General features: G+C 70.7%; 50 protein-coding genes, 1 tRNA gene, 1 pseudogene and 1 riboswitch (1 of these 53 running past the window's edge). Of the genes and pseudogenes, 15 read left to right on the forward strand and 37 right to left on the reverse strand.

What is annotated here, in order from left to right:
- The 8 genes from ACWDOP_RS25225 to ftsH form a co-directional block, all read right to left on the reverse strand.
- Positions 1–66: the beginning of a Rossmann-like and DUF2520 domain-containing protein gene (locus ACWDOP_RS25225; protein ID WP_456347033.1), read on the reverse strand. It extends 885 nt beyond the left edge of the window; the window shows 66 of its 951 coding nt (coding positions 1–66); the start codon lies at positions 64–66; its stop codon lies off the left edge, out of view.
- 105 nt (positions 67–171) lie between these two features.
- Entirely contained in the window at positions 172–1335 is a 1164-nt protein-coding gene (locus tag ACWDOP_RS25230) for a DUF6779 domain-containing protein (RefSeq protein ID WP_456347034.1), read from the reverse strand.
- A gap of 138 nt (positions 1336–1473) precedes the next feature.
- Positions 1474–1944, reverse strand: a complete 471-nt coding sequence (locus tag ACWDOP_RS25235; protein ID WP_454204746.1) for a DUF3180 domain-containing protein — start codon at positions 1942–1944, stop codon at positions 1474–1476.
- The gene (folK, locus tag ACWDOP_RS25240; protein ID WP_456347035.1) at positions 1941–2525 is read right to left on the reverse strand and encodes a 2-amino-4-hydroxy-6-hydroxymethyldihydropteridine diphosphokinase; all 585 of its coding nucleotides are present in this window, start codon (positions 2523–2525) and stop codon (positions 1941–1943) included. Before folK ends, ACWDOP_RS25235 begins: the two co-directional genes overlap by 4 nt.
- A 3-nt stretch (positions 2526–2528) precedes the next feature.
- On the reverse strand, positions 2529–2903 hold the full coding sequence (gene folB / locus ACWDOP_RS25245) for a dihydroneopterin aldolase (RefSeq protein ID WP_456347036.1): 375 nt from the start codon (positions 2901–2903) through the stop codon (positions 2529–2531).
- Positions 2900–3751: a dihydropteroate synthase gene (gene folP, locus ACWDOP_RS25250; protein WP_454204833.1), complete on the reverse strand. Its 852-nt coding sequence runs from the start codon at positions 3749–3751 to the stop codon at positions 2900–2902. Before folP ends, folB begins: the two co-directional genes overlap by 4 nt.
- A gap of 170 nt (positions 3752–3921) precedes the next feature.
- A complete protein-coding gene (folE, locus tag ACWDOP_RS25255; protein WP_454204743.1) occupies positions 3922–4542 on the reverse strand; it encodes a GTP cyclohydrolase I FolE in 621 nt (206 codons plus the stop codon).
- Positions 4543–4839: 297 nt separating this feature from the next.
- Entirely contained in the window at positions 4840–7233 is a 2394-nt protein-coding gene (ftsH, locus tag ACWDOP_RS25260) for an ATP-dependent zinc metalloprotease FtsH (protein ID WP_456347037.1), read from the reverse strand.
- A 305-nt stretch (positions 7234–7538) separates the two neighbouring features.
- Here ftsH and ACWDOP_RS25265 point away from each other — a divergent pair, with 305 nt between their 5' ends.
- Complete coding sequence (locus tag ACWDOP_RS25265) at positions 7539–8456, forward strand: hypothetical protein (protein ID WP_456347038.1); 918 nt, start codon at positions 7539–7541, stop codon at positions 8454–8456.
- A 56-nt stretch (positions 8457–8512) separates the two neighbouring features.
- Here the strand turns inward: ACWDOP_RS25265 and ACWDOP_RS25270 are convergent, their stop codons facing one another.
- The gene (locus ACWDOP_RS25270) at positions 8513–9367 is read right to left on the reverse strand and encodes a DUF1266 domain-containing protein (protein ID WP_454204740.1); all 855 of its coding nucleotides are present in this window, start codon (positions 9365–9367) and stop codon (positions 8513–8515) included.
- 150 nt (positions 9368–9517) lie between these two features.
- On the opposite strand from ACWDOP_RS25270, the gene ACWDOP_RS25275 reads away from it, so the two are divergent.
- A complete protein-coding gene (locus tag ACWDOP_RS25275; protein WP_456347039.1) occupies positions 9518–9781 on the forward strand; it encodes a DUF2277 domain-containing protein in 264 nt (87 codons plus the stop codon).
- Here the strand turns inward: ACWDOP_RS25275 and ACWDOP_RS25280 are convergent.
- Positions 9778–11061 (reverse strand): PucR family transcriptional regulator, encoded by a 1284-nt coding sequence (locus tag ACWDOP_RS25280; protein WP_456347040.1) that lies wholly within the window; start codon positions 11059–11061, stop codon positions 9778–9780. The genes ACWDOP_RS25275 and ACWDOP_RS25280 overlap by 4 nt on opposite strands.
- 173 nt (positions 11062–11234) lie before the next feature.
- Between ACWDOP_RS25280 and ACWDOP_RS25285 the strand changes: the two genes are divergently transcribed.
- A complete protein-coding gene (locus ACWDOP_RS25285; protein ID WP_456347041.1) occupies positions 11235–12923 on the forward strand; it encodes an aldehyde dehydrogenase family protein in 1689 nt (562 codons plus the stop codon).
- A complete protein-coding gene (locus ACWDOP_RS25290; RefSeq protein WP_456347042.1) occupies positions 12923–13762 on the forward strand; it encodes an SDR family oxidoreductase in 840 nt (279 codons plus the stop codon). The genes ACWDOP_RS25285 and ACWDOP_RS25290 overlap by 1 nt, the downstream gene beginning before the upstream one ends.
- Positions 13763–13833: 71 nt before the next feature.
- Here ACWDOP_RS25290 and ACWDOP_RS25295 read toward each other — a convergent pair whose 3' ends face one another.
- Positions 13834–15270: a TerD family protein gene (locus ACWDOP_RS25295; protein WP_456347043.1), complete on the reverse strand. Its 1437-nt coding sequence runs from the start codon at positions 15268–15270 to the stop codon at positions 13834–13836.
- A gap of 52 nt (positions 15271–15322) precedes the next feature.
- Here ACWDOP_RS25295 and ACWDOP_RS25300 point away from each other — a divergent pair, with 52 nt between their 5' ends.
- Positions 15323–16654: a PfkB family carbohydrate kinase gene (locus tag ACWDOP_RS25300; RefSeq protein WP_456347044.1), complete on the forward strand. Its 1332-nt coding sequence runs from the start codon at positions 15323–15325 to the stop codon at positions 16652–16654.
- Here ACWDOP_RS25300 and ACWDOP_RS25305 read toward each other — a convergent pair.
- The 3 genes and pseudogenes from ACWDOP_RS25305 to ACWDOP_RS25315 form a co-directional block, all read right to left on the reverse strand.
- Positions 16639–17322 carry a nucleoside/nucleotide kinase family protein gene (locus ACWDOP_RS25305; RefSeq protein ID WP_456347045.1) on the reverse strand — a complete coding sequence of 228 codons (684 nt, stop codon included), beginning with the start codon at positions 17320–17322 and terminating at the stop codon, positions 16639–16641. The genes ACWDOP_RS25300 and ACWDOP_RS25305 overlap by 16 nt on opposite strands.
- 298 nt (positions 17323–17620) lie before the next feature.
- Positions 17621–20242, reverse strand: a complete 2622-nt coding sequence (locus tag ACWDOP_RS25310) for a protein kinase domain-containing protein (RefSeq protein ID WP_456347046.1) — start codon at positions 20240–20242, stop codon at positions 17621–17623.
- A pseudogene (locus ACWDOP_RS25315) lies at positions 20239–22089 on the reverse strand (serine/threonine-protein kinase); the annotation flags it as partial. The pseudogene ACWDOP_RS25315 and the gene ACWDOP_RS25310, both read right to left, overlap by 4 nt.
- Positions 22090–23537: 1448 nt before the next feature.
- On the opposite strand from ACWDOP_RS25315, the gene ACWDOP_RS25320 reads away from it, so the two are divergent.
- On the forward strand, positions 23538–25046 hold the full coding sequence (locus ACWDOP_RS25320) for an amidase (RefSeq protein ID WP_456347047.1): 1509 nt from the start codon (positions 23538–23540) through the stop codon (positions 25044–25046).
- A 194-nt stretch (positions 25047–25240) separates the two neighbouring features.
- Here ACWDOP_RS25320 and ACWDOP_RS25325 read toward each other — a convergent pair whose 3' ends face one another.
- From ACWDOP_RS25325 to dacB, 5 genes are all read right to left on the reverse strand, one after another.
- Entirely contained in the window at positions 25241–26128 is an 888-nt protein-coding gene (locus tag ACWDOP_RS25325; RefSeq protein WP_454204731.1) for a LysR family transcriptional regulator, read from the reverse strand.
- 436 nt (positions 26129–26564) lie between these two features.
- A complete protein-coding gene (hpt, locus tag ACWDOP_RS25330; protein ID WP_454204730.1) occupies positions 26565–27119 on the reverse strand; it encodes a hypoxanthine phosphoribosyltransferase in 555 nt (184 codons plus the stop codon).
- Between the two features lie 16 nt (positions 27120–27135).
- Entirely contained in the window at positions 27136–28149 is a 1014-nt protein-coding gene (gene tilS, locus ACWDOP_RS25335) for a tRNA lysidine(34) synthetase TilS (protein ID WP_456347048.1), read from the reverse strand.
- Between the two features lie 24 nt (positions 28150–28173).
- Positions 28174–29280: a zinc-dependent metalloprotease gene (locus tag ACWDOP_RS25340; protein ID WP_456347049.1), complete on the reverse strand. Its 1107-nt coding sequence runs from the start codon at positions 29278–29280 to the stop codon at positions 28174–28176.
- A gap of 13 nt (positions 29281–29293) precedes the next feature.
- Positions 29294–30718 (reverse strand): D-alanyl-D-alanine carboxypeptidase/D-alanyl-D-alanine endopeptidase, encoded by a 1425-nt coding sequence (gene dacB / locus ACWDOP_RS25345; RefSeq protein ID WP_456347071.1) that lies wholly within the window; start codon positions 30716–30718, stop codon positions 29294–29296.
- A gap of 182 nt (positions 30719–30900) precedes the next feature.
- Between dacB and ppa the strand changes: the two genes are divergently transcribed.
- On the forward strand, positions 30901–31389 hold the full coding sequence (ppa, locus tag ACWDOP_RS25350; protein ID WP_354991491.1) for an inorganic diphosphatase: 489 nt from the start codon (positions 30901–30903) through the stop codon (positions 31387–31389).
- A 72-nt stretch (positions 31390–31461) separates the two neighbouring features.
- On the opposite strand, the gene ACWDOP_RS25355 is transcribed toward ppa, so the two are convergent.
- Positions 31462–32280, reverse strand: a complete 819-nt coding sequence (locus ACWDOP_RS25355) for a crotonase/enoyl-CoA hydratase family protein (protein ID WP_454204728.1) — start codon at positions 32278–32280, stop codon at positions 31462–31464.
- A gap of 146 nt (positions 32281–32426) precedes the next feature.
- Between ACWDOP_RS25355 and ACWDOP_RS25360 the strand changes: the two genes are divergently transcribed.
- The 3 genes from ACWDOP_RS25360 (at position 32427) to ACWDOP_RS25370 (ending at position 33903) form a co-directional block, all read left to right on the forward strand.
- Positions 32427–32747, forward strand: coding sequence for a 2-oxo-4-hydroxy-4-carboxy-5-ureidoimidazoline decarboxylase (locus tag ACWDOP_RS25360; protein WP_454204727.1), 321 nt, complete (start codon positions 32427–32429; stop codon positions 32745–32747).
- A 39-nt stretch (positions 32748–32786) separates the two neighbouring features.
- Positions 32787–33260, forward strand: a complete 474-nt coding sequence (locus tag ACWDOP_RS25365) for a YbaK/EbsC family protein (protein ID WP_454204726.1) — start codon at positions 32787–32789, stop codon at positions 33258–33260.
- 178 nt (positions 33261–33438) lie between these two features.
- The gene (locus tag ACWDOP_RS25370) at positions 33439–33903 is read left to right on the forward strand and encodes a flavin reductase family protein (RefSeq protein ID WP_454204828.1); all 465 of its coding nucleotides are present in this window, start codon (positions 33439–33441) and stop codon (positions 33901–33903) included.
- Between the two features lie 16 nt (positions 33904–33919).
- On the opposite strand, the gene ACWDOP_RS25375 is transcribed toward ACWDOP_RS25370, so the two are convergent.
- Together ACWDOP_RS25375 and ACWDOP_RS25380 are read right to left on the reverse strand one after the other, a co-directional pair.
- Positions 33920–34555, reverse strand: a complete 636-nt coding sequence (locus ACWDOP_RS25375; protein ID WP_456347050.1) for a LysE family translocator — start codon at positions 34553–34555, stop codon at positions 33920–33922.
- 117 nt (positions 34556–34672) lie between these two features.
- The gene (locus ACWDOP_RS25380; protein WP_456347051.1) at positions 34673–35332 is read right to left on the reverse strand and encodes a biliverdin-producing heme oxygenase; all 660 of its coding nucleotides are present in this window, start codon (positions 35330–35332) and stop codon (positions 34673–34675) included.
- Positions 35333–35515: 183 nt separating this feature from the next.
- Positions 35516–35629: riboswitch (SAM riboswitch) on the forward strand.
- A 53-nt stretch (positions 35630–35682) separates the two neighbouring features.
- On the opposite strand from ACWDOP_RS25380, the gene ACWDOP_RS25385 reads away from it, so the two are divergent.
- A complete protein-coding gene (locus ACWDOP_RS25385; protein WP_456347052.1) occupies positions 35683–36996 on the forward strand; it encodes an aminotransferase class V-fold PLP-dependent enzyme in 1314 nt (437 codons plus the stop codon).
- 131 nt (positions 36997–37127) lie between these two features.
- Here the strand turns inward: ACWDOP_RS25385 and ACWDOP_RS25390 are convergent, their stop codons facing one another.
- From ACWDOP_RS25390 to ACWDOP_RS25400, 3 genes are all read right to left on the reverse strand, one after another.
- A complete protein-coding gene (locus ACWDOP_RS25390; protein WP_354991483.1) occupies positions 37128–37316 on the reverse strand; it encodes a hypothetical protein in 189 nt (62 codons plus the stop codon).
- 237 nt (positions 37317–37553) lie between these two features.
- The gene (locus ACWDOP_RS25395) at positions 37554–37997 is read right to left on the reverse strand and encodes a DUF2752 domain-containing protein (RefSeq protein ID WP_456347053.1); all 444 of its coding nucleotides are present in this window, start codon (positions 37995–37997) and stop codon (positions 37554–37556) included.
- Positions 37998–38253: 256 nt separating this feature from the next.
- Positions 38254–38886, reverse strand: coding sequence for a TetR family transcriptional regulator (locus tag ACWDOP_RS25400; RefSeq protein WP_454204720.1), 633 nt, complete (start codon positions 38884–38886; stop codon positions 38254–38256).
- Between the two features lie 158 nt (positions 38887–39044).
- Between ACWDOP_RS25400 and ACWDOP_RS25405 the strand changes: the two genes are divergently transcribed.
- Both ACWDOP_RS25405 and ACWDOP_RS25410 read left to right on the forward strand, forming a co-directional pair.
- The gene (locus ACWDOP_RS25405) at positions 39045–39833 is read left to right on the forward strand and encodes an SDR family oxidoreductase (RefSeq protein WP_454204719.1); all 789 of its coding nucleotides are present in this window, start codon (positions 39045–39047) and stop codon (positions 39831–39833) included.
- A gap of 13 nt (positions 39834–39846) precedes the next feature.
- A complete protein-coding gene (locus ACWDOP_RS25410; RefSeq protein ID WP_456347054.1) occupies positions 39847–40911 on the forward strand; it encodes an NAD(P)H-dependent amine dehydrogenase family protein in 1065 nt (354 codons plus the stop codon).
- 114 nt (positions 40912–41025) lie between these two features.
- Here the strand turns inward: ACWDOP_RS25410 and ACWDOP_RS25415 are convergent.
- From ACWDOP_RS25415 to ACWDOP_RS25435, 5 genes are all read right to left on the reverse strand, one after another.
- Positions 41026–41098, reverse strand: a tRNA-Thr gene (locus tag ACWDOP_RS25415).
- A 62-nt stretch (positions 41099–41160) separates the two neighbouring features.
- Positions 41161–42378, reverse strand: a complete 1218-nt coding sequence (locus ACWDOP_RS25420; RefSeq protein WP_456347055.1) for a DNA polymerase III subunit delta' — start codon at positions 42376–42378, stop codon at positions 41161–41163.
- Between the two features lie 56 nt (positions 42379–42434).
- Complete coding sequence (locus ACWDOP_RS25425; protein WP_454204712.1) at positions 42435–42941, reverse strand: DinB family protein; 507 nt, start codon at positions 42939–42941, stop codon at positions 42435–42437.
- A gap of 106 nt (positions 42942–43047) precedes the next feature.
- A complete protein-coding gene (topA, locus tag ACWDOP_RS25430; protein ID WP_456347056.1) occupies positions 43048–45996 on the reverse strand; it encodes a type I DNA topoisomerase in 2949 nt (982 codons plus the stop codon).
- A 268-nt stretch (positions 45997–46264) separates the two neighbouring features.
- A complete protein-coding gene (locus tag ACWDOP_RS25435) occupies positions 46265–46468 on the reverse strand; it encodes a cold-shock protein (RefSeq protein WP_029925108.1) in 204 nt (67 codons plus the stop codon).
- Between the two features lie 436 nt (positions 46469–46904).
- Here ACWDOP_RS25435 and ACWDOP_RS25440 point away from each other — a divergent pair, with 436 nt between their 5' ends.
- Positions 46905–49301: a DEAD/DEAH box helicase gene (locus ACWDOP_RS25440; RefSeq protein WP_456347057.1), complete on the forward strand. Its 2397-nt coding sequence runs from the start codon at positions 46905–46907 to the stop codon at positions 49299–49301.
- A gap of 366 nt (positions 49302–49667) precedes the next feature.
- On the opposite strand, the gene ACWDOP_RS25445 is transcribed toward ACWDOP_RS25440, so the two are convergent.
- From ACWDOP_RS25445 to ssd, 7 genes are all read right to left on the reverse strand, one after another.
- Positions 49668–50069, reverse strand: a complete 402-nt coding sequence (locus tag ACWDOP_RS25445) for an Rv3654c family TadE-like protein (RefSeq protein ID WP_456347058.1) — start codon at positions 50067–50069, stop codon at positions 49668–49670.
- Entirely contained in the window at positions 50066–50383 is a 318-nt protein-coding gene (locus ACWDOP_RS25450; protein WP_456347059.1) for a TadE family type IV pilus minor pilin, read from the reverse strand. The genes ACWDOP_RS25445 and ACWDOP_RS25450 overlap by 4 nt, the downstream gene beginning before the upstream one ends.
- Positions 50384–50400: 17 nt before the next feature.
- Positions 50401–50616, reverse strand: coding sequence for a DUF4244 domain-containing protein (locus ACWDOP_RS25455; protein WP_456347060.1), 216 nt, complete (start codon positions 50614–50616; stop codon positions 50401–50403).
- A gap of 54 nt (positions 50617–50670) precedes the next feature.
- Complete coding sequence (locus tag ACWDOP_RS25460; RefSeq protein ID WP_456347061.1) at positions 50671–51321, reverse strand: type II secretion system F family protein; 651 nt, start codon at positions 51319–51321, stop codon at positions 50671–50673.
- Positions 51318–51977: a type II secretion system F family protein gene (locus tag ACWDOP_RS25465; protein WP_456347062.1), complete on the reverse strand. Its 660-nt coding sequence runs from the start codon at positions 51975–51977 to the stop codon at positions 51318–51320. Before ACWDOP_RS25465 ends, ACWDOP_RS25460 begins: the two co-directional genes overlap by 4 nt.
- A 465-nt stretch (positions 51978–52442) precedes the next feature.
- Positions 52443–53627, reverse strand: coding sequence for a TadA family conjugal transfer-associated ATPase (locus tag ACWDOP_RS25470; protein WP_456347063.1), 1185 nt, complete (start codon positions 53625–53627; stop codon positions 52443–52445).
- 847 nt (positions 53628–54474) lie between these two features.
- Positions 54475–55653 carry a septum site-determining protein Ssd gene (ssd, locus tag ACWDOP_RS25475; RefSeq protein WP_456347064.1) on the reverse strand — a complete coding sequence of 393 codons (1179 nt, stop codon included), beginning with the start codon at positions 55651–55653 and terminating at the stop codon, positions 54475–54477.
- A 354-nt stretch (positions 55654–56007) separates the two neighbouring features.
- Here ssd and ACWDOP_RS25480 point away from each other — a divergent pair, with 354 nt between their 5' ends.
- Positions 56008–56817: an HAD family hydrolase gene (locus ACWDOP_RS25480; protein ID WP_456347065.1), complete on the forward strand. Its 810-nt coding sequence runs from the start codon at positions 56008–56010 to the stop codon at positions 56815–56817.
- Positions 56818–56875: the final 58 nt, after the last annotated feature.

Genomic DNA, 56875 nt, shown 5'->3' on the forward strand with positions numbered 1-56875 from the left:
GACGATTCCCACCGTCAGTCGTGCAGGCGCAAGATCGGTTCCACAGACATCCTCGTCCGAGGTCACCCTTGTCCTCTCGAAGTTCGTTCCAGTCCCGCTCCCGCGGGTACCAGACGTTACGGCCCGAGAATATCGGCCCCGATTCCGCGGGGCCACCGACTGTGGGATGTCTTACAGGTCGCCCTCGGATCGCAGGTTCGCCATGATCTCGGCCACCGACAACCGCCGGCCCGACTCGGGATCGGTGTCCTCGTCCGAACGGCGGCGGCGCCGGGCACTGGCGGTGCCCATGGGCGGGGCCGTGGTCGATTCGGGCGTCAGGCGCGGGGTCGTGGGTTCGGGAGTCGCGGCCGGCGGGTTCGGTTCGGCATCCGCGCCGAAAGGCTTGTCCGCGAACGACTTGTCCATGGGCTGCGGGCCCGCGGCGGCCAGGGCCGCCTCGACCTGCTCGGCCTCGAGCGCCTCGGCGGCCAGCCGGGCCTGCGCCGCGCGCTCGGCCTCCGCGCTCTTGGCCTCGACGGCGGCGACCGCGGCGGCGGCCGCCGCGGCGACCCCGGAGGACCGCGTCGTCCCGAACGTCATGTCCTGCTCGAACTCGTTCATGTCGTCGTCGAGGTCGTTCAGATCCACCGGCACGTCGAAGAAGCGCGGCTGCTCGCCCGGCTTGGACTTCATCGCGGCGGCCATGATGCGGTCGATGTCGAGCTGATCGACGCTCTCGGTGACGATGGAGGTCTCCGCGGTCACCGGGTCGTCGTAGGGGCTGGCGAAGGCCGGGGGCTCGGGGTGATCGTCGTGGAAGATCGGGGTGACCAGGCTGCGGGGATCGGGCTCGGCGGGCTCGGGCGGCTCCGGCTGGGACCACGGGTCCCAGGAGTCGGTGTTCTGCCAGTTACCGTTCGCCGCCGCGGCACGCGAATCGGCGCCGCTGCTGGGCAATTCCTGCACCCGGACCGCATCCGCCCGCAGGGCGACGCGCTCGGGCGGCAGTTCGCCGTCGAACAGGCGCTGCAGGCTCTCACGCAGAACCGCCAGTTCACCGCGCAGAGCGGCCATCTCCTCGGCGTCCGCGCCGACCTCTTTGCGGACCCGGGACTCGACGCCGAGCTCGTATTCGCGGCGGGCGGCAACCTCGCGCTCGAGCTGGAGGTGGTAGACCTTCTGCAGGTCACCCACTTTCGCCTTGTCCACCGCCGATTCCCTGCGATAACGGGTCGCGGCGAGGGCTCCGATGGCGGCCGCCCAGAGCGCCGCGACCAGGCCGACCCGGACCATATGGACGTTGTCGCTGAAGACCAGGAAAACACTGGCAACCAGTCCGAGGAGGAGAAGCACGCCGGTGAAGAATTTTCCCGCGTCGACCCGCCGACGACGGGAAGCAGTGCTACGGGAGGGTGAAACCATGTCAGCCAGCGTAGCGGGTAGCACCGACTCCGGGTCCAACCTTGTGGATGATCATTGTCAATAAGTTAGCTAGGAAGTAGCGGCTTCATCGGGCGGATCGATCGGCGCCCGGCAGCAATATTCCAGCCACAGCGCCGCGCCCACCAGCGCCAGCCCGGCCAGCAGCCCGACCACCGCGCCCGGGGTGTCCGAGGCGGCCGCGCGCAGCTCCGCGCGCTCGGGCAGCAGCCAGATCAGGAAACCCAGCCAGATACCGCCCACCAGCGAACCCACCTGCACCGACGCCTTGGCCAGCGCCACCGCCCGCGCCACCGTGATCGGATGCAGCTGCCGCCCGCCCGAACCGATCCCCCGGTTCTCCATGCGCGAGCGAATCACGAAGGCCAGCACCAGTTCCAGCACCGCCACCGGCAGCAGCGAGGCGCCGGAGAACACCGAGATCGGCGGGAAGCTGGAGTACGCGACATTGGTGACCACCCAGGCCACCACCGCCGCCAACAGCAGATTCGCGCACAGATCCAGAACGCGGGTCGGCCTCACCGCATCGGCTCCCAGCCGCGTGCGTTCGGCTCCCAGCCGCCACGGCCCGGCTCCCAGCCGAGTGACAGTTCCGTCCGCCGCACGCCCCGCACCTCGTCCGCGCTCAAGTCGGCCAGCAGCTCGACGATGGGCCGCGGCGCGCCCGCGACCACCTCGAGGGTCGCCTCCGGCTCGACCTCCGCCCACGGCGTCAACACGAAAGCGCGGTTGTGCGCCTGCGGATGCGGCAGGGTCAGGGTGGGATCGGCGCTGCGGCACACCATTTCGCCCGCGCCCCGCGACCGCGCGGCCCAGACGATGTCCACGTCGAGAGTCCGTGCGCCCCAGCGCACCTCGCGCACGCGGTCGGCGGCCCGCTCCAATTCCTGGCCCAGGCGCAGCCAATCGCTCGGCTCCAGCTCCGGATCCCGCGCCACCAGCACGGCGTTCAGGTAATCCTGTTGCGGCACACCACCCCACGGCGGCGTCGAATACACCGAGGAGACCGCGACCAACCGCGGGCCCAGGGCCCGCACGACCCCGCGCAGATGCGCGAGCCGGTCGCCGAGATTCGAACCGATGGACAGCACTACCCGGCTCATCGGCTACTCCGCCGATTCGCGACGGCGCGCGGTGACCACGCGCACGTCGGAGAACGAGTGCGGAATCGGCGCGGCGGGCTTGTGCAGCACCACCTCCACCGCGGCGATCCGCGGATCCGTCATCACCTCGTCGGCCAGTTCGGCGGCCACGGTCTCGATGAGATCGCGCGGGGCGCCGCCGACCACGCGCACGGCGAGGTCGGCGAGTTCGCCGTAGTGGACGGTGTCGGCGATGTCGTCGGACTTCGCGGCGGCGGTGAAATCGGTCCACAGCGTGAGGTCCACGACGAACTCCTGGCCGTCGCGCTTCTCGAAATCGAAGACGCCGTGATGACCGAACACACGCAACCCGCGCAGTTCGATCCGATCGGTGCTCAAGCTCGTTCCCCCCAGGTCCAGCGGTTCGCCGGCGCGTCACCGACGCGCCGGGCGGCGGTGCGCCACGCGTCGTTCACCGCGATGGCGTCGAGCGAAGCGCGTACATCGTGCACGCGTACACCCCACGCGCCGTGCTCGGCGGCCAGCGCCGAAATGCTGGCGGTGGCGACCTCCCGGCCGTCGGGCGGGCGCGGGGTATCCCCGGTGGCCAGCAGCGCGCCCAGGAATCGCTTGCGCGAAGCCCCGACCAGCACCGGCAACCCGGTGGCCACGAATCGTGGTAGCGCGCCCAGCAATTCCCAGTTGTGGTCCGCGTTCTTGGCGAAACCCAGACCCGGATCCAGCACCAGCCGCGCCGGATCCACGCCGGCGGCGACCGCCAGATCGACCTGCGTGCGCAATTCGGCGAGCACTTCCCCGACCACCGACGCATAGGTGTCGGCGGCACCGGTGTGCCGGTAGTCCGCGGCCGCGCGCCAGTGCATGAGAATCCACGGGACACCGGCCGCGGCAACGACTTTCGCCATGTTCGCGTCGGCCCGGCCGCCGGAGACGTCGTTCACCACCACCGCGCCGGCCGCGAGCGCGGCCTCGGCCACCCCGGCACGCATGGTGTCCACACTGGTCGGCACGCCGAGCGCGACCAGCTCGCGGATGACCGGGACGACCCGCTCGGCCTCGGTCGCCGGATCGACGCGGGTCGCGCCGGGCCGGGTCGACTCCCCGCCGACGTCGACGATGTCCGCGCCCTGTTCGTACAGCCGCAGCCCGTGCGCCACGGCCGCGTCCACATCCAGATAACGCCCGCCGTCGGAGAACGAGTCGACGGTGACGTTGACGATGCCCATCACCACGCAGGAACGCCCCGCGCGCGGAGCGATCCCGATGGCGCTCGCGGCGTGCGCCGAACCACCGAAACCGGTGGCCGCGTAACCGCGCGCTCCCCCGATCGCGTCCCCCGCGTCATCCGGTCCGGGACCGAGGTGGGCGGTGAACGCGTCGGAGGTGGCCATCGGACTCACTTGCGGAGAATGAGGTCCAGGGCCTCGGAGCGCGAGGCCGCGTTGGTCTGCAGCAGGCCACGCACCGCCGAGGTGGTGGTGCTCGCGCCGGGCTTGCGGATACCGCGCATGGCCATGCACAGGTGCTCGGCCTCGACCACGACGATCGCGCCGCGCGGCTCCAGCTTGCGCATGACGGCGTCGGCGATCTGACTGGTGAGGCGCTCCTGCACCTGCGGGCGCTTGGCGTACAGATCGACCAGGCGAGCCAGCTTGGACAGTCCGGTCACCCGGCCGTGCGCGCCGGGGATGTAGCCGACGTGCGCGACACCGTGGAACGACACCAGGTGGTGCTCACAGGTGGAGTACATCGGAATGTCGCGGACCAGCACCAGTTCCTGATGCCCCTCGTCGAACGTGGTGTTGAGCACCGCGTCCGGCTCGGTGTAGAGCCCGGCGAACATCTCCCGGTAGGCCCGCGCCACGCGGGCGGGGGTATCGGCGAGTCCGGGACGATCCGGGTTCTCCCCGACCGCGATCAGCAACTCGCGTACGGCGGCCTCGGCGCGCGCCTGGTCGAACGGCCGACCGGTGTCGAGCGCGATCGGGCCGGAGACGACGCTGTTGTTGGTCGTCAATCGACACCTCCTGTGTTGAGCTGCCGCACCCGGCGGGGTGCGGCGGGGGCGCGGCTTTCGCCGACGGCTGATATTTCCAGGTCGGCCCAACCTCCGCGGGCTGCGAACCATTCCCGCGTGCCGTGCGGGAGCGCACCACGCGTCACCGCGATGCGCCGCGTCGGACGGTGCGCGCCACGCCGAAGCGGGTGATGCGCCCGACCGCGCGCCGCACGTCCGCCCGTCGAGTGAACTCACCCTCCGGGCCGGGCCCGAACCTGCCGGGCCGCGAACCCCATGAGCGTATCCGGGCCGCTGTCAGCGGCGGCCGTTCGGTCCGTCCCACTCACCGTTGCCCTCCTCGGCGGGCGCCGAGGGTTGCTGGCCGGTGTGCTGATCCGGCTGCGGGTAGCCCTGCGGAGCGGGCTGCTGGCGGCCGTGATCCGGCTGCTGCCCGTACTGCGGCTGCCCGTAGTCGGGCTGCTGGCCCGGCTGGTAGCGCTGATTGCCCGCGGGCGCCCAGCCGCCGTACGCCGGACGGGCCGGCGGTTGCTGCGGATCCTCCTGGGGCGGCCAGCCCGGGGCGGACCAACCGGCCGGGGCGCCGTAGTCCGGCCGCGAGCCGTGCGTGCCGCCGTGCCGCGGGTAGGCGGGCTGCGGCGCCGGGTACCCGGCGGGGGCCGGGTAGCCGTACTGCGGCTGCGGCTGGCCGTACGCCGGATCCGGGTAGCCGTTGCCGGCGGGCGGGATCACGTGCACCGGCTCCTCCGGGAACGGCTCGCCGCGTTCGGCGGCCAGTTCGCGCGGGGTCTTCACCGGCGGGCGATCCGACGGGACGCGCCCGCCGAAATCGTTGAAAGCCGTGATGCGCGGGCGCTTTTCGACGGTGCCGAGCACTTCCTCGAGATCCTTGCGGTGCAGGGTCTCGCGTTCGAGCAGGGCGGTGGCGAGGGCGTCGAGCTCGTCGCGGTACTCGTTGAGCACCGACCACGCCTCGGTGTGCGCGGCCTCGATGAGGTTGCGCACCTCCTCGTCGATCTCGCGGGCGACCTCGTGCGAGTAGTCCGAGCCGTTGCCCATGGACCGGCCCAGGAACGGGTCGCCCTGCTCCTGCCCGTAGCGCACCGCGCCGAGGCGGGCGCTCATGCCGTACTCGGTGACCATGGCGCGCGCGGTCTTGGTGGCCTGGTCGATGTCCGAGGACGCACCCGTGGTCGGCTCGTGGAACACCAGTTCCTCGGCGGCGCGGCCACCCATGGCGAACACCAGGCGCGCGATCATCTCCGAGCGGGTCATCAGGCCCTTGTCGTCCTCGGGGACGGTCATGGCGTGGCCGCCGGTGCGGCCGCGGGCCAGGATGGTGACCTTGTAGACGGGCTCGATGTCGGGCATCGCCCACGCGGCCAGGGTGTGCCCGGCCTCGTGGTAGGCGGTGATCTTCTTCTCGTGCTCGCTGATGATGCGGGACTTGCGGCGCGGGCCGCCGATCACGCGATCAACCGATTCCTCGAGCGAGGCGCCGGTGATGAGCGTGCCCTTCTCGCGGGCGGTCAGCAGCGCGGCCTCGTTGATGACGTTCGCCAGGTCCGCGCCGGACATGCCGACCGTGCGCTTGGCGAGGCCGTCGAGATCGGCGTCGGGGGCGATCGGCTTGCCCGCGGCGTGCACGCGCAGGATCGCCCGCCGGCCCGCGAGATCCGGGTTGCCGACCGGGATCTGGCGGTCGAAGCGGCCCGGGCGCAGCAGCGCCGGATCCAGGATGTCGGGGCGGTTGGTCGCGGCGATGATGATGACGTTGGTGCGTTCGCCGAAGCCGTCCATCTCCACCAGGAGCTGGTTCAGCGTCTGCTCGCGTTCGTCGTGACCGCCGCCGAGGCCGGCGCCGCGCTGGCGGCCGACCGCGTCGATCTCGTCGACGAAGATGATGCAGGGGCTGTTCTGCTTGGCCTGATCGAACATGTCGCGCACGCGGGACGCGCCCACGCCGACGAACATCTCGACGAAGTCCGAACCCGAGATCGTGAAGAACGGGACCCCGGCCTCACCCGCGACCGCGCGGGCCAGCAGGGTCTTACCGGTGCCGGGCGGGCCGTAGAGCAGCACGCCCTTGGGGATCTTCGCGCCCAGCGCGGTGTACCGCGACGGGTTCTGCAGGAAGTCCTTGATCTCGTACAGCTCTTCGACGGCCTCGTCCGCGCCGGCGACATCGGCGAAGGTGGTCTTGGGCATGTCCTTGGACAGCTGCTTGGCCTTGGATTTGCCGAAGCCCATCATGCCGCCGCGCCCGCCGCCCTGCATGCGGGACATGACGAAGATGAACAGGCCCAGCAGAATCACCATGGGCAGCATGAAGAGCAGGATCTGACTCAGCCAGGAATCCTGCTTGACCGAGGTGTTGACCTTCGCGCCGGAATCCTGCGCGGCCTTGAAGATGGTCGCGGAGTTCTCGCCACCGCCGGGGTACTTGGCGATGATCTTCTTGTCACCGCCGGTGGCATCATTGCCGTTCTTGAGCGTGATGCGCAGCGCCTGCTCTTTATCGTCGATCTGAACCGAGTCGACGTTGTCCTTGTTCTGCAGTTGGGAGAGCGCCACCGACGTGTCGACGCTCTTCCAGCCGCGCGTGTTGTCACTGAAGTAGCTGACCAGATAGATCACGAGCAGGAAGCCCGCGACTATGGCCAGGTTGCGGAACACAAGCTTGCGGTTCATAGAGCGTAGGCCGGCGGCCAGTCCTTTCCGGGGGGTGTATCCGGTTTGCCTGCGATGCGTTCGTGGCGCGCCCGTTCCAGGGAACGGATGCGGACATGCCACGTTACCGCGTACGGTCTAGTCGTTACATCGCGCAGTTCGGCAGCTAGTGCAGTTCGAAACGTAAACGGCTGGAGAACGCGGGTGGTTCCCCGACCATCTGCGGCAACACATCGGGTCGATCACCCCCTGGTGTCGGACCGAGTGGTCACAATCATGGCATGGTCGTCCTATCGTGAGCGACGACACAACAGAGCGCAGGGGGTATGGACATAGTCGAGCTACGGACACCCACAGCGATAGTGCGGCACGGCAACGGGCGACTGACGGTGCTGCGCCCCGGAACCGACGGCGAGCGCGTTCTCGACGTCCCGATCGGCGAACTCCTCAAGGTGCGGTTGAACCGGCGCGCCGACGACGCGGTCGTCATCGAGATCTACCTCCGCTACCCCACCCCGGTCCTGACCGGCGTCCCGGCCGACCGGACGCCCCTGCCGGTGCTCATCGCCGAACACGATGTGCCGCCCGCCACCGTCATCGTCGAACGCATCAACAATCAGATCCTGGCCACCCAGCGCCTGGACGTGGCGGCCCCCGATCTGAGCCCGCCCGCTCCCTCCTGGGGCCGCACCGGTCCCGTCCGCGCCGATGTGGATCGCGCGGTGCGCCGCATGGCGCCCAAGCGCGACACCAAGTCCGCGGTGGCCGCCCTGCACCGCTACGTCACCCCCGACGAATACGTGCTGGAGACGGCCGTGGTCACCGGCCGCCCGCCCGCCGCGAAAGGCGCTGGGCTGCTTGCGGTCACGACCACCCGCATGATCTTCATATCCACCGGCGCGACCCGGAAGTTCGCGCACGAACTACCCGTGGCGTGCCTGTTGTGGGCGCGCAGCACCGATGATTCGGGAAGTCCCGGCGAATACGGCGTCGAGGTCAACGACGGTAATCAGACCTGGTATTTCACCGGCACGGATCGCGCGGACACCGAGCGCATCACCGGCGCGCTGAATTTCGCGGTGCAGCGTGAATCCGCCGACGGGGCGGCCGGTCCCGCCGATCCCGGCGTCGCCAAGCTGTACTCCGAATGGGAATTGCTGGTGGAGCGCCATTCGCTCGGAATGGTCGACGACGCGCAATTCCAGCGTTACGGGCGTGGAATTCTGCGCTCACTGCCGGACTGAGTTCCCGCGCGCCGACCCCGGGGGCATGCGGCCCCCGGGGCGTGCGTGCGCGAAAGTTATTCGGCGGCTTCGGCTTCCGGCTCCGGGAGGGCATCGGGCTGCAGTTCGATACGCCGCCACGGACTACTCGGGCGCATCCACAGTCGCAGCAGTTCCATTCGCCGATCCACGCCGCCGGATTTGAGCTCGGCCAGATCCTCGCACGCCTGCCAGTAGGTCCAGCCGGCCAGATAGGCGTCACCGAACTGGCGCCAATTGCGATATTTGCGCTGCGCCAGCGGCAGGGCGCGCATGAGGTAATCCCAGGCGACGTCGGCTTCGAGGTAGCCGGCCGTGTAGGCCATGCGGGCCACCGCCACCACGCGCGCCAGATCCCAGGCCTGGATGTCGGTGGGGAGCGGGCGGACCAGGTGGTCGGTGAGCCCGAGTTTGATGGCCTGGGCCCAGATGTCGTAGTCACGAACCAGGGCCTCGGTGTTCTCCATCCCCCGGAAGGAGCCGACCTGGCGCAGGAAGGCGCGGTGCCGGTCGGCGCGTTCGCCGAAGCGGTCCCGTTCAGGGGAGTTGATGCCGGCCATGACGAGCGGGTGCACGAGCGCGTAGAGCGGGGAGTGCATCCCCTCGAGCAGTTGCTCCATGGATGCCATGGCCTCGGTGCCATCGGTGATACCCCACGCGCCGGTGAGGGTGTCGATGGCCAGCTCACGGCGATCACCGAGTGGATGCTCGCGCTCGGGCCCCAGGAGCAGGGCATCGTGGAAGGCGTCCCAGCGTGTGGAGTAGAAGCCGCCGAGCGCCAGGGCGCGCAGTTCGTCGTCGGAGACCTGCGCACCGGACCAGTGGTCGTCCTCGCGCTGGTCGAGCTCCGGGTAGGGGAATGTCGTCAGCGTTGGCACGTCGCGGGCGGGCATACCCCGATTGTGTCTCATCGATCTTGGAGTGGCTGCGCATTCGCGGATAGCAGTGTGGCGGGGCGCCCGAGTGCCGCATTCAGGTGACATGAGAGCTATCGCCGGTTTTCGACCTGTCACACAAGGAAATCGGGCACTAGTCTCGGCGCCATGAGTGGGTACATCACCATCCTGCGCGGGCTGGAACCGGCCGCCACGGATCAAGAAATCTACGCGGCGGCACAGGAGTTCGTGCGCAAGGTCAGTGGCGTCTCGGGATTGACGACGGCGACCAAGCCCGCGGTCGACAAGGCGGTCGAGGCCATCGCGGCGGCGACCACGCAACTGCTGGCGGAGTTGCCCGATCCGCGAGCGCAGGCGGCGGCAAGCGACGAGCCAACGCCGCGACGGCGTGCGGCGCGCGCGACCGACTAATCCCGGACGCCGTACACGGCCACACAGTCGAGGGCGATTTCCAGCTTCGGCCCGCGCTGATCGATGGGATGGCCGAGCAGTTCCTCGATGCGCTGAATTCGATAGCGCACGGTGTTCTTGTGCACGCCGAGCATTTTCGCGGCCGCGTCCGGACTGCGGCGCGCGCGCAGGTAGGCGTGCAGTGTTTCGCGTAATCGCGCCGAATGCGGGCCCGGGTCCGCCAGCGCCCCCAATTCCCGGTCGATGAGCGCCCGCATGGCGGTCTCGTCGCCCCCGGCCAGATAGGCCACCTCGACCTCGGGGTAGTGCAGCACGCGGGCCGTGCCCGCCCGCGCGCGCTCCGCGACCTGGCGCGCCGCGACCGCCTCGCGATGCCCGGTCCGGAATCCGGCGACCTGGGTCGCGGGTTCACCCACCGCCACCCGCACGGGCGCCTCGACCGGCCAGGCCGGCGTGCGGAACTCCCCCGGCTCCTCGTCCACGCCGATCCAGGCCCACAGTGCCGTGGCGCCGGCGGGCACGGTGAGCAGGCTGCCGTTGCCCAGCGTGCTCGCGCAGCGCGCCGCCACCCGGTCCAGCAGCCCCGCGGCGTCGTCGTCACCGTCGAAGCGGGTCACCGCCGAATCGTCCTCGATCCACAGCACCAGGGCCAGATGCCGCTGTGCGAGGCGATAACCGAGCCGGGCCGAGGCGTTCTCGGCATCGAGTTCCGAGCCGGCCAGCAACGCGGCCACGATGTCGGCGCGCTGGTTCAGGGCCGCGCGCAGTCCGCGCTCGCGCTCCTCCATGTAGGTGTCGGTGAGCTGTTCGATCGAGGTGCTCACCCAGCGGGTGGTGCGGTCGAACAGCCGCAGCAGCAGCGAGCGTTCGATGTCCTGCGGGAGCTGGCGCTGGTCGATGACCTCGGCCATGTAGTCGATGACCGCCTCCTGGCCGAGGTGGTAGACCCGCAGCAGCAGACGCACGTCGAAGCCGCGGCGGGCGATGGTGCGGGCGAACGCGTGCGCGTCGGCGGGCACCGGATAGTCGAACCGGTCCTGGGTGAGTCCGCTGAGCACCTCGAGGGCGTGCGCTCGGCTGCTGGCGGTCAGGTCGCGGCGCATATCGCGATCGCGCAGCTCGGGGATGCGGGCGATGATGGCGTTGTCGAGGCGGGTGACGACCTGTTCGAGGGTGTCCGCGCGCAGGGTCTCGGCCACGAAATCGGCGATCCACTCGCGAATGACGGGGTCGGCGGGGCCGACGATCGGGCCGGTGGGCCCGGCAATGGGTCCGGTCACCACGGCCCAACCTCCGGTTTTGTACTCGGAGCACAAAGTCGGTCGTGAGTCTTGAGCTCATTGGCCAAGAATGTGCCGGTCGAATTGTGTCACGATCATAGTTCAGTGAGCTGTCGCACACAGCCCACCCAGCACGCACCCTTCGCAACGCAGCGCACGTGGGAGAGCACATCGTGACCAATACCGAATCCGCCGCGGGTACGCCCCGCAAGAGCGCGGCGCGCAAGCCCGCCGCGGCCAAGACCGCGAAGGCGGCGCCCGCGGCCAAGGCCACCAAGGCGGCGCCCGCGCCCGAGAGCGCCGAGCCCGTGACCGTCGCCGCGCCCGCGCCCACCGAGCTCGAGGTGCGCAATCCCGCGACCGGCGCGCTCGCGGGCACGGTCCCGATCGATTCGGCCGAGACCGTGGCGGCCAAGGTCCGGGAACTGCGCGTGCACCAGGCCGAATGGGAGGCCATCGGCCCCGACGGCCGCAAGGAATGGCTGCTGAAGCTGCAGGACTGGTTGGTGGACAACACCGATCACCTGGCCGACGTGCTGCAGTCCGAGACCGGGAAGGCGCGCGTCGACGCGCTCATCGACCCGGCCTTCTCGGTCGACCTCACCGGCTACTACGCCCGCCGGGCCGCGAAATTCCTCGCGGACGAACATCCGTCGCCGCACAGCCCGCTGGCCCGGGTGAAGACGCTGACCCGCGTCTTCCGCCCGTACCCGGTCGTCGGGGTCATCACCCCGTGGAACTTCCCGCTCGCCATGCCCGTCATCGACGTGATCCCGGCGCTGGCGGCGGGCGCGGCCGTCATCCTCAAGCCGTCCGAGGTGACCCCGCTGTCGGCGCTCGAGCTGGTGCGCGGCTGGCGCGAGATCGGCGCGCCGCCGGTCTTCGACATCGTCACCGGCGCGGGCGCGACCGGCGCGGCGGTGGTGGAGAACGCGGATTACATCCAGTTCACCGGTTCCACCCCGACCGGCCGCAAGATCGCGGCCGCCTGCACCGAGCGCATGATTCCGTACAGCCTGGAGCTGGGCGGCAAGGATCCGGCCATCGTGCTGGCCGACGCCGATCTGGATCGCGCCGCGGCGGGCATCGCGTTCGGCGGCCTGTTCAACGCCGGGCAGGTGTGCATCTCGGTGGAGCGCGTGTACGTGGAAGCGCCTGTCTACGAAGAGTTCCTGAAGAAGCTGACCGCCGCGGTGAACGAGGTGCGCCAGGGCGTGGACGGGCGCGAGCCCAAGTACGACATGGGCGCGCTGGCCAACGAGAACCAGGCGCAGATCGTGCAGCGGCACGTCGAGGAGGCCGTGAAGCAGGGTGCGCGGGTGCTCACCGGCGGCAAGCGCACGGGCGTCGGCACGCTGTTCGAGCCGACCGTGCTGGCCGACGTCGACCACACCATGACCTGCATGACCGAGGAGACCTTCGGCCCGACGGTGCCGGTCATGAAGGTGGCCGACGAGGCGGAAGCCGTTCGGCTGGCCAATGATTCGATCTACGGCCTGTCCGCGTCGGTGTGGAGCGGGGACAAGGATCGCGCCGAACGCGTTGCGCGCCAACTGAACGCGGGCGCGGTGAACATCAACGACGTGTTCTCCAACATGTTCAGCTTCGCGCTGCCCATGGGCGGCTGGGGGCTCTCGGGTGTGGGCGCGCGCTGGGGCGGCGAGAACGGGGTGCGCAAGTACTGCCGGCAGCAGGCCATCACCAAGCCGATCCTGCCGACGCAGACCAAAGAGCTGCTGTGGTTCCCGTACAACACCACCAAGCTGGGCATCGCGCTGTCGGCCATGCGGGCCGCGGGTGCGCGCGGTGTGCGGCGGCTGAGCGTGCAGGCGGTTTTCGACACGGTGAAGGGGACCAAGTGATGACCGGCTTCGGTGCGATCAGGGGCAAGGTCGTCGTCATCACCGGTGGCGCGCGCGGCATCGGGCTGGCGACCGCGACGGCGTTGCAGGCGCTCGGGGCGAAGATCGCCATCGGCGACGTGGACGAGGTGACGGTCAAGGAGTCCGGCACCACCCGCGGGTTCGAGGTGTTCGGGCGGCTGGACGTCACCGATCAGCAGTCGTTCGAGGCGTTCCTGGACGAGGTCGAGAAGCAGCTCGGGCCGATCGACGTGCTGATCAACAACGCCGGGATCATGCCCACGGGCCGGCTCGTGGACGAGTCCGACGTGATCACCCGCAGGATTCTGGACATCAACGTGTACGGGGTGATCCTGGGGTCCAAGCTGGCGATCGCGCGCATGCTGCCGCGCGGGAGCGGGCACGTCATCAATATCGCGTCGCTGGCCGGGGAGACCCACATCCCGGGTCTGGCCACCTACAACGCGTCCAAGCACGCGGTGCTCGGGTTCACCGACACCCTGCGCGAGGAGTACCGGGGCACGGGGGTGCGGTTCTCCTCGATCCTGCCGACGCTGACCAAGACCGAGCTCGGGTCGGGGGTCAATCCGCCCAAGGTGCTGCGGCCGGCCGAGCCGGAGGAGATCGCGGACGCCATCGCCAAGGTGATCGTCGAGCCGCGATCCAAGGTGCGGGTCACCGCGGTCGCGGGCGCGATCTCCCAGGTCGTCGGACTGCTGCCGGAGTCGTGGGGTGACGCGCTCGGGCGCGCGCTGGGTGCGCAGAGCGCGTTCCTGGACGACGTGGATTCCGCGGCGCGCAAGGCGTACGAGTCGCGGGTGCGCGGCAACGGCAGCTGACGCGCGGAGCCGAGGGCGAGGGCCGGGACCGAATTCGGTTCCGGCCCTCGCGCCGTCAGCGGTCGGTGGCCCTAATGCACTGTCGCCAGGACGAATCGCTTGCCCGGATCGACCATGGCGTTGACGGTCGCGCCGTCGCCGTAGTCGCCGAGGGCGGTCATGTTCCAGCCGGTGGCGGCGCGGGTGAGCATGCACATGAACAGTCCGGTGCGGCGGTCGCCGCGCGAGAGTTCGAAGCGCACGAGTTCGGCGCCGGTGTAGTCGTCGACGAGCCGGCAGAAGGCGCGGGAGATCTGATCGAACTTCTGGCCGGAGTACGAGTTGACGGTGAAGAGCAGGGCGTACACGTTGCCCGGCAGGGCGGGCAGGTCGACGGTGATGACCTCGTCGTCGCCGTCCCCGTCACCGGTGAGGTTGTCGCCGGAATGTTTGATGGCGCCGCGGAATTCGCTCAGGTTGACGAACCAGACCTTGCCGAGCTTCTTGCCGCGGGTGTCGTAGGCGACCACCGAGGCGTCCAGGTCGATGGATTTGCCGCGTTTGGCGGGATCCCAGCCCAGGCCCATGCGCACCCGCGTCAGGGTGGCGACGCCGCCCTTGGTGAGGGAGACGGTCTCGTTCTTGCTGAGCGAGACGACCTTGCCCTTGTCCAGGCTGACGGTGGCCTCGCCGAAGCGGGGCGCGGGCTGCTGCGGGTAACCCGGGGTGGGCGAATGCTGCTGCGGGGGTGCTGAATACGGCTGCTGTGGCGGGTAAGCGGGCTGGGTCGGGGGCGGGTACGCCGGCTGGGCGGGTGGCGGATACGACTGCGGCGGGTACTGCTGCGGCGGCGGGTAGGCGGGCGGCGGCGAATACGGCTGGGACGGAGCCGCGTACGGCTGTTGCGGGGGCGCGTACGGCTGCTGCGGCGGCGGATAGGACTGCTGCGGGAACGGCGCGGTCGCGGGGAACGGCGCGGTGGGCGGGTACTGGTTCGCGGGCGGCGGGTACGGGCTCGCCTGCGGTGGGGGCTGCGGGGCGTCGTCCACGGTGATGCCGAAGTCGGTGGCGATGCCCGCCAGGCCGTCGGCGTAGCCCTGGCCGACGGCGCGCACCTTCCAACTGCCCTGTCGCCGATAGATTTCCAGTCCGACCACCGCGGTCTCGGTACTCAGGTCCGAGGGGGTGAACGTGACGAGGGTGGTGCGGCGCTGCGGGTCGACAAGGGCCAGCTGCAGTCGCCCGGCCCGGCCCCAGTTCGGCGGGCCGCTGCCGTCCAGGCTGGCCGTGACCACGATCTTGTCGATGTCCGCGGGCACCTCGCGGGTGGCGATGCGAATCCGGTTGGGCGGCTGCACGGTGACGCCCGGGCCGCGCGGCTGGTTGTAGAAGATGAAGTCGTGGTCGGAGCGGACCTTGCCGGCGGTGGTCAGCAGCAGCGCGGCCACATCCACCTCGGTCGAGGCGTTCACCTCGACGACGACCTCGTCCGTCGTGAGCGGCGCGTTGGCGCCCTTGGTCAATTCCATTGCTCGCCTTACCTCCCCGTTCCCTCCACGGTAGCGCCGTAGGGTCGGCGGCATGGAAGTAAACGGCGCCGTCTTCGTCGGACTCGCGACTCTCGATCTCGCCTACACCGTCGAGCGGTACCCGGCCGAGGACACCAAGACCCGGGCCGACGAGCTCTTCCTCGGCGCGGGCGGCCCCGCCGCCAACGCCGCGGTGGCGTACGCCCACGTGTCCGGCCGCTCCCCCGACCTGATCACGGCTCTGGGCGAACATCCACTGGCCGAACCGATTCGCGACGACCTGCGCCGCTACGGCGTCACCGTCGTCGACCTGACCCCGGCCGCGACGACCCAGCCCCCGGTCTCCTCGATCGTGGTGGCGACCGGGTCCGCGACCCGGACGATCGTGTCCCTGGACGGTTCCAGGATCGAACCGCGGCTGCCCGATGTCGCGGGCGGACGGGACGCCTCGGGAGCCACGGCATCGGCCGGACCTGTCGCACAACCGGAATTCGCCGTGCCCAACGGTCGGGGCTCCGACGTCGCGGCGGCCGAACTGCTCGGGAACGCCGCGATCGTTCTGGTGGACGGCCACTACGCCGAACCCGCGCTGCGGATCGCAGCGGCCGCCCGCGCGGCGGGTGTCCCCGTGGTGCTCGACGCCGGACGCTGGCGGCCCGTGCACGCCGAGCTGCTGCCGCTGGTCGATATCGCGATCTGCTCGGCGGCTTTCGCGCCGCCCGGCGTGCCCGCCGGTTCGCCCGACGCGGTCTTCGACTTCCTGCACGCCGCCGGGCCGACCCACGCGGCCGTCACCAACGGCGCTGCCGCCATTCGCTATTCGTTCCGGGACCCGGGCGCATGGGCGACCGGCGTCACCTTCGCCCGCGACGGCGAATCCGCCGCCTTCCCCCGTGCCCGGCCGGGCACGGGGGTGGGGTCACCCGGTGCGGCCTCCGGCGAGCTGGTGACCCGGGCCGGCGAGGCCGGAGGCGGTTCGCCCGCTCGGGACCGCGCGCCCGCCGGGGCGGTCGGCCGTGGCGAAAGCGGCCCGGGCCCGGCGCATCTCGTCGGCCGAGGCGTGCGGGGTGACCGGCCCGGTCCGGGTCGGCAAGGCGGCGAGCCGGTCGACGACGCCCGGAACCTCCATGACGGCGCGAGCGAGTCCGGGTACGGTCCCGGACCGAGTGGCGACATCGCCTGCGCGCGTGGGGAAGTACCGGTTCCGGCGGTCGCCGCGGTGGACACGCTGGGGGCCGGCGACATCCTGCACGGCGCGTTCTGTTATTTCCACGCGCTCGGGGAGGTGTTCCCGGTGGCCTTGCGGCACGCGGCGGAGGCGGCGGCGCTGTCGTGCGCGTCGGTGGGCACGCGGGAGTGGATGGGCGGTCAGACGATCTTGTAGTTGCGGCCGGACTTGCGCAGGACCAGGTCGGCGCGGGCGCGGGTGGACTCGACCAGGCGGGCGTTGAGCAGATCGCTCTGCGCCACTTTGGTTTTCGCGTCCTCCGGGCTACGGCCGCCGCGAATGTGGCGGCGTACCAAGCGCTGTTCGATGACGGGCCGGGGCACGTCCAGGTACCAGGTCTCGTCGAGCAGCGGGCGCACCGCGGACCAGCCGGGGGCGGCGCTGTCCTCGAGCAGCAGGTAGTTGCCCTCGGTGACGATGATCGGGTGGGCGTCGAAGACGACGCCGCCGGGCACCGGCTCGTGCAGCTCGCGGGAGTAGGTCGGCCAGGGCACCGGGCGGCCGGGCGGCGTCTCGCGCAGCGCGCGGAGGCACGCGACATACGCTGCGGCGTCGAAGGTGTCGGGCTCGCCCTTGCGCGCCAGATCGCCCGTCGCGCGCAGCCGCGCGTTGCTGAGGTGGAACCCGTCCATCGGGGCGACCTCGGCCAGCTCGGCGCCCGCGGCCAGGTTCAGTTCGTCGCGCACCCCGCGCGCCAGCGTCGATTTGCCCGCGCCGGGCGGCCCCGCGATACCGAGGATGAATCTTCCGGAATGTCCGTCCGCGTGCCGTCGCAGGCGCGCCGCGAGCTCCGACAGGGTCGTTTCGACGCCGATGCGAGCCACCCGAGCACCCTACTGCCGCCGCTGCGCGTTCGGGCCGAGACACCACGAGGTCGGCGGCGGCCGAACGGTTTTCGCCATCCACCCGAACCGGTTCACCACCGAACGATCACGCACCCGATCCCGCCGGAGATCCACGTGCGAGGCCCCGGCCCTTTCGGCCGGCGCGGTGGCAGCGCACGCCGACGCGGGCGGTGGCCCGCGCATCGTGCACAGCGGGAACCGCCTGCCGGAGCGAGGGCTTGGTCAGTTGCGAGTCATCGCGACCGAGAGAGAGTACGGAGAGCACGGCCGGGTGCGGTCATGGCCGGTCGGCGGATCGGGTGCCCCGGCCGGCCGCACCCGTGGTGTGCCCCCGTTCGGCGGGGATGGCGCGGATCAGCGCCAGCAGATCGGCCTCCAGCAGCCTGGACAGCCAGTAACTCCCGGCGAACGCCAGGACGCCGCCGACGCTGAGCCAGCGGACGGTGTCGATCACCAGACCCAGATCGGCGCTCGGGACCAGCGACGCGGAGGCGACGCCGAGCAGCGGAACCGCCGCGGCCACACCGAGATACCAGTTGCTGCGCCGGGCCAGGCGGCGCATCCGGTCCCGGTCGGCGGGGCCGACTGTGCCGTGGGTGAGCAGCGGCGGATACAGCGAGCGCACCGAATACACGGTGATCAGGAAGAACGGGTAGGCCAGCGCCATGGCCGCGCAGACCAGCTGGCCGATCCAGATCTGTGCCAGGGCGTTGTCGGGCAACTGAACTCCGGCCAGCACGAGCGCGGTGGGCCAGCCGAGGCCCGAGGCTATCCAGGCGCCCGCCGCCACCCACACCGCGCGCTCGCCCACCAGCAGGGTGTCGGCGCGGGCGCGCGCGAGTTCGGCGTCGGAGAATCGATGCCCGCGCGCGAGCCGATGGGAGACGGTCAGCGGCCGCCGCGCCAGCCACAGCAGGAGCAGCCCGGCGAGCGGAAACGCGATGAGGTTGGCGACCAGCACGGTGTCGGCGTAGGTCTGCTGCTCGGCGGCGGTCAGGTGCTGCCCGATCAGGCTCCCGCTGAGCCGGATCTTGTACACGCTGGCAACGAGATTGGGCAGCCCGAGGCACAGCGCCGCGATCGGAATCGCCCACCCGCGCGCCCGCGCCCGCCAGCTGCGCCGCGGCGGATCCACCAGGTCGCGCGCCCGCGCGTCCAGGCACAGGTCGAACTGCCCGGCCAGCTCGGCCCCGCTCGACCGCCGGTTGTCCGGATCGGGGTCCAGGCATTCGAGCAGCACCCGTCGCAGCGCGTACGGCGTATCGGCGGGCAACCCCGCGAGCGCGCTGTCCGGCACCCCCGCCCGCCGCCGCGCCAGCATCCCCGCGATCACCCGCTGCCCGAAACCCACGTCCGGACCGTGGTTTCCGCGCGCAGCACTCGTATCCCGCGCCCGGGGATCGCTCTCGGACGTCTCGTCATCGACCTGGCTCGGCGTCCCCGGCACAGGCACCGCGTCCGGGCCGGGCAGATACCCCGGCGCGGTCGAATCAGGTGCTGCGAGCGGCACAGCCGGCAGCCGCCGAGCGCCGGGCTCGGTCGACTCATCCGGACGATAGCGATCGCCGGACACGCCCGCATCCGCCGGCCCGGAGGGCGCAGCCGAGCCGGAGCGGTCATCGGGGGCAGGCGACTCGCCGGGACGATGCCGATCATCGGGAACGACGGATTCCCCGGGCGACGGTGGCGTATTCGCCCCCGGCCGATCATCGGGTGCGTCCGCCTCGTCCGGCAGCGGATCCTCGAACGGCGGTGCGCCGGTGAGCATCTCCCAGAGCAGGAGGCCGAGGGAGTAGATGTCGGCGCGGGTGTCGGGGAGGGGCGCGGACGAGTCGAGGGCGGCGGCCAGGGCCTCGGGGGCGCGCCAGCGCAGGTCGGCGAGCTGGTCCGGCGGCGACCCGTCCAGGCCGGCCGACGCCGGATTCCAGAAGCGCGGGCCCAGGGCGAAATCCGCGAGCTTCGGCACGCCCTCGGCGGTGAAGAGCACGTTGGCGGGCCGGATATCGTGGTGCAGCACGCCTTCCCGATTGGCGTGGTCCAGGGCCGTCGCGAGCCTGCGCCCCACCCAGGCCACGGTTTCGGGCCAGGTCGCGGCCGCGATCTCGGCGCGCACGCGCGAACCCGCGGGGCGGATCTCGCCCCGCGACTCCATGGCCGCGTCCACCGCGTCCAGCAGCACCGCGCCGCCGGCCGCGGCGCCCCGCTCGCGGCGCGACCGCAGCACGCCCTCGGCATTGCCGCCGGGCAGGTACTGCATGTACAGCAGCCGCAACGACTTCCCGGACGCGGCGGTGAGCAGCCGCTGATCGAAAACCCGCACGATGTAGTCGTGTTCGAGCTGGGCGACGGTGTGGGTGTCGCTGTCGGCGCCCGCGTCCACCCGCACCGCGACCAGCCGCTGCATCGAACGCTGGCGAGCCAGGAACATCCGGCTGTGCGCCTGCCCGCCGAGATCGGTGAGCAGATCGAAATCGTCCAGCGTGCGACCCACCGCGATGTCGGCGGGCAGCTCCGCGGGGGCCGCGGCCGGGGTTCCCGCGCGCAGGCGCTCACGCAACTCGCCCGCCACCTCCGGGTAGTCGGCGCCGAAGACCTCCGGGTCCAGCGGCCCGTACCGGCCGCGAACCAGGAACTCCTCGTACACCAGCTCCGCGTAGTCCGGGCTGCCGGTGATCTCCGGAAACTCGGTGCGGTAGGCCGAGACCCGCTTCTCCAGGCCCGCGCGCCTGCGCCGCTGGGAGATGTCGGCCCGCACCAGGTCGACCAGCACCTCGAGCCGCACCGCGGCCGCGTCCGGCACGTAGTGCGCCGGCGACGGCGGTTCCCGGCGGTGCCCGCGCAGCAGCGATTCCCACTCGGCCGCGAAACGGGCCAGGGCGCGCCGCGCGTGCTCACTCACGCCCGGCTGCCCGCATGCTCCCTCGATTCCGGGGACCGCACGGACACACCGACCCGTTCGAGGGCTCGCAGATCCGCTTCCAGTGCACGGAACATGATGTACACGACCACGAAGGCCGCGATGCCTCCGACACTCAGCACGCGCACCGCCACGATCACCAGCGGGATGTCGTCCGGTGGCAGGAACGTCACGCCCGCCACCGCCAGCAGCGGCACCGAGGCGGCCACCGCCAGGTAACTCGTGCAGCGCCGCCCCAGCCGATGCAGCAGGGCGACGTCGTCGGCGCTGACGCCCTCGCGCAGGAACATCGGATAGATACAGCGCACCAGGTAGAAGGTGACCAGGAAGAACGGATACGCCACGGCCATGGCGCCGCACACCACCAGTGACACCAGGAAGTGCACCATGCCGCGCGCCGGTATCTCCCCCGTGGCCAGCCGTAGCGCGATCGGGAACGTGATGCCCGCCAGCACCCAGAGCGAGAACACCACGAAGGAGATGCGCTCACCGCACAGCAGGACGTCGGTGCGGGCCCGCCGCAGCGTCTCCGCGTCGTACTCGCGGCCCTTGCGCAGCCCCCGCGGCACCGAGATGACCAGCCGGCACAGATAGATGATGACCGCGATGCCTATCGGATAGAACAGCGAGTTCACCGTGGCGGTGGTGAGGGTGAAGCTGCGTTCGGCCTCGGCCGAGAGCCTGCTCACGATCAGGGTGTCGTTGTGCAGGATGTTGTACACCGAGACCAGGATGTTCGGAATCGCGACCGCGAGGGTCACCAGCGGAACCAGCCAGGGCCGCAGGCGCATTCGCCAGCTGTTCGGCGCCGGATCCACCAGGTCGCGGGCGCGCGGGTCCAGACACAGCGACAGCTGCTCGGCCAGCACCGCGCCGCTGCTCCAGCGCTGTTCGCGATCGGGGGCCAGGCAGGTCAGCAGGACCCGGCGCAGCGCGGCCGGACAGTCCTGCGGCACCCGCTCCAGCGCCGGGGCGTCGACGCCGCCGCGCCGGCGTTCGAGCATGGCCTCCAGGGTCGTGCGGTCGCCGTGGTCGCCGGGACCGGCGGTGCTGTCGTCGAACGGTTTCGCACCGGTGAGCAGCTCCCACAGCACCACGCCGAGGGAGTAGATGTCGGCGCGGGTGTCCAGGTCGGCGGCGGTGTGCGCGTGCCCGGGATGACAGGCCTCGAGCTGCTCGGGCGACATGTAGGACAGCGAGCCGCCGAAGTACGAGACCGGGCTGGCGTCCTCCAGATTGCGCGCGAAACTGATGTTGAAGTCGGCCAGTTTGGGCACCGCCTCGGCGGTGAGCAGGATGTTCGCGGGCTTGACGTCGCGGTGCAGGACACCGTGCCCGTCGGCGTAGTCCAGCGCCTCGGCCAACCGGCGGCCCAGCCACGCGACGGCCTCCGGCCACGTCAGCCCCGCGATCTCGGCGCGCACGCTGGAATCGGTCGGCCGGATCTCGCCCTTCTCCTCCATGGCCGCGTCCACCGCGTCCAGCAGCAGTTGCCCGCTGCGTTCGGCGAGCGGCGTCGCGCGCACCCAGCGCAGCACGCCCAGCAGGGTGCCGCCGGGCAGGAACTGCATGTACAGCAGCCGCAGCCGCCGCCCGGACTCGAACCGGATCCCCGAGATCAGCCGCTGATCGAACACCCGCACGATGTAGTCGTGGTCGAGCTGGGCCAGGGTCTGTGGTTCGGTGCCGTGGTCGGCGGAGATCTTCACCGCCACGAGCCGCTGCAGCGATCGCTGGCGGGCCAGGAACACGCGCGCGAACGCGCCGCTGCCCAGCCCGGTGAGCAGGTCGAAATCGTCTATGCTCTGGCCGATTTCGATGCGGTCGAGCAGGTCGCTCATCGCGGGCGCGGCCAGGCCGCCGGTGGCGCGGGTCTCGGCCGGCACCTCGCCCGTGTCGGGTACGCGGGTGGAGTCGTCGGGCGCCTGCCCGGCGCGCGTGGCGTCGTCCGACCCGCTGCCGGCCTCGGTGGCGTCGGGGCCGGAACCGGCCCGGGTTGATTCGTCGAGCCCGCGACCCGCGCGCGTGGCCTCGTCGAGCGAACCCGCCCGCGTGGATTCGTCGAGTGCGCGGGCCCGGGCGGACTCGTCCGGCCCGGACCCGGCGCGGGTGAGTTCGCCGAAGAAGTCCTCGGCGCGCGTGGATTCCCCGAAGGGGTCCCCTGCCGCCCGGGTCGCGTCACCGAACAGTTCGCTCAGCGGAATCGAATCGCCCGGGGATTTCCCGGGCCGGGTGCGCACGCCGGGCGGCACGCCGCGCCGGGTGGCTTCGCCCTCGTCATCCTGTGCGGGCCCGAGTTGGGTGGCTTCGCCCTCGTCGCCCGGCGCGGGGCCCAGTTGGGTCGCCTCGCCCGCATCATCACCGGGCGCGGGACCGCGTCGAGTCGCCTCGCCCTCGTCGCCGGGTGCGGAGCCGAGTTGGGTCGCCTCGCCCTCGTCATCCGGCGTGGGGCCGAGTTGGGTCGCTTCCCCCTCATCACCGGGCACGGGACCCAGCTGGGTCGCTTCACCGTCGTCGTCCACCGAGCCCAGCCGCGTCGACTCGTCAAGGCCGGCGCTGGTGAACCGCCGCGGCGGGGTCCCGACGCGAGTGGACTCACCGTCGCCGGGCGACTCCGGCGCGTCCCGCGTGGCCGCGTCCAGCCCCGGCGCCCGGGTGCTCTGGTCCACGTCATCGGCGATGAGCAGTTCCCGCAGCTCCACGGCCTGATCCGGATACTCACGCAGACATTCGCTGGGGTCGACGCGCTCACCGCTGTGCCGGCGGATCACGAACTCCTCGTACACCAGCCCGGGCGGCAGATCCTGGGCGCTGAGCTCGGGAAATTCGGCGCAGTACTCGGTCAGGCGCTTACGGAGGGAGCCGGGCGCCAGATGCGGCGCGGCGCGGCGCAGCCAGCGGTGGCGCATATCGACGCGGATCAGCTCGAGCAGGGCGTCCCGGCGCAGTGTGCTGGCGTCGGGCAGGTAGTCGGAGATGCTCGGCGGATCGGCCCCGGCCCCGGAACCCCAGGCCGCGGTGAAGGCCGCGACCGCGCTGAATTCCGTTCCCGCCGAGTGCGGGCCGCGGTGGCGCTCGGAACCTGAAGCCATGTCCGCACCTATCTGGCTCGGCGCGGACATCGCCGGACGGCGTCCGCACTGTCGAACTCTTGCTGTCGCGGATAATTTCCCGCCACACCCGACACCATCATCCCCGAGCAATTGCGGGAAATGATAACTTGCGCCTGCACAGCGGATCACCCGATTTCGACTCGAAACGACGGGGGAACACCAGCATGTACGACGAGGGCACCGCGCTAGCGGACCGCACGGCGGTGAACGGGGTACTGATGAATATGGACGACTCCACCGGCGCGAACATCGAACACGAAGCACTCTCGCGCACCGAGGCCCATCCGGCGAGTCCCGCCCCCGACTCCTCCCCCTTCCTCGACCCCCTACCGCCGGTGGACGCCACCACCGCGACCGGAATCGCCGCCGCCGTGCAGCAGGGTTCGGTCACCCCCGAGCAGATGGTGCGCGACGCCCTCGACCGCATTCACGCCCGAGATCGGAAAGTCAACGCGTTCAGCGTGATTCGCACCGACGCCGCCCTGGCCGAGGCCCGCGCGCTCGCCGATCGGCCGGATCTGGACATGCTGCCGCTGGCCGGGGTGCCGGTGGTCGTGAAGAACAACGTCGACGTCGCGGGCGAGGTCACCCGCGCCGGTTCGCTGGCGGGTGACGGCCTGCCCGCCGCGACGGATCACCCGGTCGTGCGGCGTTTGCGCGCGGCGGGCGCGGTGGTCGTCGGGCTCACCAGCGTGCCGGAACTCGGGCTGTGGGGCGTCACCGATTCGACCGAGGGCATCACGCGCAGCCCCTGGAACCAGCGGTTCAGCGCGGGCGGCTCCTCCGGCGGCTCCGGAGCGGCGGTGGGGTCGGGCATGGTGACCCTCGGGCACGGCAACGACGGGCTCGGTTCGGTGCGCATTCCGGCGGCCTGCTGCGGCGTGGTCGGGCTCAAGCCCGGGCGCGGGCTGGTGCCCGCCGAGGTCGGGGTGGATTCCTGGGGCGGTATGACCGAAAACGGCGTGCTGGCAACGACTGTCGCCGATGCCGCGCTCATGCTGTCGGTCCTCGCCGATCGCGCGGCGCTCGCCGACCTGGAGTCGCCGCCGACCCTGCGCATCGGACTGGCCACCGCGCCGCCGCTGCCCCTGGCCCGGGTGGACCGCGCCTGGACCACCGCGGCCGATCGCGCCGCCGCGGCCGCCGCGCGCGCCGGGCACACGATCGGGGTGTCCGAACTCCCCTATCAGGGCGCGACTTTCGCGCTCATGCTGCGCTGGGTGGCCAACGCCGCCCGCGAGGCCGCGACCGTTCCCTACCCGGAGATGCTGCAGCCGCGCACCCGCACCCACGTCGCCCTGGGCGCGCTGGCGCTGCGCAGCGGCCTGGTGCGCGCCGCGCAGGTCGATCGCATCGAGGCCCGCCTGCTCGACTGGTTCGAGCGCTACGACGTGGTCATCACCCCCACGCTGGCCACCTCGCCGCCCCGCGCGGGCCGCTGGCACCGCCGTCCGTGGCTCGCCAATGTGGTTGCGAACGTGAGCTATTCCCCGTTCACGCCGCTGTGGAACCTGGTCGGCTGGCCCGCCATCTCGGTACCCACCGGCGTGCATCCGCGCACCGGTATGCCCCTGGCGGCCCAGCTCGCGGGCCCGCCCGGCAGCGAGTCGACCCTGCTGCGCCTGGCCGCGCAGATAGAGTCCATCCTCCCCTGGCGCCGCACCCACCCCTGAGAGACACGAAAAGGGCAGTCCCCGAGGGGACTGCCCTTTTCGCACGCCGAACGGCGGTGGCATCGCCTCCGACCCGAGGCCACAACCGTTGCGAGCGAGCACTGCTCACGCGAGGCGGATGACCCACCGGGAACGGGCAACCGACCTCGCGGCCGACGCACCCGTACCCCGCGAGAATTCCCGCCGCGGTGGTACTAGCCCTGGGTGGCGGGGACGCGCACCGCGAAACCACCGTCGAGCACGCGGGCCGCGAATTCGAGGATGGTCGGGCGATCGTCGTCCGCGCGCCAGGCGACGGCGAGTTCGCACGGCGCCAGTCCGGAGACGGGACGCGCGGTCAGGCCGGGCCAGCGGTACATCGGGACGTTGTTCTCGGCGAGCAGGCAGACACCCAGTCCGAGGGAGACCGCCTCCAGGCGCTCCTCCGCGGTGGCCGCCTCCGCGCCGATCTTGGCCTGGCGGCCGTTGCGGGCGTCGGCGCCGAGCCAGAAGTCGCGGGCCGCACCGGCTTCGGCGGGCATGGCGATGAACGGCTCGTCCACCAGATCCGCGAACTCGATGGTCTCCTGACCCGCGAGCGCGTGGTTCTCCGGCAGCAGCACCCAGCGCGGTTCGGTGCGCAGCACCTGCCAGCGGTAGCGGCCGGTGTCGGGCACGGGCAGCCACATGAGCGCCAGATCGGCCTGGCGCCCGGCCAGCCCGCTGGACGGGTCGGTCCAGGACGCGGAGTGCAGGGCGAGCCGGTGGCCGCTGGCGCTCTCCAGGTCGGTGATCAGGCCGCGCCCGATGGACGACTGGATGCCGACGCGCAGCACCTCACCCGCCTCCTGCAGTGCGACGTTGGTGACTTCCCACAGCTCCAGGATGCGGCGTGCGCCTTCCAGGAGTTCCTTGCCCGCGACAGTGAGTGCGACGCTGCGCTGGTTGCGGTCGAACAGGACCACGTCGAGCTGGCGTTCGAGCTGCCGAATCTGCCGGGACAGGGTCGGCTGTGCGATGTGCAGCCGCTGGGCGGCGTTGGTGAAGTGCAGTTCCTCAGCGACGGCGACGAAATACCGCAGGTCGCGCAAATGCGGGTCCATAGCCCCTTGCTATCAGAATCGGTCTTGAATTACCAGCCGTATCTGGTTCGAAAGTCGGAAATCGACTCAGAAAACAGCCATCAGGTTTGTTACAGAGAGCATAGGGCCAGGCCGTAACATTCCGGTAACCGGTAGGGCGAATTCCTGGCCATTCACGCTCGTGGCGGAGGCGGGATTTCATGCGGGCATGTGACCAGCAGTAACACACAGCACGCTACACACCCGCGCCGACCGGCGCGACTCGAGCGCCGCCGCCCAGCAACGCCGCCCGGCAAACCGGATCACAGCCGCCGGCCGTTGAACGTGAGTTTCATCACAGGAAGGGCGAAACGCCCACCGGATGACACGCCGCACACCCGGAGACAGCCGAGCCGCCAACCGGAATCGGTCGGCGGCTCGATCGGGAACCGGGCCCGCGAGGCGTTCGCCCCCGGCCTCAGCCCCCGTAGACGTTCGGGTGCAGGGTGCCGATGTACGGCAGATCGCGGTAGCGCTCGGCGTAGTCGAGGCCGTAACCCACCACGAACTCGTTCGGGATGTCGAAGCCGACGGCCATGACGTCCACCTGGGTGCGCAGCGCGTCCGGCTTGCGCAGCAGGGTCACCACCTCGAGCGAGGCGGGATTGCGGCTGGACAGGTTGCGCAGCAGCCACGACAGGGTCAGGCCGGAGTCGATGATGTCCTCGACGATCAGCACGTTGCGGCCCGCGATGTCCTTGTCGAGGTCCTTCATGATCCGCACGACGCCCGACGACGAGGTCGAGGAACCGTAGGAAGAGACCGCCATGAACTCCATCTGGGTGGGCACGGTGAGCTTCTTCGCCAGATCGGTCATGAAGAAGATCGCGCCCTTGAGCACGCCCACCAGCAGCAGATCGCCCTCGGGCGCGTCGGCCGGATAACGTTTGGCTACCAGAGCCGCGAGCTCGTCGACCTTCGCCGCGATCTCGTCCTCGCTGATCAGCACCGACGCGATGTCGTCCCCGTACACGTCCGCTGGTATCCCTTCACTGATGGTGTCGACCGGCATCGGTGTCGACGCGGTCCCAGCCAAGTATGAGCGTGCCATGTTCACGCGCGGCAACCAACCTCGTCCCACTCGGTGAACCGCCGAGCGCGACCCCGCCCTGCCCCCGCCATCGCGTCACGAGCGCCTCCACCGCACGTAAAGTGGTGTCCGTCAATGATTTTGCGCCGCCCTCGAGCAACCAGGCGCGAATGACGCGGCGGCGAATCGCGGCCGGCGCAGTGGCGAGCGTCTCGATCTCGAGTCCACGCTCATTACGAGACGCAGCCAGCAAACTTTCAGCGAGCGCGTCGAGCACCTCGCCGTCCTCACGCAGCTGCGCCGCGGTCCGGGCCAGCGCCGGGGCCACGCCCCCCTGCAGCACCTCCTCCAGCAGCGGCAGTACCTCGGTCCGCAGCCGCACCCGGGTGAACTCCGGCGCGAGATTGTGCGGGTCCTCCCACGGCGTCAGCCCGGCGTCCGCGCACAGCTGCCGCGTCACCGCCCGCCGCACCCCCAGCAGCGGCCGCCCCCACGGCTCGTCGAACTCGGCCATGCCTCGAATGGACCGCCCGCCCGACCCGCGCGCCAACCCGAGCAACACCGACTCGGCCTGATCGTCGAGGGTGTGCCCGAGCAACACCGGCAGCCCGCCCCGCGCCCGATCCAGCGCCGCGTAGCGTGCCCGCCGCGCCGCCGCCTCCGGCCCGCCCGCCCGCCCGACCTCGACCCGCAGCACCCGCGCCGATCGGCACCCCAGCGCCAGCGCCGCCGCGACCGCGTCCCCGGCGACGTCCCCCGACCCCTCCTGCAATCCGTGATCGACGACGAGCGCGTCCACCGCCTCGGCCTCGACCACCGCGGCGGCGGTCAACGCCAGCGAGTCCGCACCCCCGGACAACCCGACGGCCACCACCCCACCCCCGGGCAGGTACCGCCCGAGCCACCCCCGCACCGCGTGCCGCAGCGCCAACGCGGCTCGCGTCTCGGGCAGTCGGAGGCGGTCACTCACCACCAGATCGTCGCACGGAGTCCCGTGCTATCCCAGGACGCGGGACACCCAGAGCTGGGGTTCGCCGATTTCGGCTGTGCGGGGCAGGGTTTCGGCGTTGGTCCAGATGGTGTTGAAGCGGTCCATGCCGACGGTGTTCACCACCTCGTCCACGAAGGCCTTGCCGCGCACGTACTGCGCGACCTTGGCGTCCATGCCGAGCAGCGCCCGCAGCAGGCGCTGCAGCGGGTTGCCGGGCCGGCGGCGGCGCTGATCGAACGCCGAGCGGATCCGGGCCACCGACGGCACCACGGCCGGGCCGACGGCGTCCATCACGTGGTCGGCGTGGCCTTCGAGCAGGGTGCCGAGCATGAGCAGGCGATCCAGGGCCTCGCGCTGGGGTTCGGCCTGGGTGGCGCGCAGCAGGCCGACGACGCCGCCCGCCGGGTCCGGCTCGCCGCGGCGGCGCTCCTTGACCGCCTCCAGCAGCCGCCCGAGCATGTCCTGCAGCGGCTCGTCACCCGCCTCGCCGAGCAGTTCCACGTTGCGCTGCATGTACTCCGCCAGCCACGGCGCGGAGGAGAACTGCACCCGGTGCGTCACCTCGTGCAGGCAGACCCAGAGCCGAAAGTCGCTGGGCGGCACCCCGAGTGCGCGCTCGACCGCCATGATGTTCGGCGCGACCAGCAGCAGCGTCCCGTCCGGGCCGCTGAACGGGTCGTACTGACCCAGGATCGCGGTGGACAGGAAGGCCAGCATGGCCCCGGCCTGCACGCCGCCGGGCTTGCCCGCGAACCGGCCCTGTTCGGGATCGACCCCGGTGCCGGTGAGCTGGGCCATGGAATCGGCGGCGGCGGTGATCCAGCCCGGCCGGTCCACCACCCGCGCCGCCGGAATCGCGCCGTCGTCGATGAGCCCGCTCACCTCGCGCACCGGACCCTCGGCCCGGATCGAGGCGGCCGACAACTCGGCCACCGCCTGCTCGGCGGCATGCCGGGTGGTGCGCGGACCCGCGGGCACCAGCGCGGCGCCGGTGCGGGCGGCCAGCGTCCAGTCCACGGCGCCGGTCAGCGCCGAACGGGACCTGGAACCGGTCTCGACCAGCACGCCGTCACGGTGAGCACCGGCGGCCGAATTGTCGTGGGATTCGGTCATATTCATCCACCCGTCAGGAGCAGCCACAATTGCGCAGGACCGCGGCGAAGGCATCCAACGCCGGACGGCTCGCACCGGGGAGCCGCTTGTTCGACATCAGCGCGAAGGTGAGTACGCGCCCGTCGTTGTCGAGCACATACCCCACCAACGAGCTTGCCACGTCCAGAGTTCCGGTCTTGGCGCGAACCCAGCCCGCCGCCGCGCGATTACGCTCGGTGTAGCGCTCGGCGAGGGTCCCGGTGGCGCCCGCGACCGGCAGATAGTCCAGCAGCGCGGCGAGCGGATCCGCGGCGCCCGCGTCCGGGCCCGAAGTGGCCTGCGCACCAGCGTTGTACGGCAGCGCCGCGACCGCGACCAGGCGATCGAGCAGGCGCGGCGGAATCAGATCGTCGACCGAGAGCCCGCTGGTGTCGTGCAGCGTCAGCCCGGCGGTGTCGAAACCGGCCGCGCGCAGCGTGGTGCCCATGGCGGTGACGGTGCCGTCGAAGGACAGTTCCGCGCCGGTGGCCGCCGCGATCTCCCGGCCGATGGTCTCGGCCAGCACGTCGTCGGAATGAACCATCATGTCGCGCAGGCGATCCCGCAGCGGTGCGGAATGCACGGCGGCGACCTCCACCGCGCCCGGGGAGGCGTTCCCGATCCGCGTCTTCCCCGGATCGACGCCCAGCTCCTGCGCCAGCCGCCGCCCGGCGTCCAGCGCGGGCGTGGTGGTGCGCGGAGAGTACTCGACCAGGGGATCGAGCCGGCCGCCGTCGATCATCACCGATTCGATCGGCGCGATGGATCCGCCGCCGATATCGACCGGATCCCAGCCCTTGGCCATGGTCGGGCCCGCGTACGCGGAGGTGTCGACGACGATGGTGTCGAACTTGCGGCCGGTCTTGCGGATCTGCTGCACCAGGTCCGCGAGCCGGGGCCCGTTCTCGTAGTAGCCCTTACCGTCCGGCTGCGCGGTGAGCGTGGGATCGCCGCCGCCGACCAGCACCAGCTCGTTGCCCGCGGTCCCGGCCATCACCCGCGTGGTCACCCGGTGATCGGGCGGCAGGGCCAGCAGCGCGGCGGCGCTCAACAGCACCTTGGCGTTGGACGCCGGAATCATGGGTTTGTCGGGATCCATTGTCCAGAGCACGTTTCCGGTCTCGGCGTCGGTCACCGAGGCCGCGAAGACACCCAGATCCGGCGTGGTCGCCACCTGCGCCAGCGCGGCCGACAGCCCGGCGGCCGTCGGCGCGGGCGCGGTCGCCGGCGCGGGACTCAGCTGCTGCAGCGCGCGCACCGGCGAGGGCGGCGCGGCGATCGTCAAGCCGCCGTGCCGGAACTCCTCGGTCCACGGCTGCACCGTCAGCACCACCGCCGTACCGGCCGCCAGCACCACGACCAGCACCGATGAGACCACGATCCAGGTTTTACGACGCCGCTTGGCTTCCAGCCCACCCATGTTCTGCTTGTTCCGAGCCACCTGCCGCCGTCTCCCTGATGTCTGCCTCGGGCGTCGAATAAGCCTCGGGCGTCCCTGCCGAACCCACGCACCCGGGTCCCACACTATCCTCGTTGCGCAGTCGTTCCCCCGAACGAGCTGGCGAGTCGGCAGCCCTACCGCCCACCGAAAAAGGAGATGACGTGGAGTTCGACGTCACCATCGAGATCCCCCGGGGTCAGCGCAACAAATACGAGGTTGATCACGAGACCGGACGCGTGCGGCTGGACCGCTACCTGTACACCCCCATGATGTACCCGGCCGACTACGGCTACATCGAGAACACCCTCGGCGGCGACGGCGACCCCCTCGACTGCATGGTGCTGCTGCCCGAGCCGGTCTTCCCGGGCGTGATCGTCGAGGCCCGCCCCGTCGGCGTGCTCATCATGAGCGACGAGGCCGGCACCGACGAGAAGCTCGTCGCGGTGCCCGCCGGCGACAAGCGCTGGAACCACATCCAGGACGTCGAGGACATCCCAGAGTTCCAGCGCAAGGAGATCTCGCACTTCTTCGAGCGCTACAAGGACCTCGAGCCCGGCAAGTGGGTCAAGGTCGAGGGCTGGGAAGGCCGCGAGAAGGCCGAGAAGCTCGTCACCGAGGCGTACGCGCGCCTGCAGGAGCAGGGCCACTGAGCTCGCGCTGACACGACGAAGGGTGGCACGGAATTCCGTGCCACCCTGTCGTTTTCACAGCTTCGCTGGCCGCTACTTCCCCTGGAAGCGCGGCGCCCGCTTCTCGAACACGGCCTGGATCGCCTCGGTCAGATCCTCCGAGGGCAGGAAGGCCGAGTTCCACGCCGACACGTAGCGCAGGCCGTCCGCGACCTTGCCCGCCTTGGGCTGATCGAGCACGTCCTTGATGCCCTGCACCACCAGTGGCGGGTTGTCCGCGATCTCGCGCGCCATGGCGTGCGCCGCCGCCAGCACCGCGTCCTGATCCTCGAACACGTCGTTGACCAGGCCGATCTTCTCCGCCCGCGCCGCGTCGATGTCCTTGGCGGTGTACGCGAGTTCGCGCAGGTGGCCCTCGCCGATGATGCCCGGCAGCCGGTGCAGCGAACCGATGTCCGCCACGATCGCGACCTTGGCCTCGCGCAGGCTGAACTTGGCGTCCGCGCTGGCCAGGCGGATGTCGGCGGCCGCGATCAGATCGAGCCCGCCGCCGATGCACCAGCCCTGCACGGCCGCGATCACCGGCTTGACGCAGTTCGCCACCGCGGTGACCGAATCCTGCATGGACCGCACCTGCTTGAGGAAGTCGGTGCGCGGCCCCGCCAGCGCGCCGCCCAGCAGCGGCCCGAAGACCGGCGCCATGGCGGGCAGGTCCAGCCCGTAGGAGAAATGCTTACCCGAACCGGCGAGCACGATGGCCCGCACCTCGGGGTCGGCGTCGAGTTCGCCGAAGATGAGCGGCAGCTCACGCCAGAAGTCCGGGCCCATGGCATTGCCCTTGCCGGGGCCGGTCAGCGTCACCGTCGCGACGTGGTCCTTGCTCTCGACCTCGAAAGCCTTCCAATCGGTCATCGGTCCAGCGTATCGGGGGTGCGGAAGGTCCGGGCGGGCGGTGTAAATCCTGTGCTAAATCTGATGCGGCGCACTGGTTTCCGATCACCTGCCGGACAGACCATTAATCGGCCCCCCGAACCGCGCTCACCGTGATGGAGGTCCTGATGCTGATGCATCACGGGCTCGGCCTCGACCACTTCAATTCCCTCCCCCGCCGCCGTGCCATCCACGCCCTCTACGAATGCTGCTGCAGCGTCACCTGGGCCGAGAAGATCGCCGACGGCCGGCCCTACCCGGGCTACGACGCCCTCTTCACCGCCGCCGACGCGGAACTGCACGCCCTGTCCCCCGCCGGCCTGGCCGAAGCGTTCGATTCCTGTGCGCACGAATCCGTTTCGGACCGGACGGTCGCCGAGCTGGCGCGCATCACCCGCGCTCGGCTCACGCGCATGCTCGGGCCGGAAGCGGGATATCCCGAATACTGAACCCCGGCACATCCACCGCAATCGCTCTACCCTTGTCCCATGCGCAGGTCCTTACCACCGGTCGCTGCCAGAGTCTCCGACACACTCATCGCCCGCGGGCACCACGGGGTGATCCTCACCCAGCCCCGTCCCGCACACACCGCGCAGGACGCCGCCCAGGCGCTGGGGGTCGCACTGGGAGCGATCACCAAATCCCTGGTTTTCCTGCTGGACGACGATCCGGTGCTGCTCTTGGTCTCGGGCGCGCACCAGGTGAATCTGGAGTCCACCGGGCGACGATTGGAGGGGACGCTCTGCCGCGCACCCGTCACCATGGTCCGGCAGCTGACCGGGCAACCGGCCGGTGGCGTCGCGCCGGTCGGGCATCCGCTCAATCTGCCGACCTTCATCGACACCGCGCTGGCGGCGCACGGGGAGCTGTGGGCAGCCGGCGGGCATCCGAACACGGTCTTCCGCACCACCTTCGGCGAACTCGTGCGCATCACCGCCGGGCTGGCCATCGACGTGGACTGACCGCGATCACCGCATCGTGCATTCGGGACAAACCGAACGACTCAATTTCGGACCGTGCGGAATATCCGGCGGCTCGACAACGTAGGTTCGGAAGGTGACCGATTCTCCGACGCCCGGCGCCGAGCTCCACGTGCCCGACGACCTGAGCGGCATCACCGCCCAGCAGTATCGCGCCGCCATGCGGCACTACCCCGCGGGCGTCACCATCGTCACCCTGAACTCCGACGGCGGGCCGGTCGGCTTCACCGCGACCTCGTTCGCCTCGCTCTCGGCCCAGCCGCCGCTCATCTCGTTCAACATCGCGGCCACCTCGTCGAGCATCGCCGCCATGACCAAGGCCGAATCGTTCGTCGTGCACTTCCTCGGCGAGCACCAGAAGCACCTCGCGCAGCGCTTCAGCCGGACCGCGGAGGAACGCTTCACCGACCGGTCGCTGTGGACGACGCTCGAGACGAGCGAACCGGTGCTGCACGGCACCCCGATCTGGGTGCGCGCCACCGTGCACCAGCTCATTCCGATCGGGGACCACACCCTGGTCATCGGATTGGTGACGCGGGTACACGACAACACCGAGGACGCGCCCGCGGTCGGGCCGCTGGTGTATTACGACGGCGCGTATCACCGCGCGGAGATCGCGGACTGATTCGCAGCGTGGAGGGTCAGGTCGCCGACGCCGCGGTGCCCACGCCCAGCGCCGCGAGAATCCCCGCGCTCAACTGCTCCAGCCGATCTCGCACCCGCGGCCGGCGCAACAGCTCCACCGCCCGCGCGGCCATCATCGCCAGCAGCACCATCTCGATCGCGGCGATGACGGATTCGATCGCGCCGAGCGCCAGGGTGTTCGCGAAGGTCACCTTGGTGAGGAACTGCGGCAGCACGGCGAGATAGAAAAGGCCGACCTTCGGGTTCAGCACGCAGGACAGCAAACCGGCGGCGAATGCCGAGCGAACCGAGGCGGCGCGCCCCTGCGGCGCCGCGCCCGTGAGCTCCGACTCCGCCTCCCGCCGGGCCCGCCGATGCGCGAGCAGCGCCCGAACCCCGAGGTATACGAGGTAGATTCCGCCGATCACCTTGAGCACGCGATAGGCGGTGGCGGACTGCTCCAGCAGCGCCGCGACACCCGCCGCGACCACCAGCGCCCAGACGATGCCGCCCGCCGCCGACCCCGCGGCCGCCGCGATCGCCGGACGCGGGCCGGCCATGGCGTAGCGCAGCACCAGGAAGGTGTCGGGACCGGGAGTCAGGGCCAGCAGCACGCACAGCCCGATGAAGCTCAGCAGCAGAGCGGGATTCACTCACCCATGGCAGCGCATCACCGAGGTGGATGCAAGGGAATACCGCCATGGGTGAGCGGGAAGACCGCCGCCCCGCCCTGATGAAACGGGGTCAACGGCCTTCCGGGCGTCCGGAATTCAGATTCGCGCGCCGAACTCCGTGCCCAGTTCGCGGAACACGTCGGTGTTCAGGGAGAAGGCGAGGCGGGCCTCGTCCAGGACGCGCTCGACCTCGCCGGCGGCCAGCGGCAGCGCGTCCAGATTCGCCCGGTACTCGCGCTTGAACGCGGCCGGATTGGCGATCTCGTCGAAGACGTAGAACCGCACGCCGTCGCCCTTCTTCGGCAGGTTCCACAGCTTCTCGGCGGTGCCGCGAATGACCTGGCCGCCCGAGAGATCGCCCAGGTAGCGGGTGTAGTGGTGCACCACGTAGCCAGCGGGCCAGGTCCGCGCGCATTCGCGCACCCGGGCCGCGTAGGCGGCGGTGGCGGGCAGCGCGGTCAGCTCGTCACGCCAGTTCGGTCCGCCGAGGTGGGCCAGATCGGTCTCCAGCGCGGCCAGGCGCGCCAGCTCGGGGCGGATGAACGGGCCCGCGGCGGGGTCCGAAGCCAGTGCGGCCGTGTCTTTTTCGAGTGCCTCGTAAACGAACCACAGCTGCGAGGTGTAGCGGTAGAACGCCTCCACGCCCAGCTGACCGGTGAGCAGGTCACGCATGAACGTGGAATGCTCCGCCTCGGCGTGCTGCTGCTCGGTCGCGGTGCGGATGAGCGTCGAGAACGGTGTGCTGGTCTCCAACATGATCGAGCATCCTCGCTTCAACTCCCAGGGCGCACTACTTTGGCTACCCTAACTTCAAAATCGACTGTACGGGTCAGCAACGTTCTCGCGATTCGACCTTTCCGCCCCAGCCCATCCAACTTTCGGATGATTTTCCGGAAGGGGTTGACAATGCCGCCGATCGTCTGCAAGCCTTCTCAATCAGGTCATGAGTACCAGCGCAAAGCCCTGGCTAGCTGGTCGGCAACCCTCCTCCGCGGTGGGGTGCTCCAGGTGACGACCGGGCCGCCGCCCGACCGGGCGCGGCAAGCGCGGACTCTCGATCATTCCTTTCTCTGATCGCGCGTCCCTTGCCCCGATGGGATTTCGTGATGACTGCTTTCGCCGACCGCAGCTGTGCCCCCCTCGCCACCGTCTCCGGTTGCGACCTGCGCGTTCCCCTCGTCCAGGGTGGCGAGATCGACTACGCCAACTTCGACTACGCCGCCAGCGCACCGGCACTGGCGCAGGTCACCGACCGGGTCGCGGCGCTGCTGCCGTACTACGCCAGCGTGCACCGCGGCGCGGGCTACGCCTCGCGCGTGTCCACCGACTGCTACGAGGCCGCGCGCGGTTCGGTCGCCCGCTTCCTGAACGCCGCCGACGACCAGGTCACGGTGTTCACCCGCAACACCACCGACGCGCTGAACCTGCTCGCGGCCTGCGTGCCCGGGGACACCGTCGTGCTGGACGTGGAACACCACGCCAACTTCCTGCCGTGGACCCGGCACGGCCGCCGGGTGGTGCCGGTCGCGGACACCATCGAGGAGACCGTTCAGCGGGTGGTCGCCGAACTGTGCGCCAAACCCGCCGCGCTGCTGGCGATCACGGGCGCGTCCAACGTGACCGGCGAGCTGCTCCCGCTGGAGCGGCTGGCGTGGATCGCGCACCAGTGCGGGACCCGCATCCTGGTGGACGCCGCGCAGCTCGCCCCGCACCGGCGAATCGATCTGCGCGCCACGGGCATCGACTACCTCGCCTTCTCCGGGCACAAGGCGTACGCGCCCTTCGGCTCGGGCGTGCTGGTCGGCCGCCGCGACTGGCTCGACGCGGCCGAGCCCTACCTGGCCGGCGGCGGCGCCGTGCGCTCGGTGACCCCGGACCGCGTGGAATGGGCGCCCGCCCCGCAGCGCCACGAGGCCGGGTCGCCGAACGTCCTGGGCGTGGCGGCGCTCGCCGCGGCCTGCGACACCCTCGCCGGACTCGACGAGACCGAGGTACTCGAGCACGAGCGGTACCTCACGCAGCGGCTGCGCTACGGATTGACGACCGTTCCCGGCGTGCACTTCCTGCGGGTGTGGCGGGACAGCACCGACGCGGTCGGCATCGTCGCGTTCACCGTGGACGGTTTCGAACCCGGGCAGGTCGCGGCGTATCTGTCGGCCGAGCACGGCATCGGGGTGCGTGACGGACGCTTCTGCGCGCATCCGCTGCTCGCCCGGCTCGGCGTGGACGCGGCACTGCGGGCCAGCATCGGCCTGGGCACCACCGCCGCGGATGTCGATCGCCTCGTGGACGCGATATCCACACTCGTCCACAAGGGTCCGGGCTGGGACTATGCCAAGACCGACGGCCACTGGAACCCCTCTCCCGAAACCCGCCCGTTCGCCGCCACCGACGCGGGTGCGGCCCCCTGCGGGTTCTGACGTCCCGGCGTTCGCGGTCGCATCGAATCGGATTCGATGCGACCGCGGTACCGCACGTGAGACACGGCCACCGGGAACAGGACCCGATCGAGATCGCGGGTGCTCCGCGCCCCGATCCGCCGGCGGTCGCGCTACGGCACCAGGTATCGCGCCGCGAGTTCCTCCACCACCGGGTCGTCGTCGCCCACGGCGTTCAGCAGATCGAGATCGTCCTGCACGGACAGCTGCCGGCCGTCTTCCTGCTCGATGTCGGGCGGCCCGTCCTCCGCCAACTGCCGGATCAGCTTGGCCCGCACCCGCTCTCGCAATGAATCGCTCATAGCGAGAGCATGCCCCGGCAGTCGGCTCTCATTCCCCCGGCACGCCGCCGGGGTGCGGTACTCGATGCCCGCCTCGGGCGGAACTCGATGCCAACTGGAATACGGTGCAACGCCGAGTTATCCACAGCTGTGCACAACCTGCCGACCGGCACTGAGCGCACGAAATGCCCGATAGCTCCCGTTCAGGAGGCGATGCGCCGGCGAATCATCCACAGGTGCACGGTCCGCCACGACCCGTCACACCGGAGCGAGCCACGTCCCCCACGGGGTGTTGCGCAGCACGGTGAAAGCGAAGAGCAGCACGAGGACCACCCACAGCGCGGAGCGCGGCAGCACCTTGGGTAGTCGGGGCCTCGGGTCGCCGCGCCAGGCGCGAACCAGCCACACACTCCAGAAGACGAGGAACCCGAGCAGCAGCGGGACGATCAGCACATTGCTCTGGATCGCGTCGAGCACCCGGCCGTCGGTCAGATTGTGCAGCCCGCGCAGCCCGCCGCAGCCGGGGCACCAATATCCGGTGAGCTCCTGGAAAGGACATAGCCCCCACGACCCCTCCACGTGCGGGTCGCGAAAGTGCAAGGCCGCGAACCCCGCCGCCACCCCGCCGCCCACGAGCAACGGAAGACCCACGCCCCACCGATTGGGGCGGGTCCTGGATTCGAATCCGAGAGCGGTGTCCACGAGCATCAACGTTAGCGGCGCCCTCCGGGGCCTGCCAGGTCACCGCCGACTTCGCACCCCCGGTCACCGGAAATCGGTGCGCGGGAGATCGATCGAACCCCGGACCACCGCCGGACGATGACGAACATCGGCTCCACTCGCTGCCGAACGGTCGGTGTCGGAGAGTTCGCGCCGCCGCAGTCTCCCCGGTCGAGCAGACTCGCGCTGTGCCCCGCGTGGTCGGCCCGGCGCGGGCCAGGTAGACCGGCGTGGGTCGTCAGCGCAGCGGCACGCGGGTGCTGACCGGTGCGGTGAGCGCCCCGGCGAGCATGTCCACGATTTCTCCCCAGGCATTCACATCCCCCGCGGCGATCCGCCCGGCCTCGACCGCGCGCTCGTGATCGGCGAGCAGCGCGAACAGCGCCGTCGACAGCGCGCGCAACCGCCGCACGCGCAGGCGCGGGGTCAGCTCCGGGAGCGCACCGTCCAAGCGCTGCATGATGACTCGCACCGACGTGCGCGCCTCGCTCTCCAGATTGCTCGCGTCGGTGACGGCCGGGTGGGTGTGCACCTGTTCCAGGAAGCGCGCGTAGTGATTGATCCCGTGCCGCTCCCCGAGTTCGAACATGGGGATGACCAGGGCCTCGAGCAGCTCGTGCACCCCCACCTCGGTGCCCGAACCCGCCTGTTCCGCAAGCAGTTCCAGCCGCCGCACCTCGAGGGTTCCCATCCGCAGCTCGACCACCGCTTCGATGAGCCCGTCCCGCGACCCGAAGTGATACTGGATCGCCGAATTGTTCCGCTGCCCGGCCGCCGCGGCGATGTCGCGCAGCGGCACGCTCTGCCCGCGCTCCGCGATCAGCTGTTCCGCCGCGAGGATGATCCGCTCCCGTGCCTCGGTCACCGCCATCGCCGCACCTCCCTCATCGCCCGCCGACCGCACGCCCGGGCGCGGTTCCACCGTATGCAGAATAGCCGCCACCAGGGCGGAAAGAACTCCACCTTGACAGTTAAGCGAATGTTCTTAAAGCTTCGTGTGACCGCCATCACCGAGAGGGACCGCACCCGATGATTCTTGATTCTTTCCGACTGGACGGCCGCGTGGCCATCGTGACCGGCGCGGGCCGCGGCATCGGCGCCGCCACCGCGCTCGCCCTCGCCGAGGCCGGCGCCGATGTCGCCCTCGCCGCCCGCACCCCGGCGCAGATCGAGGAGGTGGCCGGCAAGATCCGCGCCCTGGGCCGCCGCGCGATCACCGTGCCCACCGACCTGTCGGACCTGGCGAACGTCACCGCCTTCGCCGACACGGCCGCCGCCGAACTCGGCCGCCTCGACATCGTCGTCAACAACGTCGGCGGCACGATGCCGAACACCTTCACCACCACCTCCCCCCAGTTCCTGGAAGACGCCTTCCGCTTCAACGTCTCCACCGCGCACGCCCTCACCCAGGCCGCGGTCCCGCACCTGTTGCAGACCGGCGGCGGCTCGGTGGTCTCGATCTCCTCGATGCTCGGCCGCACCGCCGGCCGCGGCTTCCTCGCCTACGGCACCGCCAAAGCCGCCCTCGCGCACTGGACCCGGATGGCTGCCACGGACCTGTCCCCCCGCATCCGCGTGAACGCGATCGCCGTCGGCTCGGTGCTGACCTCGGCCCTGGACGTCGTCGCCCAGAACCCGGAGATCAAGGCCCGCATGGAGTCCGCGACCCCGCTCAAGCGCCTCGGCGAGCCCTGGGAGATCGCCGCCGCGATCGTCTTCCTGTGCTCCCCCGCCGGCGGCTACATCACCGGCAAGATCCTGGAAGTCGACGGCGGCATCGAGGCCCCCAACCTCGAACTCGGCCTCCCCGACCTGTGAACCGGAGTCCGTCATGACATATCGCGTAGTCCAATGGAGTACCGGCAACGTCGGCCGCCGCGCCCTGCGCTCGATCCTGGCCCGGCCCGAACTCGAACTGGTCGGCGTCTGGGTATCGGGCCCCGCCAAGGCGGGTAGGGACGCGGGCGAACTCGCGGGCCTGGACCGTGAAACCGGCATCCTCGCGACCACCGACGCCGCAGCCCTCATCGCCTTGAAACCGGACTGCATAGTCCACACCGCCATGGCCGACGACCGCCTCATGGAATCGGTCGAGGACCTGAAGACCTTCCTGCGCGCGGGCATCAACGTGGTCTCCAGCAGCCCCGTCTTCCTCCAGTTCCCCTACGGCACCCTCCCCGACGAGGCCATCGCCCCCATCGTCGAAGCCGCCGAAGCGGGCAACGCCTCGCTCTGGGTCAACGGCATCGACCCCGGCTGGGCCAACGACTGGCTGCCCCTGGTGCTCTCCAGCGGCTCCGAGCGGATAGACGCCATCGTCTGCTCGGAGATCATGGACTACTCCACCTACGACAACCCCAAGGTCGTCTTCGACATCATGGGCTTCGGCAGCGCCTTGGACGACCTGCCCCTGCTCCTGCAACCCGGCGTCCTCACCCTCGCCTGGGGCAGCGTCATCCGCCAGCTCGCCAACGCTCTCGATGTCGAAATAGACACCGTGACACAGCATTTCGAACGCCTCCCCGCCACCGAAGCAATCAAGGTCGGCGACCGCGTCATCGACCCCGGCACGGCCGCGGCCCTGCGCTTCCAACTGCACGGCGTGCGCGGCGACCGCACCCTCCTGACCCTCGAACACGTCACCCGCCTGCACCCCGACCTCGCCCCCGACTGGCCCCAACCGGCCGGAAAGGGTTGCTACCGAGTGGAAATCAAGGGCGAACCCGACTACACCCTGGACCTGCAGCTCTACAGCAACGGCGACCACGCCGAAGCGGGCGTGGTCGGCACGGCGGCCCGCCTGGTCAGCGCGGTCCCCGCGGTGGTCACGGCCCGCCCCGGCCTCCTGACCGCCACCGACCTCCCCCTGACGACCGGCCGCGGCCTGTTCTCCTGACCGGTCCGCCGGATCCATCCCCACCCGTCCCGGGCCTGTGCACAACGCCCGAAAACCCCGCCCCACCACACGAAAAGGCCCCCGATACTTCGAGTATCGGGGGCCTTTTCGCGGAGCCGCCTGGGGGAATCGAACCCCCGACCTTTTCATTACGAGTGAAGCGCTCTACCGACTGAGCTAAGGCGGCGTGCCTTCCGGCGGTGCGAGTCTATCGTCTCGGTGCCGGATCGCGAAAATCGGTGGTCACGGTCACGCGGAGCGGGCCGCTATCAGGGTCGCGACCATCGCCGCCACCGCGAAGCGGGGCTTCACGTTCGTCTCCAGGGCCTCGCGGCAATCCAGGACCGCCTCGATCGAGCGCAGCAGGCCCTCGGGGCGGACATCGCCCGCGAGCTCGCGGATCTGGTCGGCCATATCCGGATGCGTCAGTGTCACACCGGATTTCGAGTCCGCGGTCGCCGCGCCGAAACGGACCGCGAGGGCATCGCGGTACAGGCCCGCGACATCGATGAGCGCGCGGTCCAGGGCATCGCGGCCGGTGCGGGTCGCGCGGGACTTCTGGCGCTTCTCCAACTCCTTGAGCACGCCGACCGAACCGCGGGTCGCCGACGCCGCGCCCTTACCGGTGCCGCCCGCGCCGAGCGCGGTTGCGAGCGCCTCGCGTTCCTGCTCGTCACGGCCGACGGTCAACTGTTTGGCCTCGTCATCGGCCGACTTCACCAGCTCGTCGGCGGCGGTATAGGCCACCCCGGGCCGGGCTGTCGCCGCGACCAGCGCCAGCGCCCGCTTGCGCCGGGCCCGCGCGTCCTCGTCGGTGGCCAGCCTGCGCGCCCGCGCGACATGGCCGCCGCTGATGGCCGCCGCCCAGGACGCCTGATCGGCCGGCAGCCCGTCACGCTCGCGCAGCACCCGCGCGATCGCGTCCGCCGACGGCGTCGACAGGTGCACGTGCCGGCACCGCGAACGCAGCGTCACCGAGATGTCCTCCGGATCCACCGACGGCGCGCACAGCAGGAACACCGTCCGCGCGGGCGGCTCCTCGACCACCTTGAGCAGCACGTTGCCCGCGCCCTCGGTCAGGCGATCGGCGTCCTCGACCACCACCACCTGCCACCGCCCGGTACTGGGACGGCGCGCGGCGACCTGCACGATCGACCGCATCTCCTTGGTGGTGATGCTCAACCCCTCGGGCACGACCCGGCGCACGTCGCCGTGGGTTCCGGCCATCGTCGTGGTGCACGCGTGGCAGGTGCCGCACCCGGGTGTCTCCGGATCGGTGCACTGCAACGCCGCCGCGAAACACAGCGCCGCCTCGGATCGGCCCGACCCGGGCGGTCCGGTGAACAGCCACGAATGCGTCATGGCCGAGGCCGAGACCCCCGCGCCACCCCGCGCGGCCACCGCCGCGACCCGCAGATCTGACTCGACCGCGTCCTGCCCCACCAGCCGATCGAAGACTCCTGCCACGCCGTACACCCTACTGTCGGCCCCCGACACCCCCGCTCCCCGCCGGGTGCGGCGCGTCAGGGCATGCGCGAATACGTGGAATTCGCCCCGTCGACCGCCTCGCGGATGATGTCCGCGTGCCCGGCGTGCTGGGAGATCTCCCGCAGGATGTGCAGCAGCACCCAGCGCACCGGCAGCCGCACCGGCTCCGGGGTCCACGGCGCGATCGGCTGCGGCACGGTGTCGTCCAGGGTCGGGAGTTCGCGAATCACCTTCGCGGTGTGCTCGGCGGTCGCCTCCCACTCGGCGAGCAGTCCGGCGACCGTCTCGTCCGCACCCATCTTGTACTCGGAATCCATTGCGGCGAGATCGATTTCGGCGTTCTCGTCGCGCTCGACCAGGATGGTCGTCCAGTGCCGCTCACAGTTGTTGATGTGGTGCAGCAGACCGCCGAGGGTGAGTTCGCTGACCGTGCTGCGCTGCCGGGCCTGCTCGTCGGTCAACCCGCGCAGGGTGATCCGAAAGAGGTCCCGCTCCTCGGCGAGAAACGCGATCAACTGCTCACGCTCGTTGTCGACGGTCATCCGCTGATCCTTCCCCTGGGTGCGTATCGGCCTACACGCTACGGCAGGACCCCGACGCACTCCACCGCGCGGATCGCCCGCCGGAACGGGCGATCACGCTCGCGGACTACTGGGAAGCGGATGCCTTCTTGGCGGCCGCGGCCTTGGTCGTGGCGCCGTCGGCGGTCTTCTTGGCGACCTTCTTCGCGGCCGCCTTCTTGACCACCTTGGTCGCGGTCGCCTTGGTCGCGGTGGCCTTGGCGGCCGTCTTGGTCGCGGCCTTCTTGGCGGGGGTCTTCTTCGCGGCGGCCTTCTTCGCCGTCTTCTTGGCCGCCTTCTTCACCGGCCCACGCGCTCGCCGATCCGCGAGCAGCTCCGAAGCCCGCGCATCGGTGATGGACTCGACCTCGTCGCCCTTGCGCAGACTGGCGTTGGTCTCGCCGTCGGTGACGTACGGCCCGAACCGGCCGTCCTTGATCACCATCGGCTTCTCCGACACCGGATCCACGCCCAGCTCGCGCAGCGGCGGCGCGGTCGCGGCCTGACCGCCGCGCCGCTTGGGCTCGGCGTAGATCTTGAGCGCCTCCTCGAGGGTGACCGAGAAGATCTGATCCTCACCCGTCAGCGACCGCGAATCGGTGCCCTTCTTCAGATACGGGCCGTAGCGCCCGTTCTGCGCGGTGATCTCCTCGTTCGAGGCCGGATCCACGCCCACCACGCGCGGCAGCGACAGCAGCTTGAGCGCGTCCTCGAGCGTAATGCTCTCCAAATTCATGGATTTGAACAGCGAGCCGGTGCGCGGCTTGGGCGCTTCGGGCTTCTTCGCGCCCTTCTTGACCTCGACCTCTTCGGCGGGCGCGGGCAGCACCTCGGTCACGTACGGGCCGAAACGTCCTTCCTTGGCGACGATTTCGTGCCCGCTGGCCGGATCCACACCCAGCGAACGACCCTCCTGCGGCGTGGCGAACAGCTTCTCCGCGACCTCGTTGGTCAGCTCGTCCGGCGGCAGATCATCGGGCAGATTCGCGCGCTGCGAGATCGGATCCCCGTCCGGGTCATCGGGATTGACGATGATCCGCTCGAGATAGGGACCGAACTTGCCGACCCGGACCACGACATCGCGGCCCTCCTCGTCGGCGAAGAGCTTGATCGAGTTGACCTCGCGGGCATCGATGCCGTCGAGCCGCTCGCCGACCATCTTCTTCAGGCCGCCCTCGCGCGCGACCGAACCCTCCGCGCCGATGTCGCCGCCGAAGTAGAAGCTGGACAACCAGTTTCCGCGCTGCTCGCGGCCGCCGGCGATGGCGTCGAGGTCGTCCTCCATGGCCGCGGTGAAGTCGAAGTCGACCAGCCGGCCGAAATGCGCCTCCAGCAGGCCGATCACGGCGAACGCCACCCAGGACGGCACCAGCGCACTACCGCGCTTGTACACGTACCCGCGATCGAGAATGGTCTTGATGATCGAGGAGTAGGTGGAAGGACGGCCGATACCGAGCTCTTCCAGCGTCTTGATCAGCGACGCTTCGGTGAATCTCGGCGGCGGGTTGGTGGTGTGCCCGTCCGGCGCGAGCTCGACCGCGGTCACGCCCTGGCCCTCGGTCAGCACCGGCAGGCGCGATTCGGCGTCGTCGGACTGGCCGCCCGCCTCCTCGTCGACACTCTCCACGTACGCCTTGAGGAAGCCCGCGAAGGTGATGGTCCGGCCCGAGGCCGAGAACACGCACTCCTCACCGGAATTCGCGGTGCCGGTGACCCGCACGGTCAGCGTGGTGCCGCGCGCGTCCTGCATCTGCGAGGCCACGGTGCGCTGCCAGATGAGCTCGTACAGGCGGAACTCGTCGTTGTCGACGCGCGAATGCACCTGCCCCGGGGTCATGAACACATCACCGGAGGGGCGAATCGCCTCGTGTGCCTCCTGCGCGTTCTTGACCTTGCGGGTGTACTGCCGCGGCGTCGGGCTCACGTACTCCGCGCCGTACAGCTGGGTGGCCTGCGTCCGGGCGGCCTGGATCGCGGATTCCGACAGCGTCGTGGAGTCGGTTCGCATGTAGGTGATGTAGCCGTTTTCGTACAGCCGCTGCGCGACCCGCATGGTGCGCTCGGAGGTGAAGCGCAGCTTGCGCGCGGCCTCCTGCTGCAACGTCGAGGTCATGAAGGGCGCGTAGGGCTTGCGGGTGTACGGCTTGGATTCAACCGAGGTGACCGCGAGGTCCACCCCGTGCAGCGAACCGGCCAGCGCCTGCGCGTACGCGGCGTCGAGCACGACCACACCGGGGTTTCCGCTGGTAGCGGAGGATTTGAGCTGTCCGTCGGACCCGAAGTCACGACCGCTGGCCACCCGGGCGCCGTTGACGCTGACCAGGCGGGCGCCGAAGACGCGGGGATTGCTCTCGCCCTGATCACCGGCGTCGAGCTTGGCCGCGATGTCCCAGTACTCCGCCGAGCGGAACGCCATGCGCTCGCGCTCGCGCTGCACGATGACGCGGGTCGCCACCGACTGCACGCGGCCCGCCGACAACCGCGGCATGACCTTCTTCCACAGCACCGGCGAGACTTCATAGCCATAGAGCCGATCGAGGATGCGTCTGGTCTCCTGCGCGTCCACCAAATCTTGATCGAGGTCGCGCGTGTCGGCGGCCGCCGCGAGGATGGCCGGCTCGGTGATCTCGTGGAACACCATGCGCCGGACCGGCACCTTCGGCTTCAGCGTCTCGAGCAGATGCCACGCGATGGCCTCGCCCTCGCGGTCGGGGTCGGTGGCGAGGTAGAGCTCGTCGGCGTCGGCCAGCAGGCTCTTGAGCTCGGCGACCTTGGCCTTCTTATCGGGGCTCACGACGTAGATGGCCTCGAAGTCGTTGTCGACGTCGACACCGAGCCGAGCCCACTGCATGCCCTTGTATTTGGCGGGCACGTCCGCCGCACCGCGCGGCAGGTCCCGGATATGGCCCACCGAGGCTTCGACCACGTAGTCGCGGCCCAGATACGGCGCGATCTTGCGGGCCTTCGTCGGTGACTCGACGATGACGAGACGACGCAGGGGGCGGCCCTGGTCGGGCGCTGCCTTGGAGTTCGGCACTGCACCGCGGTCTCGTGTTGCCACCGGCGAACACACCTTTCCTGTAGATCCGCGCGGCGCTAGGTGTGCGCGCCGTAAGCGGCTGGGGCAAACGGCTGCGACTACTTATATCGCTGCCAGCAACGTTTATACCCTGTTCAGATGCCGCGCCTCGGTCGCAGCGACGATGTGGCCCCGGGTTGTGACCGAGTGTAATGGGTCCGGATATGGGTCGTCCCCCACCGCCGGCGGCGATGGGGGACGGAGTACCTGTGGTCTAGAGCTCTAATCAGAGCGCGCGAACACCGGTGGCCTGCGGGCCCTTGGTGCCCTGCCCGACCTCGAACTCGACCTTCTGGTTCTCCTCGAGGGTGCGGAAGCCCGACCCCTGGATCTCGGAGTAGTGGACGAAGACGTCAGCGGAGCCGTCCTCGGGCGCGATGAAGCCGAACCCCTTCTCCGCGTTGAACCACTTCACAGTTCCCTGTGCCATTCTGTTCCTTCTCTTTCCATACCGGAACGGTAGACAAGTAGGTTCGTCCACCGGGTCCGTTGAGACCGCTGTACTCTGTTCCCCCTGCAGGAAAGCCATCAGTACACCGTTCGCAACATCGATCCTGCTTGATGGTTTGGACTTTGGATCCGTTCCCTCGAACACAGAAGCTTGCGACCAGGAACCAGTGAACCATGTCTTCGCTCAATTCAACAGCCGAGTTACCCACAATTTGCAAAAAAGTTGATCTTGCGAATGCGCAGGTGAGGGGCATAATGCCCAAATCCGTACTTGAAGTAGGTTTGCTTCCTGATAACAGAGCGAGCATCCGGCAAACCGCCTGCGAGCCAAGCCGCTACTCGGTAGTGAAATGGCAGGTCGCGCCCGGCACGTACACACCTTTCGCACCCGCGGCGCCCGCCGGGACGCCCCGCGGATGAATCCGGCGGATACGGCGGACGCGACGGGCGATTACGGCGATCACAGCTACGGTCGATCGTTGCTGAATCGTGTCCTAACCGGGGCGGGTGCGGGGGACCCACGTCTCACCCATGTCGCGGAACTGCCCTCACGTGCGGCTCAGGTCACGAATTGGCCCGAATGGACATCCCCCGACGTGGTTGCCGCGGTGCGCGCCACCGGCGTCGAGGCGCCCTGGACTCACCAGGTCGAAGCCGCCGACCTGGCTTTTCAGGGCCGCAACGTGGTGGTCTCCACGGGCACCGCGTCCGGGAAGTCGCTGGCCTACCAGCTACCGGTGCTCACCGCGCTGCAGGCCGATCCGCGCGCGACAGCCCTATATATAGCGCCGACGAAAGCGCTCGGGTCCGACCAGCTGCGCATGATCAATGACCTGACCTGCGCGGATCCACTCCGGAGCGTTCATGCCGCGCCCTACGACGGCGATACTCCGCTCGAGATCCGGCAGTGGGTGCGGTCCAACGCCCGCTGGGTCTTCACCAATCCGGACATGCTGCATATCGGCATGCTGCGCTCACATGCACGCTGGGCTCGGCTGCTGCGGCAGCTCACCTACGTCGTGGTCGACGAATGCCACACCTACCGGGGCGTCTTCGGGTCCCACGTCGCGCTGGTGCTGCGCAGACTGCGCCGGCTCGCCGCCCGCTACGGGGCCGATCCGGTGTTCGTGCTGTGCTCGGCGACCACCGCCGAACCCGCGGATACCGCCACCAGACTTATCGGAGCGCCCTGCGTCGCGGTCACCGAGGACGGGTCGCCACGCGGTTCGCGGACCGTCGCGCTGTGGGAGCCGCCGCTCATCGGCGGGGGCGTGACCGGGGAAAACGGTGCGGCGGTGCGGCGTTCGGCCGGCTCGGAGGCGGCCCGGGTGATGGCCGATCTGGTGACCGAGGGCGCGCGGACACTCACCTTCGTGCGCTCGCGGGTCGGCGCGGAGTCCATCGCCATGGACACCCGGCGCATTCTGGCGGATGTCGACGCCGAACTTCCCGGGCGTGTCGCGGCCTATCGCGCGGGGTACCTCGCCGAGGATCGGCGGGCGCTGGAGGCGGCGCTGTCCGAGGGATCCCTGCTGGGTGCGGCCACGACCAACGCCCTGGAACTGGGGGTGGACATCGCCGGGCTCGATGCCGTGGTGGTGGCCGGATACCCCGGAACCGTCGCCTCGTTCTGGCAGCAGGCCGGGCGCGCCGGACGCCGGACCCAGGGGTCGCTGGTGCTGCTCATCGCCCGGGACGATCCGCTGGACACCTACCTCGTGCATCACCCGCAGGCGCTGCTCGGACGGCCGGTCGAGGCGACCATCACCGACCCGCACAACCCGTACGTGCTCGGGCCGCACCTGCTGTGCGCGGCCCTGGAACATCCGCTCACCGACGCCGAGGTCCATCACTTCCGGGCCTGGGATCTGCTGTCCGACCTGGCCCGACAGGGTCTGATCCGGCGCCGGCCCGGCACCGGGAAGGAGGGGACCGCGCGCTGGTTCACCACGGCGGAGACCCTCCCGCACGACGAGGTCGACGTGCGCGGCGGCATCGGCGCGGGCATCGCGGTGGTCGACGTGGAGACCGGGCGCATGCTCGGCACCACCGATGCCGGGCGCGCACCCGCCACGCTGCACGAAGGCGCGGTCCACCTGCACCAGGGCGAGAGTTTCGTGGTCGACGAACTGGACCTGGAGGAGGGTGTGGCACTCGTGCGCGCCGAGACCCCGGGGTGGAGTACCAGCGCCCGCGCGGTGACCACGATCGAGATCGAGGAGATCTGCGAGGAACGGGAATACGGGCCGGTCACCACCGCTTTCGCGAAGGTTTTCGTGACCCGCCAGGTGATCGGCTACCTGCGGCGGCTGCCCTCGGGCGAGGTCCTGGACATGATTCCGCTCGACCTGCCCGCGCAGACGCTGCCGACGCGGGCGGTGCTGTACACGGTGACGCCCGCGCTGCTGGCCCGGGCGGGTATCGATCCCCGGCAGGCCGGGGGCGCGCTGCACGCGGCCGAGCACGCGGCGATCGGGATGTTGCCCCTGGTCGCGACCTGCGATCGCTGGGACATCGGCGGGGTGTCGACCGCCGAGCACGCCGACACCGGGCTGCCGACGATCTTCGTCTACGACGGGCATCCGGGCGGCGCGGGCTTCGCCGAACGGGGATTCGCGCGGCTGCGGGACTGGCTGGCTGCGACCCTGGCCGCCATCTCCTCCTGCGGGTGCGCGCAGGGCTGCCCGTCCTGCGTCCAGTCCCCCAAGTGCGGAAACGGCAACAATCCGCTGGACAAGGCGGGTGCGGCACGGCTGCTGACGGCGGTGCTGACCGAGCTGGGCGAAGGTGACGGTCCGGCCACCCAACCGTGATCGGACCGTCTCCGGGGCGAGGCCGGAGCATCATCAGACCGCCCGGTCGGGTACCGGGGCGCCAGCCGGTATCGGGCGGCTTCGAGAGCCCCGCGGCGTCCGCCGGCCCGATCGGAGGCCGCGGCCGAATAAAAAGGGATGTGATCCTGTTAACTGGACGATTGCCCTGTTCGATAATGTCGATCACCCATTTACCTGTGCATTCTTTCCGATCAGACTTCCCGCACGAATTGCAATGTGATCGGCGACCGATCTATTCGCCTACCACTTTCATCCAATATCGACATACACCGACACGCAGTGTGGTCCGCGCCATGCAATTTCTAACCAACCGCTCAGTACGAGATAGTCGCCATTGACGAGGGACTACTCGCTATCGGAGACGGGTCCGGCGCGCGCCTGCGTGCGAACCACGCGAGTCCCGAGAGGGCCGAGCGCCATTCGAACCTCGACAACCACGGTCACATCCCAGTCGACTGCCGTGCAGGACACCACCCTCGTGTTCATCCGCCGTCCGATGTCGGCGGCCCGTGCGCAGGCCGCAGCGGTTCCGGCGGTCGAGTCCGCCGCCGCGGCCAGCGCCGCCAGGTCGGCCGCGGACTGCGCGTGGTGGCGGCCCGCGATCGCGACCCCGACCTGCGCCGTCAGCAGCGTGAAGGCCAGGAGAGCGAGCAAGGACACACATGCGGCGACGGTCACACCGCCCGCGTCCGAGCGTGTCGCGGGGCGTGACTGCCCGGACGGCGGGCAGGTGGGCAGCGCTTTCACTCCGGCACCTCCCCCGGTTCGCGAGCGGCCACCGCTTCGGCGCGCAGGGTGAGCGGCAGCAGTGGTGAGCGAGCGCTTACCACTGCCGTCACCAGGTCGCCTTCCAGTCGGACGGTGATCTCCGCGTTCGGCGGGGCGACCCGGCGCGCGGCCGGGACGGCGTGGTCGGCGTCGCCGCGCGCGGTGAGTCGCGCGGCTTCCCGGGCGGCGTCGATACAGCGCACCTGCGCGGCGGCCGCCAGGAGCGCGCCCGCGCACAGCGCGACCACCGCGACGAGGGTGGCCAGGGCCAGCGCGGCCTCCACGGTGGCCATGCCGCGCTCCCCCGCGATCAGCCGACCGAGGTCTTCAGCGCCTTGTCGATGATCTTGGTCAGTGCGTTCACGATGCTGTCCCCGGTCACCACCCCGTACAGCACGGCACCGAAGGCCGCCGCGGCGATCGTCCCGATGGCGTATTCGGCGGTGCTCATGCCGTCCTCGGCCGTGGCCAGGCGCAGCAGGCGGTTGCGCAGCTCCCAGGCGGCGTTCCGCGTCGCAGCTCGCATGGTTGTCCCCTTCCTCGTTCCGGCGCGGCGGTTCCGCGCCGGCACAGTTGGCGTTCACAGCAGGCCCCTGCCCAGCACCCGGCCCGCCAGCCCGATCACGACCGGCACGATGCCGAGGCAGACGAAGGCCGGCAGGAAGCACAGGCCCAGCGGGCCGCCGATGAGGACACCGGCCCGTTCGGCGCGGGCTGCGGCCGCGTCCTCGGCGCCCGCGCGCCGCCGTTCGGCCAATTCGGCTACCGCCGTGGCCAATCCGGCGCCCGAGCGCGCGGACCGGCGGGCCATCCGCGCCAGCGCGGCCACCGATTCGTCCGGGCAGCCCGCGGTCGCCTGTTCCCACGCGGTCACCGGATCAGCGCCCAGCGCAAGCAGATCCGCGGCTCGGTGCAGGACCGCTCCCAGGGGTTCCGGCGTCGTGGGCGCGACCGCCCCGGCGGCGGCAGCGGCGGGCAGCCCCGCGCGCAGACAGGCGGCGAAGAGATCCAGGGCGCCCGCGATCCCGAGTGGGTCGGCTTGCGCGGAGGCAGGCGAGCGAGCGGCCCGGGGTGTCTCACCGGGCCCGCCCGCGCCGCTCGCATCCGATCCCGCGGCGCCCCTGTCGGCCCGGATCCGCAAGGCGCGCAATCGCTGTGCGGGAACCAGATGCCCCGGTGCGGCCAGCAGCGCGAGCGCGGCGCACAGCAGCGTGGGCACGAACGCGTTCATCGCAGCACCCGCTCGGTGATGGCATCGGTCCAGAGCAGTCCCGCACAGGTCAGCCCGGCCCCCAGCGGCAACAGCCAGCTGCCCGCCGCCGACCCGAACAGCACGCTCAACGGTCCGGCTCCCATCAACTGGCCCAACCCGATTCCCAGCACCGGCAGAAACGCCAGCACGCCCGCGGTGGCCCGGGCCCCGGCGAGCGCGGCCCGGGTCCGCTCGCGAAATCTCCCCCGCCCCACCAGATCGACCCGCGTGGCCGCCAACAACTCCGCCAGCGCCAGCCCGTGCCGCTCGGCCACCTCCCAAGCGGCCGCGATCCTGGCCAGTTCCTCGGGAACCGCACTGTCGGCCCGCCGGAACGCCTCCGCCCCGGACCCACCCAACCGGCTCCGAGCCGCACTGACCCCGAAGGTTCGCCCCACGACCCCCGTCACCTCCCGAGCCGCGACCCCCACGGCCGCACTCGGATGCGCCCCGATCCGCAGCTCCCCGATAACCGTCTCCAACCCCTCCATCAGCTCCCCCCTCTCCCGCACCCGCCGCCGCTCCGCCCGCCCCCGCCGCATCCGCACCCCCACGGTCCCGATCACCAATACCCCCGCCACGAACACCCCCGGCCCCACTACGAGCAGCCCCGCCACCACCCCCACCCCGGCCACGACCCGAATCCCTCCACCCCGCAGCCCCTTCCGCCCATCCCGCTTCCCCCCGAACACCGCCCCGAACCGCCGCCGCCCACCCGGCCCGGGCAGCACCGCCAACCCGATCCCCGCACAGGCCGCCGCCATCCCCCACTCTCCGACCACCACATCAACCACCCCCTGTTCGGACACCCACCTGGGTCACGCACCCGCGATAAGTCCAGGAGCCCGCGTCACCGCACAGCGGCGATCACGGTCCGGCTTCCCCGTCCGCGTCGAAGTTGGAGCGCGACGGGGGTGTTCGCCTGGGGCGCTGAGGTTTCAAGGGCGGGAGGTGGCGGTTGGTGGGGAGGTAGGGGATCGGGGCGTCGCAGTCGAGGTGGGGAGACGGTGGTAGGCCCGGGGGTTGGGTGCGCCGCCATTGAAAGTGTTTGGCGCAGCGTTGGTCTCGGGTGGGTCGAGTGGAGTCGGGGTCGGAGGTCGTCACGGGGTGGTCCTTTCGTCCAAGAGGGTCGTGAGGGCGGTGGCCGCGGGGGCCGGGCGGGAGTCGATCGTCCAAGCGGGGGTTATGTGGACCCGGCCTTCCGTTGTGGTGATCAGGCCGATCTCGCGGAGGGTGCGGGAGCCGGCGGGGTCGCGACGCACGTGCAGGACCACCTGGATCGCGGCGGCCAGCTGGCTGTGCAGGGCGGACCTGGACATACCGCCCAGGGCGGCAAGGGCTTCCAGGCGAGCGGGGACCTCGCGGGGGGAATTCGCGTGCACGGTGCCGGCTCCGCCGTCGTGGCCGGTGTTCAGGGCGGTGAGGAGGTCGACGACCTCGGCGCCGCGCACCTCCCCGACCACTATGCGATCGGGGCGCATGCGCAGGGCCTGGCGGACCAGGTCGCGAACCGTCACCTCGCCCGCAGCCTCCACGTTCGGGGGACGGGCCACGAGCCGGACCACGTGCGGGTGCGGCGGGGCCAGCTCGGCGGCGTCCTCCACGCAGATGATGCGTTCGGCGGGGTCGACCTCGGCCAGCAGCGCCGACAACATCGTCGTCTTTCCCGCGCCGGTACCTCCGATGACGAGGAAGGCCAGCCGGGCCCGAATGATCCTCCGCAGCAGCGCTTTCGCCTCGGCCGGGACCGTCCCCGCCGCGGCGAGCGCGGCCAGGCCCTGGGTCGCGGGGCGCAGCACCCGCAGCGACAGGCAGGTGCCGCCGTGGGCGATGGGCGACAGGACCGCGTGCAGCCGCACGCCGAACGAATTGCCCAGGGAGGCTTCCATTCCCGCGAGCCGGCCGTCGACCCAGGGCTGGGCGTCGTCCAGCCGGCGGCCCGCGGCCAGCGCCAGCCGCTGGGCCAGCCGGCGCACCGCCGCCTCGTCGGCGAAGCGGACCGGCGCCCGGCACAGGCCGTGACCGCGATCCACCCATACCGCGTCGGGCGCGGTGACGAGCACGTCCGAGACTTCCGGATCGTGCAGCAGCGGTTCGAGCACGCCCGCGCCGGTGAGTTCGGTCTGCAGCAGTCGCAGCGCGCGCAGCAGGTCCGTATCCCCCAGCACCCCACCGGCTTCGGCTCGAATGGCGGCGGCCACCCGCGCGGGCTCCGGATCCCCCGCGCCGTCGGCCAGCCGCTCTCGCACCCGATCCAGAAGCTCCGCGGTCACCAGTCCGCTCACCTCCGCGCACCCGGACCGCGACCCCGCGCCGCCACCCGGACGACCCGGCGTGCCCGCTCCGCGGCAGTGATGAACCGGGACCACCGAATGGCAACGCGCTCGAGCGCCCGCGTGCCGCCGGGACCCGCCACCCGGGCGACCCGCCACATCAGCTCCCAGGCATCGACCGACCGAATCCACCGCGCAGCTCCACGGCCCCTTGCCCGGATTCCGATGGCGCGCAGCGCCGTAACGGCCCGCCGCCGCTGCTCCTCCACGTCCCCCACCAAGCGCACCACACCGCGCACCCGCCTCCGGTAATCGGCCGGGCACGGCGCGTACGGCTCGCCCGGCCGCACGTCCCCCGCATCCGACCCCCGGGCCGGGCACGCGCCACCATCAGCGCACGCACAAGCACCGGAACGCGGTGCCTGCCGCGCCTCCCCCTCAGCCATAGCCCGAGACGCGCTACCGTGCGCCAACTCCCAAACGCCGAGGTGACGCAGTGCCGACACTGCACTCCGCAGCCGCTCCCACGTGTCGATCAACCTCATCGCACGACGCCTGACCGCCCCGCTCAGCACAGCCACCCGGCCGCACGACTCCGCCCACCATCCACGCGGACGGTGCGACTCCAGCACGGTCGGCTGCGGGGACGGACCGGACACCCGCATCCAGCGGGTCAGCTCGGCCGCGTCCCGGGCGGCGGCGGGGGCGGGGGCGGGCCGCGGGCTCTGCGCGAGATCGCCGGGGTTGCGGCGGCGTGAGCGTTCGCGGGGCTGGGGGCGGGCGGCGAGGGTGTTCCACCGTGCGGGGACGGTGGTGATCGCGGCGTGGCGGGGGCGGGAGGATCGGGACGGGCGCTGCATCAGTGGACTCCTGTCTGATGATGGGCATCGCTTCGGTAGGGGCGCAACGGGATTCGTACGGGCGGATCGGAACGAGCGCGTGTGCCCGCGGGACCGCGAGCACGCGGCTCGGGGCGCTCCAGTGCGGCCAGCACGGACTCGGCGGCCAGGCGCAACGGACCGCGCCTGCGCAGGGACAGGCCGCCGGATTCCAGCCGGCCGGGCAGACCCGGTTGTGGTGGAACCGCGGCCAGGAGCGGAAGATCCAGCGCCCGCACCATGTCGGCGGCGCGGAGACCACCGGGCGCGGGGCCTCGAATCAGCAAGCACACGTGGGGATTTCGTGCCGCCAGGTGCGCGGCGACGGCTTCGGCCGCGGCGGTGGCGCGCAGACGCGCCGGGACCAGCAGGACCACCAGATCGGCGGTGTCGAGCACGGGGTCGGCGTGCGGGCCGCGTTCGGTGGAGAGATCACAGACCACCAGATCGCCCGCGGCCCGCCCGGCTTCGATGACCGCGTGCACGGCTACCGGCGCGAGTTCGACTGCGAGCGTGGCCCTTCCGCAGGAGAGCAAGGCAGCGCCGGCGACGCCCGGGAGGGCCGCGTGTAGCGCGGCCGCCGAGACCCTGCCGTCCTCGATGACCAGATCCGGCCAGCGCAGGCCGGGTGTTCGTTCCAGTCCGAGAAGCAGATCGAGGCCACCGCCGAACGGTGCGGCGTCCACCAGCAGGGTCCGGCCCCGCTGCCGGACGGCGGCGGCGAGGGCGACGGCCGCCGCGAGGGTGGACGCCCCGGCGCCACCGCAGGCGCCGGCGACCGCGATGACCGCGCCGCCGCCGGGGCCGCACGCCGCGTGCGCCGCGAACGCCGCGATGAGCGCGTCGGCCGCGTGCGGGAGCGAGAGAACCTGTTCGGCGCCGACTTCGGTGGCCGCCTGCCATTCCGGCAAACCCGGCTCATCGGCGCTCACCAGCAGAATTCCGGGTCGGCGGGGGCAGCCGGCGGCCGCGCAGCTACGCGCGGCGGCGACGTCGAGCACGATCACCGAGGCGGCGGCCCAGCCGTGCCCGGCCGGCGGGCGGTCGGCTTCGTCGAGCGGATGATCGGCCGCGGCGGCGATGCGCCGCACCTCGTCGCGCAGGCGAGCGCCGGAGACGAGAGCCAGGGCCCGGGGTGGAACAGCGGCTCGGGAGTTCATGCAGGTCAGCGTCGCTCGGCTCGAGCATCGCCGAAAGAGCCGAAACCCGGAATGTGGATAACACGCGACCTGTGGAGAAATCCGGGGCGGAACGCACTGTCCGGAAATAGAGGACGGCCCCAGCCGGGGGGGGGAGGAGGCTGGGGCCGTCGGGTTCAGCCCCGGGGGGTCGGGCTGAACGCTACCTGGACTAAGTCCAGGTATCTGCGATACTACACCCAAGCCCCGTCCCGTTTGCAAGTCCGGTGGGCGAGTCTTTTTCCCGCCGTCACGGCTCGGCTTTCGGCCGGCAAACTCCGGCAAACGCGGCGTGGACCGGGTCGCCGCACCGGTGGGTCACCCGGGAAACCTATTGTGGACCCCGTGACAGCCGAACGCGGACGAGTCGCCGCCTTCTTCGATCTCGACAAGACGGTGATCGCCAGGTCGAGCGCCTTCGTGTTCAGCAAGCCGCTCATGGATCAGGGCCTGCTGAGCAGGCGCGCGGTGCTGGAGAGCAGCTACGCGCACTTCCTGTTCCTGCTCTCGGGCGCGGACCACGATCAGATGGAACGCATGCGCGAGAATCTGCAGCGCATGTGCGCCGGCTGGGATGTGGACCAGGTGCGCGCGGTGGTGGCCGAGACCCTGCACGACATCGTCGATCCGCTCATCTACGCCGAAGCGGCGGATCTCATTGCCGACCACCACATTCGCGGCCACGACGTGATCATCGTCTCGGCCTCGGGCGCGGAGGTGGTGGCGCCCATCGCCGCCGCGCTGGGGGCCGATCACTACGCCGCCACCCGCATGGTGGTCGAAAACAACAGGTACACGGGCGAAGTCGAGTTCTACTGCTACGGCGAGGGCAAGGTCGAGGCGATCCAAAGCCTCTCCGCCACATACGGATACGACCTGACGCGCTGTTACGCGTACTCGGACTCGGTGACCGACGTCCCGATGCTGAGCGCGGTCGGGCACGCCACCGCGGTGAATCCCGACCGCGGACTGCGCCGGGAGGCCCTCGCGCGCGACTGGCCCATCCTGACGTTCTCCAACCCGGTGTCGCTGTGGGCGCGCATTCCGCAGCCGTCGACCACGACGGTCGCGGCCAGCGTGGCGGTGGGCCTGAGCGCGGTCGCGGCGGGCGCGCTGACCTATCGGCTGCTGCGCGGACGGCGCTGACCGGCAGGTCGAATGTTTCCCGAGGACTTGATGTGAGGGCCGTCACAGAGTAACAATG

The sequence above is a fragment of the Nocardia sp. NPDC003693 genome (assembly GCF_053981095.1).

What these genes read in the sequence shown, in the direction of transcription:
- ACWDOP_RS25265 (WP_456347038.1), top strand. Translation starts at nt 7,539, where the DNA reads ATGGACATAGTCGAGCTACGGACACCCACAGCGATAGTGCGGCACGGC.
- ACWDOP_RS25455 (WP_456347060.1), bottom strand. Translation starts at nt 50,616, where the DNA reads ATGCGAGCTGCGACGCGGAACGCCGCCTGGGAGCTGCGCAACCGCCTG.
- ACWDOP_RS25370 (WP_454204828.1), top strand. Translation starts at nt 33,439, where the DNA reads ATGCGGCACTACCCCGCGGGCGTCACCATCGTCACCCTGAACTCCGAC.
- ACWDOP_RS25360 (WP_454204727.1), top strand. Translation starts at nt 32,427, where the DNA reads ATGCTGATGCATCACGGGCTCGGCCTCGACCACTTCAATTCCCTCCCC.
- ssd (WP_456347064.1), bottom strand. Translation starts at nt 55,653, where the DNA reads ATGAACTCCCGAGCCGCTGTTCCACCCCGGGCCCTGGCTCTCGTCTCC.
- ACWDOP_RS25300 (WP_456347044.1), top strand. Translation starts at nt 15,323, where the DNA reads ATGGAAGTAAACGGCGCCGTCTTCGTCGGACTCGCGACTCTCGATCTC.
- ACWDOP_RS25410 (WP_456347054.1), top strand. Translation starts at nt 39,847, where the DNA reads ATGACATATCGCGTAGTCCAATGGAGTACCGGCAACGTCGGCCGCCGC.
- ACWDOP_RS25380 (WP_456347051.1), bottom strand. Translation starts at nt 35,332, where the DNA reads ATGTTGGAGACCAGCACACCGTTCTCGACGCTCATCCGCACCGCGACC.
- ACWDOP_RS25425 (WP_454204712.1), bottom strand. Translation starts at nt 42,941, where the DNA reads ATGACCGTCGACAACGAGCGTGAGCAGTTGATCGCGTTTCTCGCCGAG.
- ACWDOP_RS25440 (WP_456347057.1), top strand. Translation starts at nt 46,905, where the DNA reads ATGAATCCGGCGGATACGGCGGACGCGACGGGCGATTACGGCGATCAC.
- folK (WP_456347035.1), bottom strand. Translation starts at nt 2,525, where the DNA reads ATGAGCCGGGTAGTGCTGTCCATCGGTTCGAATCTCGGCGACCGGCTC.
- ftsH (WP_456347037.1), bottom strand. Translation starts at nt 7,233, where the DNA reads ATGAACCGCAAGCTTGTGTTCCGCAACCTGGCCATAGTCGCGGGCTTC.
- ACWDOP_RS25400 (WP_454204720.1), bottom strand. Translation starts at nt 38,886, where the DNA reads ATGGCGGTGACCGAGGCACGGGAGCGGATCATCCTCGCGGCGGAACAG.
- ACWDOP_RS25405 (WP_454204719.1), top strand. Translation starts at nt 39,045, where the DNA reads ATGATTCTTGATTCTTTCCGACTGGACGGCCGCGTGGCCATCGTGACC.
- ACWDOP_RS25365 (WP_454204726.1), top strand. Translation starts at nt 32,787, where the DNA reads ATGCGCAGGTCCTTACCACCGGTCGCTGCCAGAGTCTCCGACACACTC.
- ACWDOP_RS25290 (WP_456347042.1), top strand. Translation starts at nt 12,923, where the DNA reads ATGACCGGCTTCGGTGCGATCAGGGGCAAGGTCGTCGTCATCACCGGT.
- ACWDOP_RS25295 (WP_456347043.1), bottom strand. Translation starts at nt 15,270, where the DNA reads ATGGAATTGACCAAGGGCGCCAACGCGCCGCTCACGACGGACGAGGTC.
- dacB (WP_456347071.1), bottom strand. Translation starts at nt 30,718, where the DNA reads ATGGGTGGGCTGGAAGCCAAGCGGCGTCGTAAAACCTGGATCGTGGTC.
- ACWDOP_RS25340 (WP_456347049.1), bottom strand. Translation starts at nt 29,280, where the DNA reads ATGACCGAATCCCACGACAATTCGGCCGCCGGTGCTCACCGTGACGGC.
- ACWDOP_RS25320 (WP_456347047.1), top strand. Translation starts at nt 23,538, where the DNA reads ATGTACGACGAGGGCACCGCGCTAGCGGACCGCACGGCGGTGAACGGG.
- ACWDOP_RS25355 (WP_454204728.1), bottom strand. Translation starts at nt 32,280, where the DNA reads ATGACCGATTGGAAGGCTTTCGAGGTCGAGAGCAAGGACCACGTCGCG.
- ACWDOP_RS25390 (WP_354991483.1), bottom strand. Translation starts at nt 37,316, where the DNA reads ATGAGCGATTCATTGCGAGAGCGGGTGCGGGCCAAGCTGATCCGGCAG.
- ACWDOP_RS25460 (WP_456347061.1), bottom strand. Translation starts at nt 51,321, where the DNA reads ATGAACGCGTTCGTGCCCACGCTGCTGTGCGCCGCGCTCGCGCTGCTG.
- ACWDOP_RS25325 (WP_454204731.1), bottom strand. Translation starts at nt 26,128, where the DNA reads ATGGACCCGCATTTGCGCGACCTGCGGTATTTCGTCGCCGTCGCTGAG.
- ACWDOP_RS25275 (WP_456347039.1), top strand. Translation starts at nt 9,518, where the DNA reads ATGAGTGGGTACATCACCATCCTGCGCGGGCTGGAACCGGCCGCCACG.
- ACWDOP_RS25385 (WP_456347052.1), top strand. Translation starts at nt 35,683, where the DNA reads ATGACTGCTTTCGCCGACCGCAGCTGTGCCCCCCTCGCCACCGTCTCC.
- ACWDOP_RS25435 (WP_029925108.1), bottom strand. Translation starts at nt 46,468, where the DNA reads ATGGCACAGGGAACTGTGAAGTGGTTCAACGCGGAGAAGGGGTTCGGC.
- ACWDOP_RS25450 (WP_456347059.1), bottom strand. Translation starts at nt 50,383, where the DNA reads ATGGCCACCGTGGAGGCCGCGCTGGCCCTGGCCACCCTCGTCGCGGTG.
- ACWDOP_RS25270 (WP_454204740.1), bottom strand. Translation starts at nt 9,367, where the DNA reads ATGCCCGCCCGCGACGTGCCAACGCTGACGACATTCCCCTACCCGGAG.
- folP (WP_454204833.1), bottom strand. Translation starts at nt 3,751, where the DNA reads ATGGGCATCGTCAACGTCACCGTCGACTCGTTCTCCGACGGCGGGCGT.